Annotated in this window: 46 protein-coding genes and 1 pseudogene; 33 read left to right on the plus strand and 14 right to left on the minus strand. The window is 72.5% G+C overall.

The annotated features are described in order from the left end of the window. Positions 1–736: 736 nt before the first annotated feature. The 3 genes from ACFUJY_RS33790 (at position 737) to ACFUJY_RS33800 (ending at position 4,602) form a co-directional block, all read left to right on the plus strand. Entirely contained in the window at positions 737–2,638 is a 1,902-nt protein-coding gene (locus ACFUJY_RS33790; protein WP_383306768.1) for an FAD/NAD(P)-binding protein, read from the plus strand. Beyond that, complete coding sequence (locus tag ACFUJY_RS33795) at positions 2,639–3,856, plus strand: putative PEP-binding protein (protein ID WP_383306770.1); 1,218 nt, start codon at positions 2,639–2,641, stop codon at positions 3,854–3,856. A gap of 215 nt (positions 3,857–4,071) precedes the next feature. Further along, the gene (locus tag ACFUJY_RS33800; RefSeq protein ID WP_383306772.1) at positions 4,072–4,602 is read left to right on the plus strand and encodes a hypothetical protein; all 531 of its coding nucleotides are present in this window, start codon (positions 4,072–4,074) and stop codon (positions 4,600–4,602) included. Positions 4,603–4,665: 63 nt separating this feature from the next. On the opposite strand, the gene ACFUJY_RS33805 is transcribed toward ACFUJY_RS33800, so the two are convergent. The 6 genes from ACFUJY_RS33805 to ACFUJY_RS33830 form a co-directional block, all read right to left on the minus strand. After that, positions 4,666–5,562 carry a ParB/RepB/Spo0J family partition protein gene (locus ACFUJY_RS33805; protein WP_383306774.1) on the minus strand — a complete coding sequence of 299 codons (897 nt, stop codon included), beginning with the start codon at positions 5,560–5,562 and terminating at the stop codon, positions 4,666–4,668. Next, positions 5,559–6,797 (minus strand): ParA family protein, encoded by a 1,239-nt coding sequence (locus tag ACFUJY_RS33810; protein WP_383306776.1) that lies wholly within the window; start codon positions 6,795–6,797, stop codon positions 5,559–5,561. The genes ACFUJY_RS33805 and ACFUJY_RS33810 overlap by 4 nt, the downstream gene beginning before the upstream one ends. A 210-nt stretch (positions 6,798–7,007) precedes the next feature. Continuing rightward, entirely contained in the window at positions 7,008–7,391 is a 384-nt protein-coding gene (locus ACFUJY_RS33815; protein WP_018521694.1) for a DUF6009 family protein, read from the minus strand. A 123-nt stretch (positions 7,392–7,514) separates the two neighbouring features. Further along, positions 7,515–9,053 carry a phage/plasmid primase, P4 family gene (locus ACFUJY_RS33820; RefSeq protein WP_383306778.1) on the minus strand — a complete coding sequence of 513 codons (1,539 nt, stop codon included), beginning with the start codon at positions 9,051–9,053 and terminating at the stop codon, positions 7,515–7,517. Continuing rightward, positions 9,050–10,075, minus strand: coding sequence for a bifunctional DNA primase/polymerase (locus tag ACFUJY_RS33825; RefSeq protein ID WP_383306849.1), 1,026 nt, complete (start codon positions 10,073–10,075; stop codon positions 9,050–9,052). The genes ACFUJY_RS33820 and ACFUJY_RS33825 overlap by 4 nt, the downstream gene beginning before the upstream one ends. Before the next feature lie 676 nt (positions 10,076–10,751). Further along, positions 10,752–11,618: an NAD(P)H-binding protein gene (locus ACFUJY_RS33830; RefSeq protein ID WP_383306780.1), complete on the minus strand. Its 867-nt coding sequence runs from the start codon at positions 11,616–11,618 to the stop codon at positions 10,752–10,754. A gap of 124 nt (positions 11,619–11,742) precedes the next feature. Here ACFUJY_RS33830 and ACFUJY_RS33835 point away from each other — a divergent pair, with 124 nt between their 5' ends. Further along, complete coding sequence (locus ACFUJY_RS33835) at positions 11,743–12,414, plus strand: ScbR family autoregulator-binding transcription factor (RefSeq protein WP_383306782.1); 672 nt, start codon at positions 11,743–11,745, stop codon at positions 12,412–12,414. A 30-nt stretch (positions 12,415–12,444) separates the two neighbouring features. On the opposite strand, the gene ACFUJY_RS33840 is transcribed toward ACFUJY_RS33835, so the two are convergent. The 4 genes from ACFUJY_RS33840 to ACFUJY_RS33855 all read right to left on the minus strand — a co-directional run bounded on the left by ACFUJY_RS33840 (position 12,445) and on the right by ACFUJY_RS33855 (position 17,057). Continuing rightward, positions 12,445–13,935, minus strand: a complete 1,491-nt coding sequence (locus ACFUJY_RS33840) for an FAD-dependent monooxygenase (RefSeq protein WP_383306784.1) — start codon at positions 13,933–13,935, stop codon at positions 12,445–12,447. A gap of 112 nt (positions 13,936–14,047) precedes the next feature. Next, positions 14,048–14,440, minus strand: coding sequence for a DUF6009 family protein (locus ACFUJY_RS33845; protein WP_361035694.1), 393 nt, complete (start codon positions 14,438–14,440; stop codon positions 14,048–14,050). Beyond that, the gene (locus ACFUJY_RS33850; protein ID WP_383306786.1) at positions 14,437–15,945 is read right to left on the minus strand and encodes a phage/plasmid primase, P4 family; all 1,509 of its coding nucleotides are present in this window, start codon (positions 15,943–15,945) and stop codon (positions 14,437–14,439) included. Before ACFUJY_RS33850 ends, ACFUJY_RS33845 begins: the two co-directional genes overlap by 4 nt. Further along, complete coding sequence (locus ACFUJY_RS33855; RefSeq protein ID WP_383306788.1) at positions 15,942–17,057, minus strand: bifunctional DNA primase/polymerase; 1,116 nt, start codon at positions 17,055–17,057, stop codon at positions 15,942–15,944. Before ACFUJY_RS33855 ends, ACFUJY_RS33850 begins: the two co-directional genes overlap by 4 nt. A 536-nt stretch (positions 17,058–17,593) precedes the next feature. Here ACFUJY_RS33855 and tap point away from each other — a divergent pair. Beyond that, a complete protein-coding gene (tap, locus tag ACFUJY_RS33860) occupies positions 17,594–19,849 on the plus strand; it encodes a telomere-associated protein Tap (protein WP_383306851.1) in 2,256 nt (751 codons plus the stop codon). Between the two features lie 12 nt (positions 19,850–19,861). Further along, complete coding sequence (gene tpg, locus ACFUJY_RS33865; RefSeq protein ID WP_383306790.1) at positions 19,862–20,416, plus strand: telomere-protecting terminal protein Tpg; 555 nt, start codon at positions 19,862–19,864, stop codon at positions 20,414–20,416. Positions 20,417–20,670: 254 nt separating this feature from the next. On the opposite strand, the gene ACFUJY_RS33870 is transcribed toward tpg, so the two are convergent. After that, positions 20,671–21,651: a ScbA/BarX family gamma-butyrolactone biosynthesis protein gene (locus ACFUJY_RS33870; RefSeq protein ID WP_383306792.1), complete on the minus strand. Its 981-nt coding sequence runs from the start codon at positions 21,649–21,651 to the stop codon at positions 20,671–20,673. Positions 21,652–22,113: 462 nt separating this feature from the next. On the opposite strand from ACFUJY_RS33870, the gene ACFUJY_RS33875 reads away from it, so the two are divergent. From ACFUJY_RS33875 to ACFUJY_RS33910, 8 genes are all read left to right on the plus strand, one after another. Then, complete coding sequence (locus ACFUJY_RS33875; protein ID WP_383306853.1) at positions 22,114–22,698, plus strand: ScbR family autoregulator-binding transcription factor; 585 nt, start codon at positions 22,114–22,116, stop codon at positions 22,696–22,698. 341 nt (positions 22,699–23,039) lie between these two features. Next, positions 23,040–23,846, plus strand: a complete 807-nt coding sequence (locus tag ACFUJY_RS33880) for a BTAD domain-containing putative transcriptional regulator (RefSeq protein WP_383306794.1) — start codon at positions 23,040–23,042, stop codon at positions 23,844–23,846. 62 nt (positions 23,847–23,908) lie between these two features. Next, positions 23,909–25,930 (plus strand): condensation domain-containing protein, encoded by a 2,022-nt coding sequence (locus ACFUJY_RS33885; protein WP_383306796.1) that lies wholly within the window; start codon positions 23,909–23,911, stop codon positions 25,928–25,930. Between the two features lie 129 nt (positions 25,931–26,059). Then, positions 26,060–26,257 carry an acyl-CoA carboxylase subunit epsilon gene (locus ACFUJY_RS33890; protein ID WP_383306798.1) on the plus strand — a complete coding sequence of 66 codons (198 nt, stop codon included), beginning with the start codon at positions 26,060–26,062 and terminating at the stop codon, positions 26,255–26,257. Positions 26,258–26,297: 40 nt separating this feature from the next. Next, positions 26,298–27,893, plus strand: a complete 1,596-nt coding sequence (locus tag ACFUJY_RS33895) for an acyl-CoA carboxylase subunit beta (protein WP_383306800.1) — start codon at positions 26,298–26,300, stop codon at positions 27,891–27,893. Positions 27,894–28,000: 107 nt separating this feature from the next. Continuing rightward, positions 28,001–28,834 carry a BTAD domain-containing putative transcriptional regulator gene (locus ACFUJY_RS33900; protein WP_383306802.1) on the plus strand — a complete coding sequence of 278 codons (834 nt, stop codon included), beginning with the start codon at positions 28,001–28,003 and terminating at the stop codon, positions 28,832–28,834. Positions 28,835–28,864: 30 nt separating this feature from the next. After that, complete coding sequence (locus ACFUJY_RS33905; RefSeq protein ID WP_383306804.1) at positions 28,865–29,509, plus strand: ScbR family autoregulator-binding transcription factor; 645 nt, start codon at positions 28,865–28,867, stop codon at positions 29,507–29,509. 52 nt (positions 29,510–29,561) lie between these two features. Continuing rightward, positions 29,562–30,104: an acyl carrier protein gene (locus tag ACFUJY_RS33910; protein ID WP_383306806.1), complete on the plus strand. Its 543-nt coding sequence runs from the start codon at positions 29,562–29,564 to the stop codon at positions 30,102–30,104. Here the strand turns inward: ACFUJY_RS33910 and ACFUJY_RS33915 are convergent. Further along, entirely contained in the window at positions 30,086–31,036 is a 951-nt protein-coding gene (locus tag ACFUJY_RS33915; protein WP_383306808.1) for a BTAD domain-containing putative transcriptional regulator, read from the minus strand. The two genes, ACFUJY_RS33910 and ACFUJY_RS33915, sit on opposite strands and share 19 nt — an antisense overlap. Positions 31,037–31,340: 304 nt before the next feature. Between ACFUJY_RS33915 and ACFUJY_RS33920 the strand changes: the two genes are divergently transcribed. The 6 genes from ACFUJY_RS33920 (at position 31,341) to ACFUJY_RS33945 (ending at position 36,753) form a co-directional block, all read left to right on the plus strand. Beyond that, the gene (locus ACFUJY_RS33920) at positions 31,341–32,162 is read left to right on the plus strand and encodes a BTAD domain-containing putative transcriptional regulator (RefSeq protein WP_383306810.1); all 822 of its coding nucleotides are present in this window, start codon (positions 31,341–31,343) and stop codon (positions 32,160–32,162) included. Positions 32,163–32,252: 90 nt separating this feature from the next. After that, positions 32,253–33,017, plus strand: a complete 765-nt coding sequence (locus tag ACFUJY_RS33925) for a thioesterase II family protein (RefSeq protein WP_383306812.1) — start codon at positions 32,253–32,255, stop codon at positions 33,015–33,017. Beyond that, on the plus strand, positions 33,014–34,279 hold the full coding sequence (locus tag ACFUJY_RS33930) for a beta-ketoacyl-[acyl-carrier-protein] synthase family protein (RefSeq protein ID WP_383306814.1): 1,266 nt from the start codon (positions 33,014–33,016) through the stop codon (positions 34,277–34,279). Before ACFUJY_RS33925 ends, ACFUJY_RS33930 begins: the two co-directional genes overlap by 4 nt. After that, positions 34,276–35,532, plus strand: coding sequence for a beta-ketoacyl synthase N-terminal-like domain-containing protein (locus ACFUJY_RS33935; protein WP_383306816.1), 1,257 nt, complete (start codon positions 34,276–34,278; stop codon positions 35,530–35,532). The genes ACFUJY_RS33930 and ACFUJY_RS33935 overlap by 4 nt, the downstream gene beginning before the upstream one ends. A gap of 57 nt (positions 35,533–35,589) precedes the next feature. Further along, positions 35,590–35,853 (plus strand): acyl carrier protein, encoded by a 264-nt coding sequence (locus ACFUJY_RS33940; protein ID WP_383306818.1) that lies wholly within the window; start codon positions 35,590–35,592, stop codon positions 35,851–35,853. Beyond that, positions 35,854–36,753: an MBL fold metallo-hydrolase gene (locus ACFUJY_RS33945; protein WP_383306820.1), complete on the plus strand. Its 900-nt coding sequence runs from the start codon at positions 35,854–35,856 to the stop codon at positions 36,751–36,753. 6 nt (positions 36,754–36,759) lie between these two features. Here ACFUJY_RS33945 and ACFUJY_RS33950 read toward each other — a convergent pair whose 3' ends face one another. Beyond that, positions 36,760–37,248, minus strand: a complete 489-nt coding sequence (locus ACFUJY_RS33950; protein WP_383306822.1) for a nuclear transport factor 2 family protein — start codon at positions 37,246–37,248, stop codon at positions 36,760–36,762. A gap of 190 nt (positions 37,249–37,438) precedes the next feature. Here ACFUJY_RS33950 and ACFUJY_RS33955 point away from each other — a divergent pair, with 190 nt between their 5' ends. From ACFUJY_RS33955 to ACFUJY_RS34015, 13 genes are all read left to right on the plus strand, one after another. Next, positions 37,439–39,013 (plus strand): class I adenylate-forming enzyme family protein, encoded by a 1,575-nt coding sequence (locus ACFUJY_RS33955; protein WP_383306824.1) that lies wholly within the window; start codon positions 37,439–37,441, stop codon positions 39,011–39,013. Between the two features lie 40 nt (positions 39,014–39,053). Then, the gene (locus tag ACFUJY_RS33960; protein ID WP_383306826.1) at positions 39,054–40,757 is read left to right on the plus strand and encodes an FAD-dependent oxidoreductase; all 1,704 of its coding nucleotides are present in this window, start codon (positions 39,054–39,056) and stop codon (positions 40,755–40,757) included. Further along, positions 40,754–41,548: an SDR family NAD(P)-dependent oxidoreductase gene (locus ACFUJY_RS33965; RefSeq protein ID WP_383306828.1), complete on the plus strand. Its 795-nt coding sequence runs from the start codon at positions 40,754–40,756 to the stop codon at positions 41,546–41,548. Before ACFUJY_RS33960 ends, ACFUJY_RS33965 begins: the two co-directional genes overlap by 4 nt. A 60-nt stretch (positions 41,549–41,608) precedes the next feature. Further along, positions 41,609–42,565: an aromatase/cyclase gene (locus tag ACFUJY_RS33970; protein WP_383306830.1), complete on the plus strand. Its 957-nt coding sequence runs from the start codon at positions 41,609–41,611 to the stop codon at positions 42,563–42,565. A gap of 133 nt (positions 42,566–42,698) precedes the next feature. After that, on the plus strand, positions 42,699–44,492 hold the full coding sequence (locus ACFUJY_RS33975) for an acyl-CoA dehydrogenase (protein ID WP_383306832.1): 1,794 nt from the start codon (positions 42,699–42,701) through the stop codon (positions 44,490–44,492). A 25-nt stretch (positions 44,493–44,517) separates the two neighbouring features. Continuing rightward, on the plus strand, positions 44,518–45,351 hold the full coding sequence (locus ACFUJY_RS33980) for a 4'-phosphopantetheinyl transferase family protein (protein WP_383306834.1): 834 nt from the start codon (positions 44,518–44,520) through the stop codon (positions 45,349–45,351). Positions 45,352–45,631: 280 nt separating this feature from the next. Further along, positions 45,632–47,701 carry a condensation domain-containing protein gene (locus tag ACFUJY_RS33985; RefSeq protein WP_383306836.1) on the plus strand — a complete coding sequence of 690 codons (2,070 nt, stop codon included), beginning with the start codon at positions 45,632–45,634 and terminating at the stop codon, positions 47,699–47,701. A gap of 46 nt (positions 47,702–47,747) precedes the next feature. Further along, on the plus strand, positions 47,748–48,959 hold the full coding sequence (metK, locus tag ACFUJY_RS33990; RefSeq protein ID WP_383306838.1) for a methionine adenosyltransferase: 1,212 nt from the start codon (positions 47,748–47,750) through the stop codon (positions 48,957–48,959). Positions 48,960–48,999: 40 nt separating this feature from the next. After that, a complete protein-coding gene (locus ACFUJY_RS33995; protein WP_383306840.1) occupies positions 49,000–49,983 on the plus strand; it encodes a carbohydrate kinase family protein in 984 nt (327 codons plus the stop codon). Continuing rightward, positions 49,980–53,450, plus strand: a complete 3,471-nt coding sequence (gene metH, locus ACFUJY_RS34000; RefSeq protein WP_383306842.1) for a methionine synthase — start codon at positions 49,980–49,982, stop codon at positions 53,448–53,450. The genes ACFUJY_RS33995 and metH overlap by 4 nt, the downstream gene beginning before the upstream one ends. Beyond that, entirely contained in the window at positions 53,450–54,325 is an 876-nt protein-coding gene (gene metF, locus ACFUJY_RS34005) for a methylenetetrahydrofolate reductase [NAD(P)H] (protein ID WP_383306844.1), read from the plus strand. The genes metH and metF overlap by 1 nt, the downstream gene beginning before the upstream one ends. Further along, positions 54,315–55,766 carry an adenosylhomocysteinase gene (ahcY, locus tag ACFUJY_RS34010; RefSeq protein WP_383306846.1) on the plus strand — a complete coding sequence of 484 codons (1,452 nt, stop codon included), beginning with the start codon at positions 54,315–54,317 and terminating at the stop codon, positions 55,764–55,766. Before metF ends, ahcY begins: the two co-directional genes overlap by 11 nt. 267 nt (positions 55,767–56,033) lie before the next feature. Beyond that, entirely contained in the window at positions 56,034–56,843 is an 810-nt protein-coding gene (locus ACFUJY_RS34015) for an NmrA family NAD(P)-binding protein (RefSeq protein ID WP_383306847.1), read from the plus strand. Between the two features lie 92 nt (positions 56,844–56,935). Here ACFUJY_RS34015 and ACFUJY_RS34020 read toward each other — a convergent pair. Next, a pseudogene (locus ACFUJY_RS34020) lies at positions 56,936–57,080 on the minus strand (IS110 family transposase); the annotation flags it as partial.

Here is a 57,080-nt window from a genome sequence, read left to right on the forward strand (position 1 = left end):
GCGGGACCCTCATCGCTGCGCGATGAGCAAGCGAAGCGCCGCGCTTCGCTTGGCGCGCCCCCTCCGCTTCGCTCCAGGGGCTAGAGACGCCGGCGCGCTTCGCTCCCCGGCCCGCGCGAAGCGCGGGCGTTCACTCCGCTTCGCTCCATGAACGCAGTGAACAGGCCTCGCTTCGCGATGCCCTGACAAGCAACCACTTCATGGCACCCCCCCAAGGGGTTCCGTCTCGCTACACCCCAGGTCCGTCCGCTTCGCTCCCGAACCCAACCTGCTTCTACAGGCCAGCTAGCTACAAGGGAAGTCTCCTGCCGAAGATTCCCCTGCCAAAGAACTGCTTCACTTCTTATCCGGGATAAACCCTGGAACCACAACCCCACCCCCCAGCCCAACCGACCAGACAGACCCACCGCCCAACAAAAAGCCAACGCCCACCTGTCCGACAAACCACGCCCCCTCCCCCAACTGGAGAGAGAACAAAGGCCACGAGTTCACCGTAAGCCCGAAGTACAGCGGCTACGTGGGCGCGCCAAGGTGACTTGTCCCATCGCCGATGCCGTCGGCGTGCGGTGTCTTCGGGTATCGTCAGCGCCACGACCACGCACGGCCCTGTCTCGGCGTCAGAAACGTCCAACGCCCGCGTACTTCAAGCTAGTTGGCGTCCATACAGGGGACTTCCAGTCGACGAAGACAGCGACCGGGGGCGCACCAGGCGCTCCCGGGACGGCGGGGAGGCTTCATGAGCAAGACGGGCGCGCGCCCCAGGGTGCTTGTCGTGGGGGCGGGCCTGGCCGGCACGGCCACAGCGATAAGGCTGCTCCACTTCGCGAGAAGACCGCTGGAGATCATCCTGCTGGAGCGGCGAGTGGATTACCGCTCGGCAGGAGTGGCCTACCACCGCGACGGCAATCATTGGGACTATGTCTTCAATATCCAGGCGGGCCGGATGTCGGTCTTCCGCGAGGATGTGCTCGATTTCATCAACTGGGCCAACCACGAGGCTGATCGGCGGGAGTGGCCCCGGCAATGGGCCTCCTGGACGTTCACCGAGCAGGGTCCCGCCCCCCGTCGCATCTTCCAGGATTACCTCAGCGACCGGCTGGCGGAGGCCGTTCGGGAGTCGTGCTCCGGGGTCGTCCTCGTCGAAGCGGACGGCGAAGCGCTTGATGCTCGCCGTTGCGACCGCGGCTTCGAAGTGGCCGTCAAAGGCCTCACCCCGAACGTGTCCGAGCGACTGCGTCCAGGGCCTTTCGCCGACACCTTGTTGCTCGAAGCCGACCACGTCGTTCTCGCCACCGGGCTGGAGCTCAGGGAACCGGCTTTCGCGGCCGGCGTCGCAGGTCACCCCTCCTTCATCCGTAACCCGTACTCCCCCTCGGCCATCCGTAAACTCAGCCTGCTCCCGGCCGAGTCCTCCGTGGCCGTCGTCGGGTCCGTGCTGAGCGCGTACGACACGGCGGGCCTGCTGCTGCGCAACGGGCATACCGGCCCCGTGCGGCTGATCTCCCGGTCCGGGACGCTCTTCCGCACCTACCCCGACGCCCATGAGCACGGAGTGGTGCCGGTGTCGCGACCCGACATCCTGATGGAGCCCTATCGCGGGCGCGAGGATTTCCTTGCGCGTGTCAGGACCGCTTGGCAGGAAGCGTGTTCGTCCGTCAGGGACCGTCATCCCGAGATCGACGCCGTGATCCTCTCCGAACGGGTTGCGAAGGCGTGGGAGCCGTACCTGCCGGAGGCCATCGACCGCGTTCCGACCGAGGAACTGCGCTGCCTGCTGGACGAGTTCTCGACCGGTATCGCGGCCGTGCGGGTCGGGGCCGTGGCGTACACCATGGACATCATCGAGCGAGCGATGCACCCTCAGGACGGGCGGGTGGAACTGGTCCTCGGCCGGGTGCAGGAGATCACCCCCGCGTCGGCCGGGCGGCTGACCGTCTCCGTGGCCGCTCAGCACGGGCAGCACAGCTTCGAGGCAGACCTTGTGGTGTCGAACTTCGGCAGGGAGTCCGATTACGCAAAGGTCGGGCAGCCGCTCTGGCACAGCCTCGTCCGGAACGGCATCGCGACCCCTCATGCACGGACCGGCCGAGGCGTGGAGGTCGACGAGTGCGGGACGCTGCTGGACGCCGACGGCCATCCGGCTGGACCGATCTCGGCCGTCGGCGTGCCGAGGGAGGGCGATGAGATCGTCAGGCACGGTCGGACGGGTGCCTTCGCGTTCAACCTCGCAGCCATCAAGAACCACTCCGTCGCCGTCGCCGCCCACGTCGTCGAACAGCTTGAACTGCGGCGGGACGGTTTTCACCAGCTCGCCGCACGGCACCGCCAGTACCGGAGCTATGTCAGCAACCCGGAGGAAGCGGTCCGGGGAGCGCTGGAGGAGTCTGTGGAACTGGAGGTACGGAGGCTCGCCAGCCGTGAACGCAAGAGGAGGGAAGCGCTGGATTCCCGTCTGCACGCCCGCATTCGCTCGATGGGCGGTCTTCCCGTACTTCCGACGGGCGTCCCTCACGATGAACGCCTGATCAGGGCGGTCGTCAACCGGGTGGCCGTGGACAGGCTCAACGACGTCTCCGTGACACCACGGCAGCTGCGTCGGCAATTGGGGTTGGAGAGTACCGAACACCCGGAGGACTAGTTGAACGGGAACGAGCGACGGATCCTGGGCACTCTGCTGGCCGGCGGGTCGGAGAATGTTCTCCGCGGCACCTGCAACAGAACACGGAGCGCGCAGGAGGGGGCCATACTCGTCGCCTCTTCCCTGGAAGCGGGGCTCTACGACGCCATTGTGGCCTCACGGGCCGTGGTGTGCGGCTCCGGCGGTCTCACCGGTCACATGCAGTCCTTGTGCCGCGGCAGGGGCATCCCCGTCCTGCGCGTGGACGAAGCGGACCTCGCCGACCTGATCGGGGAGGTGACGCTTTATCTGGAGAGCGCGTCGATCGTCGTGGCACCGCAAACGGTCCCTCTGCCCGGGCCCGGCAACTCCACTCTGGATGCCATCGGTTCGGCGTGTGCCGTCATCGCGGATCTGCAGGACATCACGGCCATCAACTCCTGCGGTCCCCATGCCGCACGTGTGGAGTCCTTCTTCATCCGGGAGGAGTTCCTCTGCCTTGCGCTGGGGCTGCGCCCGCTCGATGCCATGGCCGGCGATGCGGCAGCCGTCGCCGCCTATGGGCAGGCCATCGGAGAGCGCCTCTGCGACTTCGTCAAAGCGCTTCTTCCCGGTCAGCGGCTCGTCCTGCGGATGCTCGACCTTCGTTCCGACCACGCGGCCGACGTCACCGAGACCGCTCCTGTCGCGGTCGAGCCCAACCCGGAGATGGGCCTGCACGGCGCGCGCTGGCTCCTTGGCTCCACCGGTTACCGTGACTCCCTCCACACGGTGCTGGCGACCTTGCGCAACAACCTCGGCGACGAGGCGGAGCGCGTGGGTCTGTCGGTGCCCTTCGTGAGCGACGAGACGGAGTTCGCGCAGCTCAGAGAGCACCTTGCGCTGCCCGACGGCACGCCCTTGTCCGCGTTCGTCGAGACGCCCTCCGCTGTTCACGCGGCTCCGGCGATGTGTGCCATCGGCGCCAGTGAACTGTTCGTGGGCCTCAAGGACCTGGTGCAGTTCTACCTGGCCGCCGACCGGGGCAACCATTTGGTCGCCGATTCCTATCGCACCCGCCACCCCGCGGTCCTCGATGGTGTGCGCAGTGTCGTGGAGTCCGCCCGTGCCGTGGGTACGCCGGTGCGGGTCTTTTCGCTGGCATCGGACCTCGAGCACTACCTCGCACATTTACCGACGCCTGACGGCTACATGATGTGCACGGCTGAACTCCGCCAGCTCCTCCTCTCCCCCGCCTGAACGCCTCGCGCCGAGCCCCGCGTCCACCTCCACCGGCCGGACACCTCCGCACCGATGGAGTCGGTGCCCGGATTATTACGACGTAATAATCCGGGCGGTCCGTAGGAGGAGGCGGCTCTCCACCGCGCGGGGGAGCCGGCTGGGCGGAACCTCCTTCCGGGCCGGTCGGGAGCTCGTACGCGGAGCCGACGACTGGGAGCCGGTGCGCCGACAGGATGGTGCACATGACTTCCACCCCGCCCCGTTGGGCAGTCCGTGCCGCCCATCTCTGCGCGCTCGTCACGCTGCCGACCGGCATCTGGCGCGTGCTCCTGGCGACAGGCCACACGGCCGGCTACACCGATGCGGGTTACGCGGCGATGGACTTCACCGGCTGGGGTGCGGGTTATGTGCTCGGTCTCAGCCTGGTCAGCGAGGCGGTCGGGCTTCTGACTCTCGGGCTCGTACGGCCGTGGGGTGAGGTACTCCCCCGCTGGGTTCCGCTGCTCGGCGGGCGCCCTCTCCCTCGGATCGCGGTCGTTGTCCCGGCTGCCCTCGGGGCCCTGGTGCTGACGGTTCTGTGGACGCCGCTCGTCGCCTGGTGGGCGCTGCCGCACCCCGACCTGACGGCGCACGGCAGCGTGGTCGTGGGGCTGCTGTATCTGCCTCTGGTGGCCTGGGGGCCGCTGCTCGGTGCGGTGACCGTCTCGTACCACCGTCGCCGTGCCAGCGGGAGGCGAACCAACCCGTCGATTATTACGGCGTAATAATCGACGGGTTGGGTGCGCATTATTACGCCGTAATAATGCGCACCCAACCCCGTGCGGGGGCTACTTCTCCGCCCTCATCCGCTTCGACTCCTCGATCTTGTAGTCGACGAGGAGCTCCGTCAGCTTGCGACGGGAGGCGACGTCGAGCTCGGTGATGATGAGGTTCGTCAGGGTGTGGGGGTCGGTCGACGGCAGCCGGGCGGGTGCGTCGGTCGGGGGCTGGCGCTTCTGCTTGGGGGTGCGGGGCTTCTGGGGCCTGGTGGCCTTCAGGTGCTGGAGGTGGGCCTCCTGGTCCTCGGCCTTCTTCTTGCCGACCAGGCGCAGCGTGGCCGCGGATTCCTCGCCCGACTGGAGCTTCTCCTTGAGTGAGGGGGTCAGGGTCAGCAGCGCCAGACGCTGCGAGACCCAGCCCTGGGAGCGGTGGAGGCGGGCGGCGAGGGCTTCCTGGGTGCCGTGGATCTTCAGGAGCTGTTCGAGGGCCTTGGCCTCGTCCAGGTGGTTGAGCTCCTGGCGGTGGATGTTGGCGACGAGGGCCGATTCCAGTATTTCGTCGGGGTTGCTGCCCAGCTTGTCGTCGAGCATCACCTTGATCTCGGTGAGTCCGGCTTCGCGGGCGGCGGCGAGGCGGGAGTTGCCGTCGATGACGACGTACTTGGTGCCGGGTTCGAGGTCGTCCTCGCGGCCCGGGTTGCCTTCGAGGTAGGCGAAGCGGCCCATGATGCTGATCGCGGTCTTCTGGCCGTGGTCGCGGAGGCTGTTGCCGAGGTCGGTGAGGTCGCCGAGGTCGGACCTCGGGTTGTCGGGGTTCAGGCTGATGGTGTCGACGGGGAGCTGGACCGGGGGCGGGGCGCCTTCGGTGGGGGCGGCGGCGACCTGGTTGATGGCGGCGCGGCGGGCGCTGATGGACTGGGTCTGGCCGAATGAGGAGCCGGCGCCGAGCCGGGATGCCTTGCTCATGAGATCTCCCGGGCGAGGGCGCGCAGGCCGACGGCCTGGTCGCAGCGGGGGGAGTAGGCGAGCAGGGGCTGCTTCACGCGTACGGCCTCCTTCTGTTCCTTGAGGTCGCCGATGACGCCGACGACCCGGGGATCCTTTATGTCCATCCAGGAGTTGAGGGACGAGGTGGCGATGTAGCCGCGGCGGGCGTCGTAGTGGTTGACGACGATGCCGAGGTAGTCCAGTTCGAGGTGCATGTCGTCGCGGAGGTCCTCGATCTGGGAGGTCAGGAGTCCGTAGGCGTCGGCGGAGCTGTCTTCGGCCTGGACGACGACGAGGACGCCGGAGTTGCCCGGTGCTTCGCCCTGGCGGCGGCGGCCGTAGTAGGCGGCGGCGTCCATGCTGAGGCCGAGGCTGGGCGGGCAGTCGATGATGACGGCGTCGTAGTCGGCCTCGATGGCGGACAGGGCGCGTTCCAGGGCTGCTTCGCGGGCGCGTACCCCGGAGAGTTTGACGTCCAGGAGGAAGGCGTCGGTGCAGGCGGGCAGCAGGTGGAGGCGGTCGCCGAAGCGGGGGTCCTCGATGGGGACGACGAGGTCGGCGAGCCGGCCCTTGGCTTCGCCGGCCATGTGTTTGGTGAGGCTGTCGCCCTCGATGGGCAGCGGCTGGTGGCCGAGCTGCTTGGTGAGGTGGCACTGGGGGTCGAAGTCCACGAGGAGGACGCGCAGTCCGAGGCCGGGAAGGTCCTCGTAGTCGAGGGGCGAGGGGTCCGCGTCCTCGGCGAGGGCGGCCGCGAAGTGTTTGGAGATGCGGACCGGGTGGAGGGCGCCCGGGTCCTCGGCGAGGGCTTCGCCGGTGCCGGCGGCGATGGCGGTCTTGCCGACGCCGCCCTTCTGGTTGCAGGTGATGATGCGCTTCGGGTGTTCGGGGCGTACGACGGTGGGCGCCGGGTTGGTCTCCAGCCACATCACGACGGACTGGGCGAGGCCCTGGATGAGGGAGACGCCTCGGCTTCCGCAGTCGGCGCGGAAGCCGTCCCACTGGCCGTCAGGCAGGAAGGTGGCGAAGGACTTGGCTCCGGCGGTGTCGATGGGGGAGAGGTTGGATCCGAGTCGCCGCCATGCCTCGATGCCTGCTTCGACGGCGTGCTGGATGTCGATGTTGTGCTGGGCGGCCCGGATCTTCAGGTCCTGCTGGAGTACCGGGGGGAGCTTGGAGACGACCTTCTCGCGGTCGCCGGGGGAGGGCGAAGTCATGGCAGCCACCTTACTAACTCCGGTGATCCTTTTCTGTACCGACGCGTTAGTTCTGGCTGTGTTTTGGTTGAGGCACGCTCAAGAGCCCGGCTTCTGGGTGGTCGTGGAGCCGGGCTCGGGGGAGTGGAGCGGAGTGCGGGCGGTTATTACGGCGTAATAAGTCGGAGGTGGGTGGGGATTATTACGGCGTAATAATCCCCACCCACCTCGTCAGCTGCCGGTCTCCGCCGTTGCGGCCAGACCGCGTTGCGAGCGGGGCGTCTTGTCGCCGACGCGCTTCGGCTCGATCGTGCTCGGGTCGACCGCTTCGCCCGGGGCGCCCTCGTGGTACGGGCCGTCGGGGTCGGCGTCGCGGTCGTGGGGGAGCAGGAAGAAGACCCGGCGCAGGTGAAGTCCGCTGTCCGGGTCGGCCTCGGTGTGGGCCTCCAGCTCGGTGTAGCCGACCATGCGTCCGTCGCGTTCGTAGCGGGGCTTCCCGCGGCGGCGGGTGGTCTTGTCGAGCGCCTGGCGTACGTAGTCGAGGTTGTCGGGGTTCTCCAGCCAGACCACGGCGTTCTCGTGGTGGAGGTCGCTCTCGTTCAGCAGCGAGCTCATGGCTGCAGCCCCTTTGTGTGTCGGCCGGCCGGGAGGAGGCCGGGGTGGGTGTGAGCACGTTCCCTGGTGGGGGCACCGTGTTCATGGTAGGCCGGACCGGCGGGTGTGTGCCCGGTGCGTACGTCAGCCATGGCTGGTCCTGGATTCGTCGTCGGCGAGGAGTCCCAGGCCGGGGTAGTACTTCTTGCCGCTGGACTTCATCATGTCGGCGGGCGAGGCGAGGGAGAGTTCCTGGCGGACCCGGGTCGCGAACGCGCGGGCCGTCGCGGGGCGGATGCCTTCGCCGGCTCCGCACCAGCTGCTGTACGCCGCGTAGAGCAGGCCCTGTTCCACGCGGAGGTCCGCGGTGTGGGTGGTGCAGCACTCGGCGAGGAAGCGGCCGATGTGGTCCTCGGTGGTGGCGTAGGCGGCGGTGGCCGAGCGGACCGTGGCGGGGCCGTCGAGCGGGTCCCGGGTGGCCAGGTAGAGCTTGGCGCCCTCGATGAGCCACTGCAGGATGCCGGGGCCCTCGCTCTGGACGAGCTCCTTGGCGAGGTTGTCGATCTTGCGGGCGGCGGGCACGACACGCTCGAACGGGATGAGGCGGATACGGCGCCAGAAGGCGTGTCCGCCGGTGCCGACTTCGGGGCGGTGGTTGCCCAGGAGCCAGAGCTTGTGGGTCGGGTTGAAGCTGAAGAAGTCCTGCCGCATGCGCCGGGCCATGATGCGGTCGCCGCCGGTCAGCAGCTTCACCCGGGACTCGTCGAACTTGTCGTTCGGCTTGAGCTCCGAGCAGACGACGATGCGCCGGCCGTGCAGTTCGGTGAGCTCGGTGGAGTGCTCCGAGAACTTCCCCTTCTCCATGAGGAAGCCCGGCGGGGCTGCCTGCGCGTAGTCGCCGAGGATCTGGGTCATGACGTCCAGCAGCACGGACTTGCCGTTCGCGCCGGTCCCGTAGAGGAACGGGAGCACCTGGGCGCCGACGTCACCGGTGACGGAGTAGCCGAGGAGCAGGTGGAGGAAGTGGATCGTCTCCTCGCCCTTGGCGTCGTCGCCGAATGTGTCGTGCAGGAAGCGGTGCCAGCGCGGGGTGGGCGTCGCTTCGGGGGCGACGCTCGTGGCCCTGGAGTGCATGTCACCCACGGGGTCGGGCTTCCGTAGGTGCCCGGTGTGGAGGTCCACGACGCCGGCCGGGGTGCACAGGGCGTAGGGGTCGCCGTCCAGGACGTCCGGGTCGAGGGCGAGCGCGGGGGATGCCTTCGCTTGCGTGAGCATGGCCTTGATGCCGGGCGTCGACATGGAGCGGCGGCGGTGGGCGCGGACTTCCCGGTCGGTGTACTGGCCGGTGGGATCGGTGGGGGGCATCTGCTCGGCAAGGTCGCCCGCCGCCCAGACCGCGGCCTTCTCGCCGCCCGTGCGCTTCCAGCGGTACTGGTCCCAGTGGTACCAGCCCAGGCCCTCGACGTGGCGGAACTGGTCGCCGAACATGACGGCGAACAGCTTGGCGTTGCCCCGGTCGGTCAGAAGGGCGGGCAGGCGGCCTTCGGGTGGCGGTGGTTCACCGGCCACGGAGGCGTTCTGCTGGGCGGGCAGGCCGGGAAGGCCGCCCTCGGTTTCGAGGGCGAGCATCTGCTGCGCTGCGGCAGTGGCGTCGAAGCGCGGGCCGCTGTCGGCGCTGCTCATGGGCGTCCTTCGGGATCGAGCGGGCGGGCTGCGCCGGCGGACAGGGCTGAGGCGATGATGGTGAGGCTGTGCCGGTGGCGGTTCGGACGCGCGGCGTCGGCCGCTTCGGTGAGCAGGTCCTGTGCGCGGGGCTCTGTGAGACGCCCGGCTGCGACGAGTCCGCCTGCGGTGTAGGCGGCCCGGTTGAGCTTTTCGGTGAACGCGGTGCCTTCGGCGGCTGCCGCGCAGGCCCGGACCTCGGCGAGCAGGGGCTCCAGGACCCGCAGCGCGCGCGGGGTGCCCTGGGCGGGGCGGGTCGCCCGTGCGGGGCGGGGTGCCGGGACTCGTACGGGGTCAGGCCCCGGTGTGTGGCCGGTGCGCAGGAGTTCGGCGGCGAGCCAGTCGGGGAGGGGTGCGGGCAGGCGGGCGGCGCCTACGGGGGTGTAGGTGCCGGCGCGGGTGCGGGTGGCCGGGGTGACGATGTAGCCGCCGGTGGCCCGTACGTCTACCTGCCAGGCGAGGGCGACCTTGGGGCTGGAGCCCACGGAGGAGCGGTAGCGCGGTCCGCCGGGTTCGGTGCGGTACCAGATGTGGAGGCCGCCGGACGGGGTGCGGACGCGCAGGGTGTCCTCGTCGTCCGCGGGGCTGGGCCGGCCGCGCAGTGCGGCGAGCAGCGCCAGGGTGTCGTAGCCGGAGGCCAGGCCGGTGAGGTTGACGCTCTCGTGGATCGGGATGCCGGGCAGCAGCCGGTTGCGGTGGGGGACTTCGGCCGTGTGTGCGTCGATGTCCAGTACGACGAGGCCGGCGGGGCCACACGAGACGCCGACGCCGAGCGAGGGGTTGACGCCCCACCAGGCGGCCAGGCGTTCCGGGTCGGTGGTCGCGGCGTGGAAGCCGTGGCACCACCGGCCGGCGGGCAGGCAGGGGCAGTCTGTTGGTCGGTGGGGGTCCTCGCGACAGGCCGGGCAGTTCCCTGCGGGCGTTTTGCGTCCGGCGGCCAGGGGGTGGACGGGCCAGCCGTTCGCCGCGCACCAACGGGCCATGTCGAAGGGACTCGTGGCTCCCGCCGCGCGCGGGTCACCGGTCTCACTTTGACGCGGCACGCTGATCGTCCTTGCCGAAGGGCCAATAGGTTGTTCAGTCCTGAACGATTCAGTCCCTCCAGAGAAGAGCCAGGTCAGAGCGGTTTCACTGCCGGGCTGAGGGACTGAAGGGACTGAGTTTTCGGATTCGGGTCAGAGCCTACAACAGGCGTCCCACGGCGGGCGGGACTCTTCGCTCCGCGAGTCCCTTCGGTCCCTTGTCCTAGGAAGCAGAGTGTGTTCGAAGTCGGCGTGTCGGCCACCCGTGCCGGTCGGGGTGGGGAGGGACCGAAGGGGAGGGACTGAAGGGGGAGCGGAGGGACTGGAAGTTTCGGTCCCTCTTCGGTCCCTCGGGTAAAGGTGCAGGTCAGAGGCTTGCGAGTGGAATGGGGAGGGACTGAAGGGACTCAAGGTCGGTAGTTATCAGCGCTTCAGGACCAGAGTAGTAGGTACAAAGGGATATATAGGGTTGTTCTACGCGCGTGCGCATACACACGCCTGCATAATCGCTTATAACTGCCAGTCTTGAGTCCCTTCAGTCCCTTCGGACCCTTTCTAATGGGGGAGGCGGGGCTGTGACCTGCGGTTTTGTCTGAGGGACCGAAGAGGGACGGAACGGTGAGGGACTGAACGGGCTTCAGTCCCTTGTGGGGGTGTCGGGCCGGAAAGCGTTCAGGTGGTCGGCGGCCCAGTCGCGGTACGTCCGGGCCGGCCGCCCGAGCAGGCCGGGGAGGGTGGGGTCCACGTCCGCCTTGGAGCCGCTGTGCTGCCGTCTGGCGCTCTCCAGGAGGGCGGAGGCGATATCGGCCGGGTAGCGGGCTGCGAGGGCTGTACGGGCCTGCTGGGGGCTCAGCTCCTCGAAGCGCAGCGGCAGGCCGAGGAGCGCGGCCAGCTGGGCGGTCTGCTCGGTGGCCGAGAGGGCCTGAGGGCCGGTCAGGGTGTAGGCCCTGCCCGCGTGGTCCCGGTCCGGCCCGGAGAGGGCCAGAGCGGCCACCTCGGCGACGTCCCCGGGGTCGACGCAGGCGTTGGCGGAGGTGCCGTACGGCGCGCGCACGACTTGGTCGGAGCGGATCGACCGGGCCCAGGACAGGGTGTTGGACATGAAGGCGCGGGGGCGAAGCAGGGTCCAGGCCAGGCCCGAGGCGCGCAGCAGGTCCTCGTTGTGGCGCTGGCGACGGGTGATCAGGTCGGTGGCGGCGGGGTCGGTGACGGCGGCGGCCGAGAGCTTGACGATGCGGCGGACGCCGGCCGCGCGGGCCGGGTCCAGGAAGCGCGTGTCGTCGTCCCCGTCGGGATTCGTGACCAGGAAGGCGGTGTGGACGTTGTGCAGAGCGTCCGTCAGGGAGGCGGGGTCGGTGAAGTCTCCGTGGACGATCCGGGCGGACGGGGGCGCGCCGGTGACCCGCTCGGGATGCCTGGCCATGATGCGTACGGGCCGGTCCGAGGGGAGGCGGCGGAGCACTTCACGGCCGATCGTCCCGGTTGCGCCCGTGACGAGGATCATGGTTTCCCTTTCCCGCCGGACATTTCCCCGACCAGGGTGGCGGGGAGATGTCGGCCTGTAAGATACGAACTGGACGGTTTATTTATCCCCCCACGTTCGACCACCCGAGGAGGGAGGAGACACAGTGGCTGAGCAGCTGCGGGCCATCCGTACCAGGCAGACGATTCTTTCGGCGGCGGCCAAGATCTTTGAGGAGCAGGGGTACCAAGCGGCCACGATCTCCCAGATCCTCACCGAGGCGGGGGTGACCAAGGGCGCGCTGTACTTCCATTTTCATTCCAAGGAAGACCTGGCCCAGGGGGTTCTCTCCGAGCAGGACCAGCGCATCATCGTGCCGATCCGCGCGTCCAAGGTGCAGGAGGTCGTGGACGTCGTGATGCTCCAGGCGCACCGTCTCCAGACCGATCCGATGGTGCGTGCGGGCGTCCGGCTGACGATGGACCAGCTGACGCAGAACCTCGACCGGAGCGGCCCGTTCCTGCGGTGGGGCGAGGTCGGCCTCGGCCTGCTCCAGCAGGCACAGGCCCAGGGCGAGCTGCTGCCGCACATCTCGCCGGCGGAGACCGCCGAGGTCATCGTGGGCTCCTTCGCGGGCATCCAGTCCATGTCGCAGGCCGTGTGCGAGTACCGCGACCTGGTGGTGCGGGTGTCCGCCTTGATGCGTCATCTGCTGCCCAGTGCGGTGGTGCCGTCGGTGCTGGCCTCGCTCGACCTGTCCGAGACACGGGGCGAGCGGGTGTACGCGGAGGCCGTGCAGGCGGCCGGGCTGCCCGACGTTCTGGAGACCGCGAGCTGAGAGTGGGGGTGAGCCCACCGTCCGTCGGGCTCATCCGCTGGGGGGACTTGGGCCGAAGTACGCCGTGAGCACCTGTCGCAGGGCGCCGTCGCCGGGGACCCAGGCGAGGTAGCCGTCCGGTCGCAGCAGCGCCGCCTCGTACGGCACCCCCGGCGTGGGCCGGGTCGCCACGATGCGCAGGAGGCCCGCCCAGCCGCGGGCCTCCTCCCGGAGGCCCGCGGCCTTCTCGTTCAGGAGCAGCAGGACTGGCCGTCCGTCGTGCAGCAGGCGGATGACGTCGGTGTCGCCGTCCGGGGTGCTGAGCGCGGTGTTGCCGAGGTACGTACCGGCGGCCGGGCCGCCCGCGCCGGTGAGGTCGGGCAGGACGGTGTCCTGGGCGCTGATCAGGCCGCTGAGGCGGCCGCTGCCGGCCTCGTCCGCGAGCAGGCCGGTGAAGACCGTCCGCAGCGCGTCCGCCTCGGGGCCCGGGCGCATCAGAGCGAGCTGAGCCCGGGTGCCGTCGAGCACGCGGCGGGCGAGCGGCCGGCGTTCCGCGTCGTAGCCGGCCAGCAGGGCGGGCCCCGCCGCGCCGCGCACCGCGAGGGCGAGCCTCCAGCTCAGGTTCAGCGCGTCGAGCAAGCCGGTGCTCAGGCCCTGGCCGCCGATGGGGAAGTGGACGTGCGCGGCGTCGCCGGCCAGGAAGACGCGTCCCCGGGCGAAGGTGCGGGCCAGGCGGGCGAAGTCGTTGAAGCGGCTCAGCCAGTGCGGGGAGTGCATCGCGATCTCCCGGCCCGCGATGCGCGCCACCTCGCGGTGCAGCTCCTCCAGGGTGACGGGCCGGTGCCGGTCCGGGTGGGCGCCGCGGCAGTCGAGCGTCCGCAGATGGGTGCGGACCCCGTCGCGCTTGGCGACGATCCAGCCGCGCGGGGTGCGGTGCCAGCCTTTTGGAATGGCCCCCGGATCGGCCAGGGTGACGGTCCCCATCAGTGCGGACACCGTCGCCGGGAAGGTGTCGGACTGGATGCCGGCCCGGGCGCGGACCGTGCTGCGGGCGCCGTCCGCCCCGACCAGGTACCCGGCGTGGAAGACCTTCGGCCCCTCGGGTCCCTCGGCGGTGACCCGTACGCCGTTCTCGTCCTGGACGGCGTCGGTGAGGCGGTGCCCGCGCAGGACGCGCGCCCCGGCGGCGCGGGCCCGGGCTTCGAGGTGGCGTTCCAAGGCGGCCTGGACGCATTTGAGGACCGGTTCCGGTTCGTGCGGGGGAGCGGTGATGGTCAGGCCGGGGAGCCCCGCGAAGTGGAAGGTGCTGGTGGTGGGTCCGGCCGCTCCTGCCGCCGGCCGCGGGAGGTGGCCCCGGCGGGTCAGGGACTGCACGGCGCGGGCGTGCAGCGTGGTGGCCCTGGGCTGGTCGGAGATCTCGGTCCGGGCTTCGAGCAGTACGGTGTCGACGCCGTACGCCGCCAGTTCGGCCGCCACGAGCAGGCCGACGGGCCCTCCGCCGACGACGAGCACCTGGGCCCCGGTGAGACGTTCCCCCTGCACGTCGGTGTCCTCCCTGTCCGCGGTCGTCCCCGACGGGAGAAAATATACCGGACGTGCTGTTTCTTAACCATTCCGGCAAGGACCTGCTCCGGCAACGGTCGTGGGCGTACCGCTACGGCTGGAGTTCCCGGGCGGCGGCCGACGACATGGGCCCGCCTTCCGAGCGCTCGGTCTTGTGGCCCTTGCTGCCCGGCGCCAGCGTCCGCACGTCGACGGCCTCCGCCGGCGCGCCCCGCGCGTACAGCCCGTCGGGCTCGGTGTCCCGGTCGTGGGGGAGCAGCCAGAACACCCGGCGCCGGAAGGTGCCCGAGGAGCGCGATGGCTTGGCCTTCGGCCCCAGCAGGGCGTAGCCGACCATTCTTCCGTCGCGGTGGTAGGCGGGTTTGCCCCGGCGGGTCGGGAGGCGGTCCAGGCTCTGGCGGACGTAGTCGAGCACGCTGATGTCCTCAAGCCACACGAGGTCCACCTCGTGGACGATCTCGTCTTCTGCGATGAGGGCGCTCATACTGTCTCCTCGTCCGCGAGCAGGCCGATGCCCGGGTAGTACTTGCGCTGGTTGGAAAAGATCATTTCCTTCGGTGATGCCAGCCCCACCACTTCGCGGATGTGCGCCGCGAAGGCTCGCGACGAAATCGCGGGAACGCCCTCATTCTGGCACCAGTGCTTGTACGCCGCGTAGAGATGGGCCTGTTCGGCCCGGAGCCCGGCGTCGAGCCGACAGGTCTCGCCGACGAACCTCCCGGTGTGGTCCTCGGTCTCCGCGTACACGGTCGTCGCGATCCGCACCCGCTCGGGCCCCGAGAGGTCCTTGTCGCCGCCCAGGTAGCGGCGGGCGCCCTCGATCAGCCAGTTGAGGATGCCCGGCCCCTCCTGGGTGACCAGGATGTCCGCCAGGTTGTCGATCTTGCGGTGGTCGGAGACGACACGTTCGAACGGGATGAGGCGCATGCGCCGCCAGAACGCGAAGCCGCCGGTGCCGACTTCGGGGCGGTGGTTGCCCAGCAGCCACATCTTGTGGGTCGGTTCGAAGCTGAAGAAGTCCTGCCGCATCCGGCGGGCCTTGATCCGGTCCCCGCCGGTCAGGAGCTTGACCCGGGCCTCGTCGAAGCGGTCGCCCGGCTTGACCTCGCTGCACACGATGACCCGTCGGCCGTGCAGTTCGGCGAGGTCCGTCGGGTGGCCCTCGTACGGGCGTGACATCAGGAAGCCGGGCGGCGCCGCGTCCGCGTAGTCCCGCAGGAGCTTCATCAGGACGTCCAGCAGCACCGACTTGCCGTTCTTCCCGGAGCCGAACAGGAACGGCATCACCTGGCCGCCGACGTCCCCGGTGATGGAGTACCCGAGCAGCAGCTGGAGGAAGGAGATCATCTCCTCGCCGGACGGTCCCTCGCCGAAGGTGTCGGTCAGGAAGCGGTCCCAGCGGGGCGTGGGCATCGCCTGAGGGGCCGCCGAGGTGGAGCGGGAATGGAAGTCCTTGGTGGGCTCGGCGGGGCGGATGAAGCCGGTACGCAGGTCCACCACGCCCGCCGGGGTGCACAGTGCGTACGGGTCGGCGTCCAGGAGCGCCGCGTTGAGGACCATGCCCGGTGCGGACCTGGCCTGGGTCAGCATCGCGTTCATCCCGCTGGTGCTGAGGGTGCGCCGGCGGTGCTGCTGGAGGGCGGCGGGGGTGAAGACGCCCCGCGGGTCGGTGGTGGCGAGGGATTCCGCCAGGTCGCCCGCCGACCACATCACCGTGTCGTCCTCGTCGAACTGCCAGCGGGTGCCGTCCCAGCGGAACCAGCCGATGCCGGGCACATGCCGGTAGTCGTTGCTGTAGAGCCTGACGAACAACTTGGCGTTGCCCCGGTCGGTGAGGGTGTCGGGCAGCAGTCCGTCCGCCGTGGCGTACGGCGTGGACGCCTCGGCGTGCTGCCGGGACTGTGCCACGGGCTGCGCGAGGATCTGCGCGGCCACGGCCCGTACGTCGAAGGAGGGCGATGGCAGGGCACTGTCCTGGTCCGCGCTCACGCGCGCCCCCCGAGAGCCAGTGGCCGCAGCCGCCCCGCGCCCAGCCCGCCCCGGATGATGGCGAGGTTGCGCCGCTCCTGGTCCGGGCGGGCCAGCCCGGCCGCCTCGCGCAGGGCGCGCACGGCCTGGTCCTCGGTGACGTGCCCGGCGGCGACGAGTCCGCCCGCCGTGTACGCGGCCCGGTTCAGTTTCTCGGAGAACGCGGCGCCCTCGGGAACGGACGCGCAGGCGGCGACCTCGGCGAGGAGGCCCGTCAGCAGGCGCTCGCCCGGTGCGTCGGACCGGCCGCCCGCCGCGAGCACCGCCTGCCGGGCCCGGGGCGGCACGGGTCTGGGCCCCGGCGCGGAACTGGTGGGCAGGTGGCCGGTGCGCTGGAGTTCCCTGGCGAGCCAGGCGGGCAGCGGGGCGGGGGTGCGTACGGCTCCGACCGGGCGGTAGGTCCCGGCCTCGGTGACGGTGCCGGGCGCGACGATGTAACCGCCGTGCGCCCGGACGTCGACCTGCCAGGCCAGGGCCCGCCCGCCGCCCGAACCGGCCGAGCACTGCCAGCGGTGCCCGGCGTCGTTGCGGTACCAGACGTGCAGACCGCCCGACGGGGTGCGGACCCGGAGCGTGGACGCGTCGTCCGCGGGGCTGGTGGCGCCGCGCAGGGCGGCCAGCAGGCCCAGGGTGTGGAAACCGTTGGCCAGGCCGGTCAGGTCGATTCCGGCGGCGATCCCGACGCCCGGCAACAGGCGGTCCCGGCGGGGGAGTTCGCGGCTGTGCGCGTCGACGTCGATGACGACGAGGCCCGCCGGGCCGGTGGCCACGCCGACGCCCAGACCCGGGCGGCCGCCCCACCACTGCCCGATCCGGTCGAGGTCGAGCGTCGCCGCGTGGAATCCGTGGCACCAGCGGCCTGAACGCAGGCAGCGGCACCGGGCGCGGTCGTGGTCCGGGCGGCGGCACGCCTCGCAGTTGGCCACCGGTGTCTTACGGCCCGGCGCAAGGGGATGAACCGGCCACCCCTGGCGGGCACACCACAACGCCGTCGTCAGCGGCTGCTCAGCGACCGGCTCAGCCTCCGGGAACTGCCGTGAGTCGCCACGCGAGACCCGCAGTTCAGCTGCCATTCACTTCCCCCATCAGCGACTGAAGCGACTCAACTCGCAAAATCAGATTAGCGAAACCCCGAGGGAAGAAGAGGCCACTGCGGCAGAACAGATGTGCCCATCGAAAGATGCCCCCAGCTACTCAGTGACCGGGCCGCGCGCGGTCCCCGGTCGTTCGGTCGCTCCTCGTCGTGTCCGTGAATCCGCAGGCCGCAGCCGTATGCTCGACGGAAAAGCGACTGAAGCGACTCAAGCTCTCCATATATGACGCGCACGCGCACACACGCCAATGGCTGCATATATCTGACCCGAGGGTCGCTTCGGTCGCTCCGCATTGCGGCCGGTCACCTGACCTGCGGTTCCTTCTCCGGGGTTCCAGCTACCGAGCGGGCTCCCGGTCGCTCCGATCCGGTCACTGGGCGCCGGAAGACGCTCCGGCCGCCTCCAGCCGGGCTGAATCCCGGCTCCAGTGACGCCGAACCGGCATGCGCAATCCGTGCGACATCCAGGAGCGTTCCGGTGAGCGGTTCGATAGGGTGGCGTACGAGGTGATCTTTTTGTCCCACGAGGAGCAGCTGCTGTTCAGCGCGGTCGACGCGCTGCTGGAGCAGATCGCGCAGGACCCGCTGCCGCCGCCGGCCGAACGCAAGCGGCTGCGCGAGGCCGCCGGGCTGAGCCAGGACCAGGTCGCGAAGGCGTTGAAGAGCCGCCGCGAGTCCGTCGGCAACTGGGAGTCCGGGCGCAGCGAGCCCCGGCCTCCGAAGCGCGCCGCGTACGCCCGGCTGCTGGAGGGCCTTGCCGCACGTTTCGCGCCGGAGGAGCCCGCGGAGGGCGTCTCCGGCCTCGAGGAACCTGCACCTGAGGGATCGGCATCTGAGCGAACCGCACCTGGGCAATCCGCGCCGGAGCCGCCCGGGTCGGCGGTCGTCGTGGGCGACGCGCTTCCCGCCGCCCGTGTGAGCGAAACGCCGGCCGCGGAACCGGCCACCGAGCGGCCCATCGAGCCGCCCGCCGATTCAGCCGCCGAATCGGCCACCGAGCCGCCCGCCGAGCCCCGTACGCCCCCGCACGCCCATGCGGCGGCCGACGCCCCCCGCTACGACCACGGCCCGCTCGCCGTCGTGGACGTGGAAGCCGGTGAGGTGTCCGCGTACTGCGTGGGCGGGCTGGTGCTCGACGTGCCCGCCAAGTCGCTGCCCGCCCTGGTCGAATGGGCCCTGGGAGAGGCGCGCCTCGGTGCCGAGCGGCTGCACCCCAGCGGTCAGGACGCCGATCCGCTGCTCGTCCTCACCGAGGCGGCGTGCGAGCGGTTCGGGCTGCCCGCGCGGCTGTCGCGGGAGGAGGGCCTGGCCGGGAGGCTGCCGGAGGACCACAAGGTGGTCAAGCAGCTGGTGCGGGCGGAGTGGAAGCTGACCCGGCGCGGTTTCGGGCCGTGGGCCCGGATCTACCGGCCCGCCCGGGGCTCGCGCCGCAGCTGCGTACAGCTGTGCGTTCCCTCCTGGAACGCGCTCGACGTCCGCCACTGGAACGGCGCCTCGCAGCTCCCGCCGGCCGAACTCGTACGGCTGCTGGGGACGTACGCGTCCCGCGTGATGACGCCCCGCGGCTCCACCGCCGTCACCGGGCTCGAACTCATGACCTCGCTGCACCCGCCGACCCGGGCGAGCGCTCCCGACGCGGACGGCCGGCGGCACCGTGAGCGCAACCCCGGCTCGCTCGGCTCCGAGCCCGTCGAGTGCGCCCCCTGCGAGGCCCCCGACGGGCACCCGCTCCTCGCGGACCTGCCCCGCTTCCATCAGCGCGGCCCGGCCGAGATGCTGTTCGAGGAGGCGTACGACTGGGCGCGGCCCCTCACGGACGACGAGTGCCTGAAGCGCCATCTGGTCGGTATCGACGTCAACCTCGCCTTCGGCGCCGCCGCCAACGGGGCGGTCGTCGGCCTGGGGGCGCCCGTGCACGTGAACAGCCCCGAGTTCGACCCTGCGCTGCCCGGCTCCTGGCTGGTGGACCTGTCGCACGTCGACCCGTCCCACGTGATGATCGGCAAGCAGTGGCGGCGGCTCGACGGCGACCTGCTGCCCAGCCCGTTCACGCCGAAGGGCGACCGCCCGGAGGGCCCCGCCTGGTACGCGACACCGACCGTGGCGTACGCGGTGGAGCTCGGTTACGAGGTGGCCCCCGTCGAGGCCTGGGTGCGCCCGGCCAACGGGCGCTATCTGGACGGCTGGTACAAGCGGCTGCGTGACGCGTACGCGGCGACCATGGCGGACCTGGGCGTGGGCGAGGGGCTGGCGCCCGACGCGTTCCTGGCGGCGATGGAGGGGTACCGGGACCGTGACCCGCAGCTGGCGGTCGTCCTCTCGGCGATCAAGGCGACGGTCAAGGGCGGCATCGGCAAGCTGCGGGAGCGGCCGCGCGGCGGCGGCTGGCGGCCGGGCAGACCGTGGCCCGCGCTGAGCCGGCCGACCTGGCGCCCCGACATCCGGGCCGCCGTCATCTCGCGGGCCCGGATCAACATGCACCGCAAGATGGTCCGGCTGGCGGCCGCGACGGACCAGTACCCGGTCGCCGTGCTCTCGGACTGCGCAGTGTACGCCTCCGACGGGCCCTCCCCGTTGGACTTCCTGCCGTACCGGGACGGCAAACCGCTGCCCGGGGGCTTCCGGCTCGGGGTCAGCCCGGGGATGGTGAAGCACGAGGGATCGCAGACCACGTTGTGGGCGGAGGCCGTCCGGGAGGAGTACGGTCCGGAGCTCAACCTGGCCCGGTACATCAAGGACGGCGCGGTCACCGCCAAGGACGACGGAGAGTAGGGGAGCCAGCCGATGAACACGGTGGGCGAAGGTCTCGACGAGGCGGTCCAGCGGGCGTTCACCCGGCCCGCGCCCAAGTCGGCCGGTGCGCAGATGCGGTACCTCGTCAAGCAGCTCAAGGGCACCAGGGCCGTTGCCGAGCTCCTGGGCATCACCCAGCGCACGGTCGAGCGGTATGTGCGCAACCAGCTGAAGAAGCCCCGCCCCGAACTGGCCGCCCGCATGGACCGCGAGGTCAAGCGGCGCTGGCAGCCGCAGATCCAGGCGAAGGCCCGCAAGGCGGCGGCGACCACCGGGGGCATCGTCATCGACACCCGGGCCAGGTTCGGTTACACGGCGGCGCCCGGCTCCACCGACGACGCCCGGTTGCGCCACCTCACCGTGGCGCTCCCGCCGGTGTACGCGGCCCGGCTCTTCGAACTCCGCGAGCAGGGCGGAAGCGACCGGCAGCTCCAGGAGGTCGCGGCCGAGGGGTTGCAGGAGATCTACTTCAAGGACGGCGGACGCCGGGCGCAGGGGCTGCTGGTGGAGTACACCGACCTGGAGCACGTGGCCTTCGACCTCTGACGGAGTGACATGAGGCCGCGTCCGCCGCACCCGTACGCGGGGGCGCGGCCCTCCGGCGGGGCGGCCTCCCGCGTACGGGCGCGAGCGGGTTCTTCGGTCGCTTCGGTCGCTGTGCCGTCGCGCGTACGGGTGTGACCTGCGGTTTCGGCACGTGGACGGGCCAGCGACCCAAGGCCGTGCGGGGGTTCCCTTGTCGGCGGCTGTCGTTCATCCGCAAGAACAGGTGACCCGGTTTGTTTTTGGGGGAGGGGAGGTCACCGGGGCCCGGGCCGGCCCGCCTGGCCGGTCGGGCCGGTGAGCACCGAGGTGAAGACGTTCTTGCCGTCCTGGCGGCCGGTGATCTCCATCGTGACCATGTTGCCGGGCTCGTGCTCCACCCGGGTCACCTCGATCCAGCAGGGCCGGTCGAGTTCGGCGTACTGGTGGAAGTCGTTGGCGGCGGCGGTCGGGGTGAACGGCCGGGGCGCCATCGTGGCGCAGGCGGCCTGGCGGGCCGCTTCGAGCAGGACCATGCCGGGCACGTGGTCGCCCTTGTGGTCGAAGAGGATCGGGTGGTCGAGATCCGGGGTGAGCAGCCAGCGCGGGTTTCCGCCGGATGCGGGCCCGGGGGCGGGGGAGAGCACGACGTCCGTGGTGAACGGCCGTCCGACGAGGGCCGGCGGCAGCGGATCGCGGGCCGGCTGCGGCTCGGTGACGGGCGGTTGGGCGGCGCGATTCCGGCGTAAGCGGTCGTAGACGGCCGGGGGGATCACGGAGATCTGGCCGGTGCCGCCCGCCAGCGAGCGCCCGCCCCGGCGGAGCGCGAACTCGAAGGCGACGCGGCTGGCGACGCCCCTGCGCCGGACGATGTCCGTGCACCGGGTGTCGAGGTCGAAGTCGGTGGGGTTCGAGGCGATGCGCAGGTTCTCGGGATCGGCGGTGTACGTGATGCTCGACATCACGAAGTTGTGGCCGAGCGGCACGCCCAGCTCCACGTGGGAGACGTAGATCCCTGCCTGCCGGAACGTTTCCGCGATCTGGAGCGGGTCGTGGCTCGTGCCGTCCTGGCTCCGGAACATGGTGTGGGCGCGGGGCCATTGGCCGGTCAGCGCGAAGTTCGTCCCGTCCCGGGAGTCGCACCCGGTGAGGAACACCTCGGCGACCGAGTCGCGGTGCACGTACTCCTTCGCGACCGTGCTGGTCAGCCGTGGTGCGGCCGGGAGTGCGGTTCTGGCTTCAGCAGTGGTGAGACTCATGGGGCCCCCGTCTTGACGTGAAACCTGCGTTCGGCGACGCCATTTAAGATACGGACCTACCGGTTTTCTTCAATCGGCCCAAAAGTAAAGGCTTTACCAAGGATTGAGCGTTTACTTGAACATCCCATTCCGTTTCAGGCTTCCTGACAGCCTCTTGACCCTTCTCAACGAGGCTGAAAAGCGGGCATAGGGTGCGCCGGCCCTTGGTGCTGCGCGCGACCGTTGCCCTGGCCTGGTAAGAAGAAACCTATCGGACGGTTTCTTTCGTTGGTTTGCGCCGCATTCTCCGAGGAGAACGACTGGAGAAACCAACTGTTTCCGAGCTCAGCGCCCGCCGGCCTCGGGGGGTGTAAACCAACCAGCCGTGCGGTTTGCTAAGGTGTGCACGAGTCAGTATGGAGAATCCAGGGTGAATCGGGCGACTCTACGCCGGTTCCCTCGCCCCGCCCCGAGGAGGACATGATGGTGAAGCAGGCGCGAGCGGCTGTGACGCGTCAGGCTCTCATCTCGGCCGCCGCGGAGGTCTTCGGCGCCGACGGGTACGCGATGGCGACGCTTCCGGTCATCAGCGGCCGGGCCGGGGTGAGTTCGGGCGCCCTGCACTTCCACTTCCCCAACAAGGACGCGCTGGCGGCCGCCGTGGAGGACGCCGCCGCGGCGGCCGCCAGCGCGCTGACCGAGGAGAGCGCGAGGACGGCCGAGGGGGGCCGGCTCCAGGGGCTCGTCGCCGCCGTGGGCCGGCTGATGGACGCGGTCACCGACGACCCGGTCGTGCGCGCGGGCTTCCGACTGGGCGGCGACCCCTCGCGCAAGAGCCAGGCCAAACTGCACGAGTGGTGGTACGAGTGGGTGCGCGCCGCCCTCGTCCAGGCCCGCGCCAACGGGGAGTTGGCGGAGGACGTCTCGGTCGAGGAGGCGGCGGTGGTCATCGTGGCGGCGACCCTCGGCCTGGAAAGCCTCGGTGCGGTCGACCGGTACTGGCGGTCCGCCGAGCGGCTGGTCCAGCTGTGGTCGTTCGCACTGCCGCGGCTGAGCCCGGCGGAGTAGCACCGCAGGTCCGGCCGGTGTGCTGACGCGCACCGTGCCGACCGCTCGCGGGCCGTCCCGCCTCGGACCGTCCCGGCTCTGCCCCGTAAAACAGCCCGTTCGGTCCGGTAATCCGGGCACCGATCGCGACGAGAGAGCCGCCCAACCGTCTGCTCTTTGTCCGTATTTGGGGAATCTTATCGGATCAAGGCGCCCCGCCCTCAAGGACCGCTGGGCCTTCGCACGAGAGTAAACAGGGCGCACGGTTTGGTATTGACATACCGCTCGTGCTGTTTTTAAATCGTTCCGTCAGCAGAAGTTCCCGGGCGTCCAGGACGGCCGGGGGATGACGGGGAGACGGCGTGGACATCGACGTACTCGGCACGCTTGCCGTGCGGGAAAAGGGAACTTCGATCACACCGACCGCGCCCAAGCCCCGACAGGTGCTCGCCCTGCTGGCGCTGCATGCCGACGAGGTGGTGCCCGTGGGCACCCTCACCGAGGAGCTGTGGGGGAGCGAGCCGCCGCGCAGCGCCCGGCCCACCCTCCAGACCTACATCCTCCAGCTGCGCGAACTGATCACCGCCGCGCTCGAAGAGCACGGCGACGACACCCGCACCGCCAAGGACGTCCTGCTCACGGTCCCCGGAGGCTACTTACTCAGGGGCGGCGAAGGCAGCCATGACGTGCAGGCGTTCGAGCGGCTGGCCGGCATGGGGTACCGGGCCATGGACGCCGAGGACTTCCCCGAGGGCGCACGGCTGCTGCGCGAGGCACTGGCCCTGTGGACCGGTCCGGCGCTCGCCGACGTCCACACCGGGCCGCACCTGGACACCCAGATCAAGCGGCTGGAGGAGAGCCGGCTGTGCGCCCTGGACCAGCGCATCGAGGCCGACCTCAAGCTGGGCCGCCACCGCGAACTGCTCTCCGAACTCACCGTCCTCCTCAGCAGGTACTCCACCCATGAGAGCCTGTGCGGCCAGTACATGCTGGCCCTCTACCGTTCCGGGCGGCGCGGCGAGGCGCTGGACGCCTACCAGCGGCTGCGCTCCACACTGGTCCGCACACTCGGGCTGGAACCCTCGCCCGCGCTGGCCAAGTTGCAGCGTTCCATCCTCATGGCCCGGCCCGAGGGCGTCGCGGGGGCGGGCGGAGTGCGGCTCGCCTGAGAGGGCAGCCGTACCGGCTGAGGGAGGGCATGTGATGCGGCATACGCAAGATCAGGGCCCCGATGAGTGACGATCCGGTGCTTGCGGTGGTCCTCGCTCCGGTGCCCGCCGCCTCCGGCCCGTCCTTCGAGGCGGAGCTGTGCGGCACCCTCGGCCCCGGCCGGGCCGAGGCGGTGGCGGCCCGGGTGACCCAGCGTCACGCGTGCACGGTGACCGTGGAGGCGTCCGGTGCCGGGCGCCACACCCTGCGCGTCGAGCACGCGCAGGACGGCCCGGTCCTGCCCGGAGCCGCGGTGCTCGCCGACGTCCTGGCGCTGGCGGGCGGCGCGGGCGACACCGTCACGGTCAGCGGACACCAGCAGGACCTGATCCGGGCGGCGGTCGAGGAGCCGGCGGGCGGGCACCTGGGCCAGGTCGCCTGGAACTGGACGGGCCCCGTCGACCTCGCCCGGTTCACCGCCGCCTGGCTGTCCGTCGCCGACCGGGAGACCGTGCTGCGGGCGGCCTTCGACTGGACGCACCTGCCCCGCCTGGTGCTGCACGAGTGGGCGGAGATCGACGTCGCCCACCTCGTACACGGCGCCGTCTCCTGGAGCGACCTGATCGAGCGCGACCGCCTGCGCGGTTTCGCGCCGCACCGCCCCGGCCTGCTGCGCGTGACGCTGCTGGAGGGGCCGCCCCGCCCCGGGGGCACCCGCGCGCCCACCCGGGTCCTGCTCACCTATCACCGGGCGCTGCTGGACGAGCGCGGCGTCCACCTGCTGCTGCGGGAGTTCTACCGGGCCTACGTCCGCGGCGGCACCCTGCCCGGCCGCGAGCGGCGCCCCGATGTACGCGACCACGCCCGGTGGCTGGCCCGCCAGCGGACCGAGGGGGCCCGCGCCTACTGGGCGACGACCGCCGCGCCCCCGGAGACGTCCGCGCCCGAGGTCCCGGACGACGGGTCGCCGGCCGGACCCCTCGGCATCGGCCGCGTCCACCGGCGGCTGCGGCCACCCCAGACCACCCGGCTGCGCACCTGGGCCGCGATGCGCGGGGCGGGTGAGTCCAGCGCTCTGCACGCCGTGTGGGCGCTGCTGCTGTACCGGGCGGCGGGTGCGGTCGGCCCGGTGCCGGTCAGCTTCGGCGTGCACCTGTCGGCCCGGGACATCCCGATGGAGGGTGCCGCGGGCATTCCGGGGCTGCTGGGCAACCCGCTGCCGATGACGGTCACCGTCGATCCCGCCGAGCCGGTGGCCGGTCTCCTGGGGCAGGCGCGCGACGCCGCGCTGGACCTGGCCGTCCACGCGTGGGTGCCGGCCGACCGGGTCCGGGTCTGGACCGGCCGGAGCCCCGATGCCGAACTCTTCGAGACCGGCATCGTGTTCGACAGCCGCGTCGAGCTGCCCCCGGCGCTGCTGGCGGAGCTGCGCGCCCAGGACGTCGAGGTGGACGCCCCGCGCAGCATCAGCGCCCACCCCGGGCTGCCGCTCACCCTCGCGGCCCGGCACGAAGCGGACGGCGGGCTCGCGCTCACGGCGCGCTACGACCGCCGGTGCCTGGGCGACGAGGACGCGTCCGCGCTGCTCTCGCACTGCGTTCGCCTGCTGCGGTCGTTGCCGGACTACCACGATCCGCAGTCCGCCGTCGGTGATCTCCTCGCACTTCTCCAAGGCTTCGAGGTGCCCCGCGTGCTGCCCCGTCCGCCCGTGCCGGAGGGGCCGGACCTGGCGGTGCTGCGCGCCGGGGACCCCTCGGCCGACACGATCGCGCTGGTGCGGACGCCGGGTGTGCCCGTGGGTGCGTACGAGGCCCTGGTACGTCATCACCGGGGCCCCGAACGGATCGTGAGCCTGCGGGCGGCGCGTCCGGGGGACGGGGCGCCTGCCGCGCTGCCCCGGCTGCTGGGGGCCGGGCGGCCGGCGGGGCCCGGGCGGCTGGTGCTGTGCGGCGCCGGGCCGGGGGGCGCGGCCGCGTACGAGATGGCGTGCGCGGCTGCCGAGGGCACGGTCGCGGCCGTGGTCATGACGGGCGTCGGCAGCGGTCCGGGCTGCGCCGGTGCGCTGGCCGCCGGGCTGAAGTCGCTGCGCGCAGGAAGCCGTTGACGGCCCAGGGCGTGCCGGGCGTCGCGGGCCCGCGAAGGTCCGCCGGACACGCCCCAGCGGTTCTCCAGTGGAGCCGGAGCGGTGCTCCAGCGGGGTGGCCGATGCTGCCGTAAACGCTGGAGGTGGGGTATGGGCGGTCCGGAACCGGCAGCGCCCGCGCTGCGCATCGAGCGCGGACGGGCCACCGAGGAGGAGCTGGCCGCGCTCACGGTGGTGCTGCTCGCCCTGCGGGCGGACGCCGGCGGGCAGCGGGACGAGGCTCCGGCCGGGAGAGCCCCGGGCTGGAGCGCGGAGCCCGCCTACCGCGCTCCGCGCAGCTGGCGATAGTGCGGCGACGCATTCCAGGAAGGGACCTGACGACATGTCGATGACGACCACTTCCCCCGTCCCTGTCCCGGAACTGCTGGGGCAGCCCGGTCTCCGGGGTCGCGTGGCGGAACTGCGCGAGATCCACGCGGCGGCGGAGCGCGGGCCCGGTGACCGGGCGACCGAGGTGCAGCACGCCAAGGGCAAGCTGACGGCACGCGAGCGCATCGAGCTCCTTTTCGACCCGGGTTCCTTCCACGAGGTGGAGCAGTTGCGCCGGCACCGGGCGACCGGTTTCGGCCTGGAGGCGAAGAAGCCGTACACGGACGGTGTGGTCACCGGCTGGGGGACGGTGGAGGGCCGTACGGTCTTTGTGTACGCGCATGACTTCCGGATCTTCGGCGGGGCGCTGGGTGAGGCGCACGCGACGAAGATCCACAAGATCATGGATATGGCCATCTCGGCCGGTGCGCCGCTGGTGTCGCTGAACGACGGTGCGGGTGCCCGTATCCAGGAGGGTGTGTCGGCGCTCGCCGGTTACGGCGGGATCTTCCAGCGCAACACGCGTGCTTCCGGGGTGATCCCGCAGATCAGTGTGATGCTCGGTCCGTGCGCGGGCGGTGCGGCCTACAGCCCCGCCCTGACGGACTTCGTGTTCATGGTCCGTGAGACCTCGCAGATGTTCATCACCGGACCGGATGTCGTGAAGGCGGTCACCGGCGAGGAGATCACCCAGAACGGCCTCGGCGGCGCCGATGTGCACGCCGAGACCTCGGGCGTCGCGCACTTCGCGTACGACGACGAGGAGACCTGCATCGCCGAGGTCCGCTACCTGCTGTCCCTGCTGCCGCAGAACAACCGCGAGAACCCGCCCGTGGCGCCGACCGCCGACCCGGCGGACCGCCGTTCGGACACCCTTCTCGACCTGGTGCCGGTGGACGGCAACCGCCCGTACGACATGGCGGAGGTCATCGAGGAACTGGTGGACGACGGCGAGTACCTGGAAGTCCACGAACACTGGGCGCGCAACATCATCTGCGCGCTGGCCCGGCTCGGCGGCGAGGTGGTGGGCATCGTCGCCAACCAGCCGAAGTCGCTGGCCGGGGTGCTGGACATCGAGGCGTCCGAGAAGGCCGCGCGCTTCGTGCAGCTCTGCGACGCCTTCAACATCCCGATCGTGACGCTCCTCGACGTGCCCGGCTTCCTGCCCGGCGTCGATCAGGAGCACGGTGGGATCATCCGGCACGGCGCGAAGCTGCTCTACGCGTACTGCAACGCCACCGTGCCCCGCATCTCGCTGATCCTGCGCAAGGCGTACGGCGGCGCCTACATCGTCATGGACAGCCAGTCCATCGGTGCGGACCTCACCTACGCCTGGCCCACCAACGAGATCGCCGTGATGGGCGCGGAGGGCGCCGCCAACGTCATCTTCCGCCGGCAGATCGCGGAGGCCGAGGACCCCGAGGCCATGCGGACCCGCATGGTCAAGGAGTACAAGACCGAGCTGATGCACCCCTACTACGCCGCCGAGCGCGGCCTGGTCGACGACGTCATCGACCCGGCCGAGACGCGCGAGGTCCTGATCGCCTCGCTCGCGATGCTCCGCACCAAGCACGCCGACCTGCCGGCCCGCAAGCACGGCAACCCCCCGCAGTAGAGGCTCCCGGACCCCCTTCTTAAACAGGGCGCGCGGTTTGGTATTGACAAACCGCACGCCCTGTTTTTAGCTTCGCTGATGACTCATGCGTGAAGAGGGGGAGCACCATGGACATCGAAGTACTCGGCGCGCTGGCGGTCACCGAGGGCGGGATCTCGGTCACCCCGACGGCGCCGAAGGCCCGGCAGGTACTGGCGCTCCTCGCCGTGCACGCCGACCGCGTCGTCTCCGTGCCCGACCTGATCGAGGAGCTGTGGGGCGAGAACCCGCCGCGCAGCGCCCGTACCACCCTGCAGACCTACGTGTTACAGGTGCGCGAGCTCATCGCCGCGGCCCTGGAGCGCGCCCCGGGTGACGCCTCCTCGCGTACGGCCAAGGACGTCCTGGTCACCGCCCCCGGCGGATACGTGCTGCACACCTCGGGCGGCTCCGTCGACGTCCGCGAGTTCGAACGGCTCGTCGGCTGCGGCTACCGCACGAGCGACGCCGGCGACTTCCGGCGCGCCGCACGCGAACTGCGCGACGCGCTCGCCCTGTGGACCGGCTCCGCCCTCGTCGACGTACGGACGGGGCCGCGGCTGGACATGGAGCTCCGGCGGCTGGAGGAGACCTGGCTGTGCGCCCTGGACCAGCGCATCGACGCCGACCTGCGCCTCGGCCGGCACCGTGAGCTGCTGAGCGAACTCACGGTCCTGGTCAGCCGGTACCGCACCCACGAGAACCTGCACGCCCACTACATGGTCGCCCTGCACCGCTCGGGCCGGCGCAGCGAGGCGCTGGACGCCTACCACCGGCTGCGCGCCCGGCTCGTGGGTGAGCTGGGGCTCGAGCCATCCGCAGGGCTGCAACGACTGCAGCGCTCCATTCTGAAGGCCGGGTCCGCGCCGGCACCCGGGACGGCCGCCGCCGAGACCGGAGAGCGGCTGACCCAGGTCGGCTGAGCGCGGGTCCCACGGTCCGGGGAGGGTGAAATGCAGGAGAGGTCGGAACGCACCAGGCGCAGGCTCATCGGCGCCGCGGCGGAGCTGTTCACCCGGAGCGGGTACGCGAGCGCCACGCTCGGCCAGATCGCCGCCGCCGCGGGCGTGACCAAGGGGGCGCTGTACTTCCACTTCCCGTCGAAGGAGGCGCTGGCCGACGCGGTCGCGCTGCACGGCCGCACCCTGCTCGGGGAGTTCCTGGACGAGCGGCGGGCGGCCGGCGGGCCGGTGCAGAACCTCATCGACCTGACGCACTGGCTCGCCCTCGTCCGGCGCGAGGACCCGGTCGCCCGGGCCGCCATCCGGCTGGCCGACGACGGCGTGTCCGGGCCGTCCGGCACCAGCGGGCTGCGCCGGGTGTGGCTCGCCGAGGCCCGGCGCCTGCTGGACGAGGCCGACGCGGCCGGGGAGCTGAGCGGGGACGCCCGGGGCGAGGGTGGCGAGGCCCTGCTCGCCGCCCTCATGTACGGGATGGCGCCGCCCGGGACGGACCGGTCCGCCGGGGCCGGTCCGCCGCCGGAGGCCGGCGGGTCGCTGTGGCGGCTGCTGCTGCCGGTGCTCGTGGGCCCCGGGCGGGCCGGCCGCTACCGCACCGCGCCGCCACGGCCCCGCGCCGAGGCCGTGCGGGCCGCGTGACATGCCCTCCGCCCCCACCGCGCCGGCCCGGCGCCTGTCCGGAGAACGTCCCATGTCCCTCTCATCGCGGGACGGCGTGGCCGCCCCCGCCGATGTCCTGGCCACAGTGCTCGGCCTGCTGGCCGATGTCACCGGGCGCGAGGCGCGCACCCTGCACCCCTGGCAGCCGTTTCCGGAGATCGGCCTGGACTCGCTGCTCGGAACGGAGTTCGTGGCGACCGTCAACGCCCGCTTCGGCACCGCCATCAAGAGCGCGGCCGTCCTGGACCACCCCAGCCTCGAAGCGTTCGCCCTGTACGTGGCGCGGGAGACGCGGTGCGCGGCGGCCCCCGCGCCCGTCACCGCCCCGGCCGCGCCGCCGTGCCGTCCGCTGCCGTCGGCCGACGAGCTGCGCGAGGAGCTGGCGCAGGTCCTGGCCTGCGACCCGTGGGACCTGGACCCGTACACCGCGTTCAGCGATCTGGGCGTCGACGCGCGGGCGGGCGCGGAGTTCATGAGGGCGGTCAACCGGCAGTACGGACTACGGGAGCGCGCCGTCGTCCTCCACGACCACCCGGACCTCACCGCGCTCGCCGCTCACCTCGCCACCGCCTGAGGGGCGGTCGCCGCGTTCAGCCGGCGGGTCAGCTCCAGCTGCTGCCGGCCCAGCTCGTCCACCCGGCGGCGCAGCCGGTCCAGTTCGTCCAGGACGCCGGGGGCCACGGGCGCGGACAGGCCGGGGGAGTGGGTGAGCACCGACTCCAGCCGGCCGCGCAGTGCCGGGCCCGGTTCGATGCCGAGGGCGGCGACCAGGCGGCGCCGGGCCCGCTCGTACACGCCGAGGGCCTCGGCCTGGCGCCCGCTGCGGTACAGGGCCACCATCAGCAGGTCGTAGAAGCGCTCACGCAGCGGGTGGTCGGCGGTGAGCCGTTCCAGGTCGCCGATGCACTCGCCGTGCCGTTCGCAGCGCAGGCTCGCCTCGTACAGCGCCTCCAGTGTGGTGAGGCGCATCTCGTCCAGCCGGTCGGCCTCCGCCGCGCACACCGGCCCCCCGCGGCAGTCCTGGAGCGCCGGGCCGCGCCACAGTTCCAGGGCGCCGCGCAGGATCTCCGCCGCCCGTGCCGGGTCGGTGGCGACGGCCGCCCGCCCTTCGGCCGAGCGCCGGGTGAAGCGCTGGACGTCCGTGGAGGCGCCGCCCAGGTCGAGCAGGTAGCCCGTCGGCAGGGTGCTGATCCACACGTGGCCGTACTCGCCGGGCGCGGGCAGCAGCCGCCGCAACCGGGCCACATGGGCCTGCAGGGCGTTCGCCGCGTTCCCGGGAGGTGCCCCGTCCCACAGCTCCGCCGCCAGCCGGTCCACGTCGAGCAGCACCCCGGCGTGGGTGACGAAGGAGGCGAGCAGCGCCCGCTGCTTGGAACCGGCCGGGGCGATGTCCGTGCCCCCGGCTCCGTCGTGGACCACGACCGGGCCCAGCAGCCGGAACTCGACGGGGCTGTTCGCGGCGGCGGACCGCGCCGCCTCCGGGCGCGGAGTGGCGAGGACGCTCATCGGGTGGCCCTCCCTCGGAATCCGGTCACGGCATGGACGGTAACGACCGCCCGATGGCCGGGGGAGGCCGCCCGAGCGCCCCTCCAGTCGTCGTATGCGTGTTCTTGAGGCGGCGTTCCGGGGCCGTGTCGCGGGGCGCAATCCCTGGTTGGAAAGCTGCTCGAACGCTGATCGAGAGAATGAGGCGCGCGGTGTGCCCGGGGCTAGCGTGCCTTGCGCCGACGGCTTTCGGCCACGGGGGCGAAGGCGCCGGCACAGGCGATCACGGCCGGGTCCACCCTGGCCGGTCCTTGGGGAGGCCACCGTGCGAATACAGGTTCTGGGTCCGTTGAGCGCCGAGGTCAACGGGATGTCGATCGTGCCCACCGCGGGCAAGCCGCGACAGCTCCTCGCGCTGCTCGCTTTCCACCCGGGCCGGGTCGTGCCCGTGCCCACCCTCATGGAAGAGATCTGGGGCAGCAACTCGCCGCAGAGCGCCATGACCACCCTGCAGACGTACATCCTCCAGTTACGCCGCCGGCTCGGCACCGCCATGGGGCCCGACACCCCCGGCGCCGCCAAGGAGGTGCTGGCCACCCGGCACGGCGGCTATCTGCTCCAGATCCCGCCGGACGCCGTCGACGTGCACCGTTACGAGGAGCTGGTGACGGCCGGGCGCGGCGCGTTCGACCGGGGCGAGGACGCCCGGGCCGCGTCGCTGTTCGGCGACGCGCTCGCCATGTGGCAGGGGTCCGCGCTGGTCGACGTACGGCTGGGCCCCGTCCTCGACATCGAGGTGATGCGGCTGGAGGAGTCGCGCCTGGTCACCGTGGAGCGGCGCATCGACGCAGATCTGCGCTGCGGCCGGCACACCGAGGTCCTCGCCGAGCTCACCGACCTGATCATGCGTCACCCCCAGCACGAAGGGCTGCACTCGCAGGCGATGGTCGCCCTCTACCGGTCGGGCCGCCAGGCCACCGCCCTCGACGTCTACCGCAGGCTGAGGCTGCGCCTCGTGGAGGAGCTGGGTGTGGAGCCGTCGCCGCAGATGCAGCGGCTGCACCGGGCGATGCTCACCGTCGACCCCGCGCTCGACGTGCTCAGCGGGCCGCGCGGACTGTCCACGTTCGATCTGTACGCGGCCTGAATCCAGGCGGAGCGCGAGCACCGTTCGAGTGGGGGTTGCCAGGCTGCGGTCGGAGAGGGCTCACACCCCTACCGCGTGAGAGGACGGCCCATGTCCGACGAACGGCCCGTACGGCTCCACTGCTTCGCGCACGCCGGAGCGGGCGTCTCCGCCTTCTACGGCTGGGGCCCGCGCCTCGGCCCCGGCGTCGAGACCGTGCCGCATCTGTTGCCGGGCCGCGAACGCCGGCGCTCCGAGCCGCGCCTCACCCGCCCCGCGGACCTGCTCGCCGACCAGCTGCCCCACTTCACCGGCTCCACCGGCGAGGGCGGCGAAGCACCGTACATCCTGTACGGGCACAGCCTCGGCGCCCTCGTCGCGTACAGCGTCACCCGGGCCCTGCACGAGGCGGGGCTCCCGGGGCCCGCGCTGCTCGTCGTCGGCGCCTGCCCCCCGCCCGACGCGCTGTCCGCCCTGGCCGACCAGTGCCGGGCGGGCGACGAGGAGCTGCTGCGCCTGCTCGGTGAGGCCAACGCGCTGCCCCGGCTCGCCCGGCCCGGCGACTTCTGGCACCAGGCCGTGCTGCCGGTGCTCCGCGACGACCTCGTCCTCGCCCACGAGCTGCGGACCGCCGCCCGCGAACCCTCGCCGGCCGGGCCGCTCGCGGTCCCCGTCCTCGCGGTGGCCGGTGCCGACGACCCGCTGGCGCGGCCCGAGGCCATGGCGCGGTGGCGCGCCTGGACCACCGGCCCCTTCGCCGTCCGCACCGTGCCCGGCGACCACTTCTTCCTGCGCGGCCACGACCTGCCCCGTCTGGTGGGGCGGGCCGCACGCGTGGTGCGCCGTCTCGCCCCGCAGCCGGCGGGTGTCCGATGAGGCGGGTCGTCATCACCGGTGTCGGAGTGGTCGCCCCGGGCGGCACCGGCACCGCCGCGTTCTGGTCGCTGCTGACGGAGGGCCGTACCGCCACCCGCCGCATCACCCGCTTCGACGCCACGTCGTTCCGCTCCCGGATCGCCGCCGAGGCCGACTTCGACCCCGCGCACCACGGCTTCGACGCCGGGGAGGCCCGGAGACTGGACCGGGTCGCGCAGTTCGCGCTCACCGCCGCCCGCGAGGCCGTCGCCGACAGCGGCCTCGACCCGGCGGCCGGCGGCGAGCGCACCGGCGTCTCCCTGGGCACCGCGGTCGGCTGCAGCAGCGGGCTCGACGAGGTGTACGCGCACGTCAGCGAGGGCGGCGAGCACTGGCTGCTGGACCCGGCCCGCGCAGAGGAACGGCTCGGCGACTACCTCGTGCCGAGCTCCGTGGCCGCCGAGGTCGCCCGGGACGCCGGGGCGCTCGGCCCCGTCGCCGTCGTCTCCACCGGGTGCACCTCAGGACTGGACTCGCTCGGGCACGCCGCGGAGCTCATCCGGGAGGGCAGCGCCGACGTGATGCTGGCCGGTGCGTCCGAGGCGCCGATCACCCCGATCACCCTGGCCTCCTTCGACGCGATCCGGGCCACCTCCGCGCGCAACGACGAGCCGGAGACCGCCTCACGCCCCTTCGACCGGACCCGGGGCGGCTTCGTCCTCGGCGAGGGCAGCGCCGTGCTCGTCCTGGAGGAGTACACGCACGCGGTGCGCCGGGGTGCGCACGTGTACGCGGAGATCGCCGGGTTCGCCAGCCGCTCCAACGCGTACCACATGACCGGACTGCGCCTGGACGGGCGGGAGATGGCCGAGGCCGTCCGCATCGCGCTGGACGAGGCGCGGCTCGACCCGACCGCCGTGGACTACGTCAACGCGCACGGCTCGGGGACGAAGCAGAACGACAAGCACGAGACGGCCGCCTTCAAGGCGAGCCTGGGCGAGCACGCCTACCGGGTGCCCGTCAGCTCCATCAAGTCGATGATCGGGCACTCGCTCGGCGCGATCGGCTCCCTGGAGATCGCCGCGTGCGCGCTGGCCATCGAGCACGACACGGTGCCGCCCACCGCCAATCTGCACGAGCCCGACCCGGGCTGCGACCTCGATTACGTCCCGCTCGTCGCCCGCGAGCAGCGCACCGACACCGTGCTCAGCGTCGGCAGCGGCTTCGGCGGGTTCCAGAGCGCGATGGTGCTCACCGCCCCCCGGACGGAGGCGCACCGATGACCGCCACAGCGCCGATGACCGCCCCCGCACCCGCCCGCACCGCGACGGCGGCCGTCACCGGCATCGGCGTCGCCGCACCCGGCGGCGTCGGCACCGAGACCTGGTGGTCGGCGGTCCTGCGCGGGCGCCGGGCCATCGGCCCCGTCACCCGGTTCGACGCCTCGGGCTACCCGGCCGTCCTCGCCGGCGAGGTCACCGGCTTCGAGGACGCGGCACACGTCCCGGCCAAGCTGCTGCCGCAGACCGACCGGGTGACCCGGCTCGCGCTCGCGGCGGCGGCCGAGGCCATCACCGCCGCGGACATCGACCCGTCGGCCCTGCCCGAGTACGGCATGGGCGTCGTCACCGCCAACGGCGCGGGCGGCTTCGAGTTCGGCCAGCGCGAACTGCAGGAGCTGTGGAGCAAGGGCAGCCGGTACGTGGGCGCCTTCCAGTCCTTCGCCTGGTTCTACGCCGCCAACTCCGGGCAGATCTCCATCCGGCACGGCCTGCGCGGCCCCAGCGGTGTCGTCGTCTCCGAGCAGGCGGGCGGCCTCGACGCGATGGCCCAGGCCCGGCGCCAGCTGCGCAAGGGCGGCCGGGCCGTCCTCACCGGCGGCTTCGACGCGACGGTCTGCCCGTGGGGCTTCACCGCCCACCTCGCCGCCGGGGGCCTGAGCACCCGGCGCGACCCGGCCGACGCCTACCTCCCGTTCTCCGCCGACGCCTCCGGGTACGTCGTGGGGGAGGGCGGCGCCCTGCTCGTCGTGGAGGACGGCGACGCCGCGCACGCCAGGGGGGCCCGTGTCCTCGGCACCGTCGAGGGCTGCGCCGCCACCTTCGACCCGGCGCCCGGACGCGGCGCACCCCGCCTGCTCGACGCCGCACGCCTCGCCCTCGCCGACGCCGGGGTCGACGCGGCGGACGTGGACGTGGTCTTCGCCGACGCCGCCGGGGACCGGGACGCCGACCGCGCCGAGGCCGCCGCGCTCGCCGCCCTCTTCGGCCCGTACGGGGTGCCGGTGACGGCCCCGAAGTCGTGGTTCGGGCGCCTCGGTTCGGGCGGGTCCGCCCTGGATCTGGCGGCGGCCCTGCTCGCCCTGCGCGACCAGGTCGTCCCGCCGGGAGCCCCGGTCGGCCGGCTCGCCGACGACTGCCCGGTGGACCTGGTGACCGGGACGCCACGCCCGGCGCGGCTGCGGCACGCCCTGGTCCTGGCCCGCGGCCGGGGCGGCTTCAACGCGGCGGCCGTGGTGCGGGCGCCCCGCGCCTGAGCGCCGCACACCTCCGAGCACCACCCCTACGCACACCCGTACCAGGAAGGGAACACCGTGGACCGCCTGCACCTGACCGACCTTGCCGCCCTGCTGCGCGCCGCCGCCGGCAGCGAAGAGGGCGCGCCGCTGGACGAGGCCGCCCAGGACACCCTCTTTCTCGACCTGGGCTACGACTCGCTGGCACTGCTCCAGGTCACCGGCGTCGTCGAGCGCGACTACGACGTGGCGCTGGACGAGGAGGCGCTGGACGAGGCGCAGACCCCGCGCGCGTACCTCGACCTCGTCAACGGGGCGCTGGCCGCACGGTCGGCGGCCTGAATGCGGGACGGCCGGCTCACCGAGATCGCCGACGGTGTCCACGCCCATGTCCAGGGCGACGGGGGCTGGTGCCTGAACAACTCCGGGCTGCTCGCCGACGGCGGGGAGAGCGCCCTCGTCGACACCGTCGCCACCGTGGACCGGGCCCGCGCCCTGCGCGCCCGGGTCCTCGCGGTCACGGCCGGGCCGCCCCGGTATCTCGTCAACACGCACTTCCACGGCGACCACACCTTCGGCAACTGCGTCTTCCCGGAAGCGGTCGTCGTCGGGCACGCGCGGGCCCGGGACGAGGCCGCCGCGGCCGGCCTCCACCTGACGGGGCTCTGGCCCGAGGTGCGCTGGGGGGACCTGGAGGTCGTCGTCCCGCAGGTCACCTTCGAGGAGCGGATGACGCTGTACGTGGGGGAGTCGCGGGCCGAACTCCTGCACGTGGGGCCCGCGCACACCTGCGGCGACACCGTGGTGTGGCTGCCCGGGCCGCGCGTCCTGTTCGCCGGTGACGTGGTGATGAACGGCGTCACCCCGTTCTGCCCCATGGGCTCCGTCAGCGGCTCCCTGCGCGCCCTCGCCGGGCTGCGCGCCCTGGAACCGCTCACGGTCGTCCCCGGCCACGGTCCGGTCGGCGGCCCGGAACTCCTCGACGCCGACGCGGGGTACTTCCGCCGCCTCCAGGAGCTCGCCCGCGAGGGCGTCGCCGCCGGCCTGACCCCGTACGATCTCGCCCGGGAAGCGGGACCCGGCCCGTACGCCGGACTCCTGGACTCCGAGCGCCTGGTGCCCAATCTGCACCGCGCGTACGCGGAGGAGCGCGGCGCCCTCCCGGGCGCGCCCCTCGACATCGGGGCGCTGTTCCAGGAGATGGCCCGGTACCACGGCGGTCTGCCGGTCTGCCGCGCCTGACGCCTCCTACACCAGCACCGGGGCCGGGTGGCCGGCCGTGAGGTCGTCCCGCGACACCACCCGGCTCCGTACCCGCAGCCGGCCCCGGCAGCGCACCAGTTCGTCCGCCATCACACAGAACCGGGACACCGCGGGCACGCCGCCCCGGGGCGTCGCGAAGACCAGGGCGTAGGCGCGGGTGTGCAGGACGCCGCCGGGGCGGACGTCCACGTCGAGCATGCCGATCCAGTGGCGCAGCTGCCCGCCCTCCCGTTCCTGGCGGACCCGGTTGCGGTGGACGTTGGCGGCCAGCTCCGCCCGCCCGTGCACCGGGCTGTCCAGCGTGGGCACGCTGAACACGGCGTCCTCGGTGAAGGTGGCGGCCCAGCGCTCGGCCTCGTGCCGGTCGAAGAGCTGCATCTGGTGGGCGTAGAACTGCTGCACCTCCGCGTACAGCGAACCGAAGTCCGAGGTGTCCGGCGCGGGTCCGGTGAGGTGTGTGGTGTCGGCCGTCATCGTGTCTTCCTTCTCGTCCGCAGGGTCTTCAGGCGTTTTCCGGGTGGGTCTCGGGCGGTTCTTCGGGTGGTTCTCTCCCACCTTCCGTGGTGCTGATCGAGCGCTCTTCAAAGATTCCTCAAGCGCACCGGCGGAAGGTGAAGGCAATCCGGAGGTAAAGGCCGCCGGTGGACGACGGAAGGGGACCCCGGTGCGCGACACCCCGTACGGCGAACTCCTGGTGGACGGACTGCTGCGGCGCGCCGCGCGGCGCGACCCCGACGGCACCGCCGTGCGCACCGCGACCCGCGTGCTGCGCTTCGCCGAACTCGACTCCTACGCCGACCGGATCGCCGGATGGCTCTCCTCGGCGGGCGCCGGACCCGGCACCCGGGTCGGGGTCACCCACGTCCTCACCCCGGAGTTCGCCGCCGCCTACCACGGGGTCGTGCGGGCCGGGGCCACGGTCGTCCTGGTCAACCCGCTGCTCCCGCCGGACGGGCTGCGCCATGTCCTCGGCACGTCGGGCGCCGGGATCGTCCTCGCGCCCGCCGCCACCGCCGCCGCCCTGACGAGGATCGCGCCCGGGCTGCCCGCCCTGCGCACCGTCGTGGTCATGGACGGGCAGGCCCCCGCCGGCACCGTCCCGCTGCACGAGCTGATCGCGGGCGCGCAGCCGTACACCGGGCCCGCCGCATCCCCGGACGACGTGGCGTGCGTGCAGTTCACCACCGGGACCACCGGCGCCCCGAAGGGGGTCCTGCTGACCCATCGCAACGTGGTCGCCAACGCCTGGCAGACCGCCGACGCGCACGGCCTGACCGGCGCGTCGGTGACCCTCAACCACCTGCCGCTGTACCACGTCATGCACCTCAACTCGGCTCTGTACGCGGGGTCGTGCCAGGTCCTCTGCCAGGACCCCGACCCTTTCGCATCGCTCGGCGCCGCCGCCGGCGCGGGGGCCACGCACTACTACGGGCTGCCCGCCCGGTTGCACGCCCTGGCCGCCGACGAGCGGCTGGCGGCGGGCGGCGCACCGGACGCGCCGCGGCTCACCGCCGTACTGTCCGGCGGGTCGGCGCTGCGGCCCCGGGCGGCGCGCGTCCTGGAGGAACGGCTCGGCGTCCCCGTCATCCAGGGGTACGGCATGGCCGAGCTGTCCCCGCTCACGCACAGCCAGCGGCCCGCCCGCTACCGCCACGGCACCGTCGGCTCCGCCGTCGCCGGCACCGAGTGCCGGATCGTGGACCTGACGACCCGGCGCCCGCTCGGCCCCTGGTCGGTCGGCGAGGTCATGGTGCGGGGACCGCAGCTGATGGCCGGATACCTGGGCGACGCACAGCCCGCCCGGGTCGACGCGGACGGCTTCTTCGCCACCGGTGACGTCGGCCGCCTGGACGACGAGGGCAACCTGACCCTGGTCGACCGGCTCGCCGACGTCTTCAAGTACGACAACGAGATCGTGTCGCCCAGCCGCGTCGAGCGGATTCTCGCCGACGACCCCCGGGTCGCCGACTGCCTGGTCGCGGACTGGCCGGACCCCGAGCACGGCGCCCTGGTGTGGGCCGGGATCGTGCTGCGCGAGGGGGCCGGGGCGGGCGGCGACCCGTACGGCCACGGCGTGCTCGACGTGCTCGACGCGATCACCGAACGCGCCAACGAACGCCTCGGCCGCTTCGAGCAGATCCGCTTCGCCGAGGCCATCGACACCGTGCCGCGCACCCCCACCGGGAAACCCCGGCGCCGCGCCGTCCGGCAGAAGCTGCGCGCCAGCGCCGCCCTGTGACCGCCCCGCCCATCCGCCTCACCACCCCGGGAGACCGACCATGGTGAACTCCGGCACGGAGCCGGCCGCCCCGCCGCAGGTGCTGATCGCGGGCGCCGGCCCCGTCGGCCTGACCGCCGCCCACGAACTGGCCCGCCGCGGCCTGCGGGTCCGCCTGATCGACGCGGCCCCCGGCCCGGCGCGCACCAGCCGCGCCGTCGCCACCCACCCGCGCACCCTGGAGACGTACGACCAGATGGGCGTCGTGGACGCCATGCTCGCCCGGGGCCGCCGGAACGCCGCCTTCACCATGTACGCCGAGGGCCGCCGCCTGGTCCGCCTCCAGGCCGACTACGCGTCGATGCCGACCGCGTACCCCTTCACGCTGGTCATCGGCCAGACCGACACCGAGGCCGTCCTGCGCGAGGCGGTGGCCCGGCTCGGCGTCGACATCGAGTGGGGCGTCCGGCTCACCGGTTTCGACCAGCGCCCGGACGGGGTGCGGGTGACCCTGGAGGACACCGACGGTGCCCGGAGCACCGTGGACACCTCGTGGCTGGTCGGGTGCGACGGCGGCCACAGCACCGTCCGCAAACTCCTCGGCCTGGAACTCGCGGGCACCAGCAGCGAGACGTGGATGCTCGCCGACGTGCCCGTCACGATGGACCTGCCGCCCGACACCATCTACTGGGCGCACACCGGCGGCCAGGCCCTGATGATGGTGCCGTACGCGCGCGAGGGCCACTGGCGCCTCCTCGACACCGTGCCGGACCGCGACGCGGAGGGCGTCGAGGAACGCCTCGGCGCGAAGCTGTCCAAGGGCCTGGGCCGCCCGGTCACCGTCGGGCCCAGCGAGTGGACGTCCGTCTTCACGTTCCAGCAGCGCCGGGTCGACCGGATGCGGGAGGGCCGGGTCTTCGTCGCGGGCGACGCCGCCCATGTGCACAGCCCCGCCTCCGGCCAGGGCATGAACACCGGCATCCAGGAGGCGTACAACCTGGCCTGGAAGCTCGCCCAGGTCGAACAGGGCCACGCGGCGGACCGGTTGCTCGACAGCTACGGCGCCGAGCGCGTGCCCGTCGGCGCCGCCCTCCTCGACTCCACCCGCACCGCCACCGTCCTCGTGCAGCTGAAGAACCTGCTCGCCGCGGCCGTGCTGCCCGTCGTCTTCACCGTCGTACGCAACGTCACCCCGCTGCGCCGCGCCATCCAGCGCAAGGTCCTCGGCGGGATGTCCGGGCTGCGCATCGGCTACGGCGCGTCCCCGCTCACCACCCCCGGGACCGCCGCCACCGGGCCCGCCCCGGGCGGCCGCGCCCGGGGCGTCGCGCTGGACGGCCTGGAGCCCACCGTGCGCGAGGCGTTCGCCGGCGAGCTGCGGGACGTGCGGTGGAGCCTGCTCCTCGGGGCGGGCGGCACCGGACCCGGCGACGTGCCGGTGGGCGTCGCCGTCACCGCGGCCGCCCAGTACGCCGAATGGCTCTCGGTGCGCACCCTCGGCGGCCGTGCCGACGGTTCCGAGGGCCCCGCCCCGCTCGCCGATCCCGGCACGGCGCTGCGCACCGCGCTCGGCCTGCGCCCCGGCTCCTGGCTCCTGGTGCGCCCCGACGGGTACGTCGCCGCGCGCGGGCCCGTGCTCAGCCGGACCGCGCTGGACCGGGCGCTCGCTCCGGTGGGGCCGTCCGCCCCGCTCGCGCTGCCGGCCCGGGTGGAGCCGCGCGCCGTTTCCGTACACCCGGCCCCGACGAAGGAGCACCGCTCATGACCGCCACCTCCGAGACCCGCCCCGTCGCCCTGGTGACCGGCGGCACGAGCGGCATCGGCCTGGAAGTGGTCCGGACGCTCGGCCGCGCCGGACACCGCGTCTTCCTGTGCGCCCGTACCGACGCGGCCGTCAAGGAGACCGTCGACGCCCTGCGCGACGAAGGTCTCGACGTCTCCGGGCAGGCCGCCGACGTGCGCTCCCGCGAGGACGTCGCCGCCCTGATGCGCGCCGCCGTCACCGCGTACGGGCCGCTCACCGTCCTCGTCAACAACGCCGGCCGCAGCGGCGGCGGCGTGACCGCCGAGCTGACCGACGAGCTCTGGTACGACGTCATCGACACCAACCTCAACAGCGTGTTCCTGGTGACCCGTGAGGCCCTGGCGAACGGCGGGCTCCATGACGCCGCCGCCCGGGGCCGGATCATCAACATCGCCTCCACCGCCGGCAAGCAGGGCGTCCTGCTCGGTGCCCCGTACAGCGCCTCCAAGCACGGCGTCGTCGGCTTCACCAAGGCGCTCGGCCGCGAGCTGGCGCCGACCGGGGTCACCGTCAACGCCGTCTGCCCCGGCTACGTCGAGACGGCGATGGCCCAGCGGGTGCGCGCGGGGTACGCCGCCGCCTGGGACACCACCGACGAGGACGTCCTCGCCCGGTTCGAGGCGAAGATCCCCCTCGGGCGCTACTCCACCCCGGAGGAGGTCGCGGCCCTGGTCGGCTACCTGGCGTCCGGGCCCGCCGCCTCCATCACGGCGCAGGCCCTCAACGTCTGCGGCGGCCTGGGCAACTTCTGACCCCCGGACCGCCCGCGCCGCGCGGGCGGGGTCCACGAGCAACCGAGAAAGAGGTGTGTGGTGTCGGACGTGCGTGTGCACCGGACGAGGCACAGTGTCGACGTGGACGCCCAGCCGGGCGTCGTCTACGGGCTGATCGCGGACGCCGAGCGCTGGCCGCTGTTCTTCCCGCCCAACGTCCACGTGGAGCGGCTGGAGTTCGACGGCCGCGACGAGCGGCTGCGCATGTGGGCGACCGCCAACGGCGACGTGCGGTCCTGGCTCTCCGAGCGGGCCCAGGACCCGGCGGCGCGCCGCATCACCTTCCGGCAGACCCGGCCGCAGGCCCCGGTCGAGACCATGGAGGGCACCTGGATCGTCGAGGAGCGCCCCGGCGGAGGGACCCGGCTGGTCCTGCTGCACGACTTCACCGTGGCCGGGGACCGCTTCGAGGACGTGCGCTGGGTCGAGACCGCCTGCGACACCAACTCCCGTGCGGAGCTGGCCAGTCTGAAGGGGATCGCGGAGCGCTGGGCCCTCCTGGACGACCTCGTCCTGTCCTTTGAGGACTCGGTACGCGTCCACGGGCCGGCGGAGCTGGTGTACGACTTCCTGTACCGCGTCGGCGACTGGCCCGAGCTGGTCCCGCACGTCTCCCGCCTCGACTTCACCGAACCGGCGCCCGGCGTCCAGGTCATGGCGATGGACACCGTCACCGCCGACGGCAGCACGCACACCACCGAGTCCGTCCGCATCTGCTTCCCGCACGCCGGGCGCATCGTCTACAAGCAGACCGCCACCCCCGCCCTGATGGAGGCGCACACCGGCGAGTGGTCCGTGGTGCCCGACGCGACCGGTGTCACCGTCGTCTCCCAGCACACCGTCGTCCTCCGTGAGAGCGCCGTCGAACGGGTGCTGGGGGCGGGCGCCGGGCTCCCCGAGGCCCGCCGTTACGTACGCGAGGCGCTGGGCCGCAACTCGACGGCCACGCTCCACCTGGCGAAGCGCCACGCGGAGACCGCGATCCGCATGCTGTGACGGTGCGCGGTCCCCGGGCGTCCGGAGCGGTTCCCAAGCCGTTCTCCACCGGATCGCGAGCAGCCGCCCGCAGGGTCGAGCCACGCCCACCGCACCCCGTGCCCGTACGACGAAGGAGGCGGACGCCGCCGTCATGACCACCATCGCAGAGTTCCCCGGGCGCCCCGCCCCCGTCACCGCCTTCTCTTCCGCCGCCCCCGGCCGTGCCCCCGACCCCGGCCGCGAGCACGCGGACGCCCTCGACCGGGCCGGACGCCTGGAAGCACGGCTCGGCGACCCCTACGACCCCGCCAACCCGCACGGGTTCGCCGCCCTGTTCGACGCCGACGCCCGCAGCACCCCGCCCGAGGCGACCGAGGCCCTGCTCACCGACGAAGGGATCGGAGCCGAATTCGTGCCCGTCGCCCTGGGCGGGCGGCTGACCCGCGCCGATCTGCTGGCCCGGGCCGTGCGGCCGGTGTTCCGGCGCGACCTGGGGCTGGGCATGGGCCACGGCCTCATCTCGCTGTTCGCGGCGGGGGCCGTGTGGGCGGCCGGGGACGAGCCGCAGCGCCGCGACACCGCCCGCCTGCTGCTCGGTGGTGGCCGGATCGCGATCCTGCACCACGAACTCGCCCACGCCAACGCCATCCTGCGCCACGAGTTCACCGCCCGCCCGGCCCCCGGCGGACGCCGGATCAGCGGCCGCAAGGACGTCATCCTCAACGCGTCGCGCGCCGACCGCCACGTCGTCTACGCCCGCACCGACGAGGCCCCGGGACCGCGCAGCCATTCCGTCCTGCTGCTCGACCCGGCCGGACAGGACCCGGCACACCTGCGCCACCTGCCCCGGGTGGAGAGCTCCGGAATGCGCGGGGCCCTCTTCTCCGGCCTGGAGTTCGCCGAGCTGCCCGTGCCCGAGGACGCGCTCGTCGGGCACCCCGGCGACGGGGCCGGCATCGCCCTGCGCGCGTTCCAGGTGAACCGCAGCCTGATCTGCGGGCTCGTCACGGCCGCCGCCGGAACGGTCCTGCACTCCGCCGTGCGCGCCGCGACCGAGGGCCGCGCGAGCGGGGTCGCCCGGCGCCGGCACAAGCCGCTCACCGGGGTCTTCGCCGACCTCCTGGCCTGCGACGCGATGTCCACCACCGTCCTGCGCGCCCTGAGCCTGCTGCCCGCGAGCGCCCATCTCTTCGCCGCCGCCGTCAAATACGTGGTGCCCGAACTGCTGCGGGAGAACCTGGAAGAGCTCGCCACGGTCCTCGGCGCCCGCGGCTACGACCACGCGAGCCCCGCGTACGGGGCGCTCGGCAAGCTCAGCCGCGACCTGCCCGTCGCCGGGCTCGGCCACGCCGGAAGCGCCTCCTGCCAGTCCGTCCTCGTGCCCCAGCTGCGCGGCCTCGCCGAACGTTCCTGGTTCGCCGAACCGGAGCCGCCCGCCGAGCTGTTCTCCGCCGGCGCCGCGCTGCCCCACCTGGACTACCGGCTCCTGGGCATCGCGGGCGGCGGTGACTTCATGGCCGCGTCCCTCGTCGCGACCGCCGAACGGCTCGCCCCGCTCCGCGACGCCGGCGGGCACACCGGCGCGCTGGCCGGGCTCGCCGAGGCGTTCGCCACCGAGCTGCGCGGGCTGCGCGCCCAGTGCCGCCGCATCCCGGCCGGCCCTTCCGCCCTCGCCGACCCGGCCGTCGTCCGGCTCAGCGACCGCTACAGCCGGATCGTCGGCGCCGCGGCCGTGCTCGCCGTCTGGGAGGGCCAGGACGGCACCGACCCGTTCCTCGCCGACCCCGCCTGGGCCGTGCTCGCCCTCACCCGGGCCGGGCAGCGCCTCGGCATCCCCGTGCCCGCCCTGCCCGACGGCGTCCAGGACCAGGTGCTCGACGAGCTGGTCCGCCGGCACGCCGAGGGGCTGGGCCACGACCTCGACGCGCTCCCGTACGCGCCGTGACCCCCAGCGGTCAGGAAGGCAGGCCATGACCAGCATCCCCGCGCCCGGTGCCGGGCGGATCAGCGCACCCCTCCACGTCGCGGGACCCGGCGCGCCCTGGCACCTGGTGCGCGAGGCCATGGACCGCCACGGGAACGCCGTCGTCCACACCACCTGGGGCGAGTGGCTGGGGGCGGCCGTCACCCAGCCGGCCCTGCGCCGACTGCTCGGCGCCGACTGGCAGCGCTACCGCCGCACCCAGGACCCCACGCTGCGCTTCCGGTTCCTCGCCTCACGTCTCGTCACCAAGTACACGGCGGCGGCAGCCCTGCGCACCGGACCGGCCGAGCTCGACCTCGCGTACCGGATCGGCGGCCGGCCGTACCTGCGCAGCCTCGACCAGATCGACGTGAGCCTCACGCACACCGAGGACATGATCGCCGTCGGCATCAGCCGCAACGGCCGGATCGGCGTCGACGTCGAACCCGCCACCCGGCCCATGTCGTACGACCTGCTCCAGGGGCACGTGCTGACGCCCGCCGAACGCGAGGCGCTGGAACACCTCCCGGAGGGGGAGCGGGCGGCGCGGCTGCTGCGCCTGTGGACGCTCAAGGAGGCGTACACCAAAGCGCTCGGGCAGGGACTGCGACTCGACTTCACCGAGTTCGGCTTCGCCGAGGGCGGCGGCGAACTGCTCGCGCCCGACGGCCGGCCCGCCGCCGACGGCGACTGGGCGTTCGCCACCCACCGGGTCCTGGGCGGCCGGTACATGCTCAGCGTCGCGTGCCACGACACCGGCCTGGCCGCCTCCCCGGACACGACGGTCCGCACCATGCTCGACACGGGTTTCGCGGGGGCGGTCACCGAACTCCTCGGCTGACATCGTGTCCCGCTCGGCCCCGCGTCCAGTCCCGCTGGAGGAAGACGCGGGGCCTTCGCACGCCCGCGTACGGTACGGACCCGGTCGCCTCCCCGACGGAACCGCGCGGGACCGCGGCGCCCCACCACCGGACCACCGCCGTGTCAGTGCCGTGTCGGTGCTGTGTGGGCGGGCCCTCGCATACTCGTTCCGCATTCGCCGACAGAGGGGAGGGAGGGGGTCTCCCGCATGCGCGCCACAGCCGGTCCGCCGCGCTCCCGCATGCGTGCCCCGCAGGACGATGACCACCGACCACTCCTCGCACACCACCCCCGCCCGGGCCACCCCCGGCGGCCCGATGACCGTCGTCCTCGACCTCACGGACCAGGGCCGGGACCCGGCCGCACCGCCCCTCCTGGAGCTGCGCGGCCCCGTGGACCCGCACCGCGTCGAGGCCGCCCTCGACCGCCTGGGCCGGCTCGGTACGCGCCCCGCCCCCTCCTGGCAGCCGCACCTGGAACCCGCCGATGACGGGCACCACACCCTGCACCTGACCCCGGACGGGCCTCCGGCCGGCGACGCGCCCTTCCCGGCCGGACTCTTCGCGGACCTGCTCACCGTCACGGAGAGCGGACCCGGACCCGCGCCCCGGGTCGAGCCGACGCCGCTGCAACGGGAACTCCTCGCGGACGCGGACGCGCACCCCGGTACCGAGGGCTGGTGCGAACAGCTCGCGGTCAGCTGGTACGGGCCGCTCGACCCGGAACGGCTCGCCGCCGCCTGGCAGTCCGTCGCCGAACGGGAGAGCGTGCTGCGGGCCGCCTTCGAGGAGGGGCCCGAGCCGTGGATCGTCTGCCACGAGGGCGCGGGACCCGAAGTGCTGCGCTTCCCGCTCGGCAGCGTGGACTGGCACGCGCTGGTCGAGGCCGACCGGCGCCGGGGCCTCGATCCGCGCCGCCCGGGACCGCTGCGCGTCACCTTCCTGGGCGGCGGCCCGGACGCGGCGGGCAGCACCCGCGTCCTGCTGAGCTTCCACCCGGCGCTCCTCGACGACTGGAGCGTGCGGCTGCTGCTGCACGAGTTCTACCGCGCCTACCTGGCGGGCGGTGAGCTGCCCGGCGGCACCCGCCGCCCCGACCTCGGCGACTACACGCGCTGGCTCGCGGCCCAGGACACCGCCCCGGCCCGCGCGTTCTGGCGCGACGCCCCGCCCGGCCCCGCCACGTTCCCGCCCGCCGGCGCCGGCGCCGGCCAGGTCCGCACCCGGATCACGCCCGAGGAGAGCGAACGGCTCGCCGCGTGGGCGGGGGGCCTCGGCTGCCCGGAGAGCAGCGTCCTGCACGCCGTGTGGGCGCTGGCCCTCTACCGGGCCGGCGGCCACGAGGGCGCGGCCGACATCAGCTTCAGCGCGGCGGTCTCCGGCCGGGGCATCCTCCTCGACGGCGTCGAACGGCTGCCCGCCGCCCTGCGCAACCCGCTGCCGATGACCGCGGGCGTCAACCCGTACGCCCCGCTCGCCGAACTCCCGGCCCGGCTGCGCGACCAGGCCCTGGACGTGTCCGGGTACGAGTGGGTGTCGCAAGGGCGCATCCGGTCCTGGACCCGCCCCGGCGGCCCCGCCGCGCCGGCCGCCGTCCCGCGCACCGGCAGCCTCGTCGTCTTCGAGAACCGGCCGCGCCCGCCCGGCGACCTGGCACCGGCGCTCGGCGCGCTGGGCGTCCGCGTCAGCACCCCCGAGACGCTCGGGGCGCGCACCGGGTTCCCGTTCACGCTCGTCGCCCACCGGGACGACGAGGGGGGCCTCGTGCTCACCGCCACCTGCCTCGGGACGGGCCTCGCCCAGGCCGAGGACCTGCTCACCAGGACCGCGCACGCCCTGCGCGAACTGCCGCGCACGGCGACGCCCGCGACGACGGTCGGCGGGGCGCTCGCGCTCCTCGCGGGACCGCCGGACCGGACGCCGCGCGGGCGGCCCGGCACCCGGCGCGCGGCCGCCCTGACGGAGCTGCGCCCCGCCGCGCGCCCCGGCACCGGCACCGTCTGCCTGGTCCGGGCGCCGGGGACCCCGCTGTCCGCGCTGACCCGGGTCGCCTACGCCTACCGGGGGCCGGAGGCCGTGGTGCTGCTGCGGCCGCCGCCGTACGCGGACGCCTCCGCCCCGGCCGCCGAGGCCGTCGTGGGGGCGCTGGCCGACCTCGGCGGCCCGCTCGTGCTCGGCGCGTTCTGCGGGGGCGGCGAGCGCGCCTACGCGCTCGCCGGGCAACTCGTCGCGGCCGGAGGCAGGCCGCCCGGAGTGGTCCTCACCGGCACCGCGACGCCGGCCGGGGGCTTCGCCCACATCCTCGAAGCGGTGGTCCGCCGCACCCGGTGACCGCCGCGGTCACGCCAACCGCCCCACCTCACACCTCAGGAGAGTCATGACGACACGTCTGTTCACCTCGGAGTCCGTGACCGAGGGACACCCCGACAAGATCGCCGACCAGATCAGCGACGCGATCCTGGACGCGCTCCTCGCGCAGGACCCGGGTTCCCGCGTCGCGGTGGAGACCCTGATCACGACCGGGCAGGTCCACATCGCGGGCGAGGTGACGACGTCGGCGTACGCGGACGTGCCGGGCATCGTGCGCGAGACCATCCTCGACATCGGTTACGACTCCTCCGCCAAGGGCTTCGACGGCACCTCCTGCGGGGTCTCCGTCTCCATCGGCGCGCAGTCCCCGGACATCGCGCAGGGCGTCGACACGGCGTACGAGAAGCGCGTCGACGGCTCCGGCGACGACGCGCTCGACCAGCAGGGCGCCGGCGACCAGGGGCTGATGTTCGGCTACGCGTGCGACGAGACGCCGAGCCTGATGCCGCTGCCGATCGACCTGTCGCACCGGCTCTCGCGCCGTCTCACCGAGGTCCGCAAGAACGGCACCGTCCCCTACCTGCGCCCCGACGGCAAGACCCAGGTGACGATCGGCTACCTGGGCAGCCGCCCGGTGCGCCTGGACACCGTCGTCGTCTCCAGCCAGCACGCCGCGGACATCGACCTCGAGGGCCTGCTCGCCCCCGACATCCGCGAGCACGTCGTGGAGCACGTCCTGAACGAACTCGCCGACGAGGGCATCAAGCTGGAGACCGACGACTACCGGCTGCTGGTCAACCCGACCGGCCGCTTCGAGATCGGCGGCCCGATGGGCGACGCCGGCCTCACCGGCCGCAAGATCATCATCGACACGTACGGGGGCTACGCCCGGCACGGCGGCGGCGCCTTCTCCGGCAAGGACCCCTCGAAGGTCGACCGCTCGGCGGCGTACGCGACCCGCTGGGTCGCCAAGAACGTCGTCGCCGCCGGCCTCGCCACCCGCTGCGAGGTGCAGGTCGCGTACGCGATCGGCAAGGCCGAACCGGTCGGTCTCTTCGTGGAGACCTTCGGCACCGCGAAGGTCGCCCAGGCCCGGATCGAGAGCGCCATCCGCGAGGTCTTCGACCTGCGCCCGGCCGCCGTCATCCGCGACCTGGACCTGCTGCGCCCCATCTACCGGCAGACCGCCGCCTACGGGCACTTCGGCCGCGAACTGCCGGACTTCACCTGGGAGCGCACCGACCGCGTCGAGCAGCTCAAGGCCGCCGCCGGTCTCTGACCGGCGTCCACCGGCCCAGTCGAGAGGGACAGGGATTCGTATGCGTATCGCGGTGACAGGCTCCATCGCCACCGACCACCTGATGGTCTTCCCGGGCCGGTTCGCGGACCAGCTCATCGCCGACCAGCTCGCCCATGTGTCGCTCTCGTTCCTGGTGGACGACCTGGAGGTGCGGCGCGGCGGAGTGGCGGCCAACATCGCCTTCGGACTCGGCTCGCTCGGGCTGGAGCCGCTGCTGGTCGGTGCCGTCGGCAGCGACTTCGCCACGTACGAGGTGTGGCTCAAGGAGCACGGGGTCGACACCGGTGGGGTGCGCGTGAGCGACGAGCGGCAGACCGCCCGTTTCTCGTGCATCACCGACCAGGACGACAACCAGATCGCGGCGTTCTACGCGGGCGCCATGGCGGAGGCCCGGGAGATCGACCTGGCGGCGGAGGCGGCCCGGGCCGGCGGCGTCGGCTTCGTCCTCGTCGCCCCCGACGACCCGGCCGCCATGCTGCGGCACACCGCGGCCTGCCGGACCCTCGGCGTCCCCTTCGCCGCCGACCCCTCCCAGCAGCTCGCCCGCCTCGGCGGCGACGAGGTGCGCGAGCTGGTCGACGGCGCCCGGTGGCTGTTCACCAACGAGTACGAGGCGGCGCTCCTGCTGGAACGCGCCTCCTGGGACCGCGACGACGTGCTGGGCCGCGTCGGCACCTGGGTCACCACGCTCGGCGCGCGGGGCGCCCGCATCGAGAGCGCGGGCGCCCCCGCCCTGACCGTGCCGGGCATCGCGGGCGTCGGGACGGCCGACCCGACCGGGGTGGGCGACGCGTTCCGCTCCGGCTTCCTCGCCGCCACCGTCCGGGGAGCCGCCCCGGAGCAGGCGGCGCAACTGGGCTGCGCGGTCGCCTCGCTGGCCCTGGGCGCCGTGGGCTCCCAGTCGTACGAGCCGGAGCCCGGCCGCCTGCTGGACATCCTGCGGCGGCAGTACGGCTCCGAGGCGGCGTCCGCGCTCGCCCCCGTCCTGGGCGGTGCGTCATGACCGCGGCGGAGCGGGTCGCCGCGCTCCGGGACGCGCTCGCCACCCGCGTGGTGGTGGCCGACGGCGCGATGGGCACCATGCTCCAGGCGCAGGACCCGACTCTGGAGGACTTCCAGCAGCTGGAGGGGTGCAACGAGGTCCTCAACGTGACCCGCCCCGACATCGTGCGCTCCGTCCACGACGCGTACTTCGGGGCGGGCGTGGACTGCGTCGAGACGAACACCTTCGGGGCCAACCACGCGGCGCTCGGCGAGTACGACATCCCCGAGCGGGTCCACGAGCTGTCCGAGGCCGGGGCGCGCATCGCCCGCGAGGCCGCCGACGCGTTCACCGCGTCCACCGGCGAGCAGCGCTGGGTCCTCGGCTCCATGGGGCCCGGCACCAAGCTGCCCTCGCTCGGTCACATCCGGTACGCCACGATCCGGGACGGCTTCCAGGCGAACGCCGAGGGTCTGATCGCCGGGGGCGCCGACGCGCTGATCGTGGAGACGACGCAGGACCTCCTCCAGACCAGAGCCGGTCTGGTCGGCGCACGCCGCGCGATGGACGCGACGGGGGTCCGGGTCCCGCTGATCTGCTCGCTCGCCTTCGAGACGACCGGGACGATGCTCCTCGGCTCGGACATCGGCGCGGCGCTCACGGTCCTGGAGCCGCTGGGCATCGACCTCATCGGCCTGAACTGCTCGACCGGCCCGGCCGAGATGACCGAGCACCTGCGCCACCTGGCCCGCCACTCGGCGACCCCGCTGATGTGCATGCCCAACGCGGGTCTGCCCGTGCTGGGCGCGGACGGCGCCTCCTTCCCGCTCGGGCCGGACGGCCTGGCGGACGCGCAGGAGTCGTTCGTACGGGACTACGCCCTGTCGCTGGTGGGCGGCTGCTGCGGGACGACGCCGGACCACCTGCGGGCCGTGGTGGAGCGGGTGCGGGGCGTCGTGCCGCCGGACCGGGCCCCGCAGCCGGAGCCGGGCGCGGCGTCGCTCTACCAGACGGTGCCGTTCCGTCAGGACACGGCGTACCTGGCGATCGGTGAGCGTACGAACGCCAACGGGTCCAGGAAGTTCCGCGAGGCGATGCTCGAAGGCCGCTGGGACGACTGCGTGGAGATGGCCCGCGACCAGGTCCGCGAGGGCGCGCACATGCTCGACCTGTGCGTGGACTACGTGGGGCGCGACGGCGTCGCCGACATGGACGAGCTGGCGGGGCGGCTCGGGACCGCGTCGACGCTGCCGATCGTGCTGGACTCCACCGAGGTGGACGTGTTGCGGGCCGGCCTGGAACGGCTGGGCGGGCGGGCCGTCGTCAACTCGGTGAACTACGAGGACGGGGACGGGCCGGAGTCGCGGTTCGCCAAGGTCACGCGACTGGCGGCGGAGCACGGTGCCGCGTTGATCGCGCTGACGATCGACGAGGAGGGCCAGGCCCGCACCGCCGAGCACAAGGTCGCCATCGCCGAGCGGCTCATCGCGGATCTGACGGGCACCTGGGGCATCCGCGAGTCGGACATCCTCATCGACACGCTGACGTTCACGATCTGCACGGGTCAGGAGGAGTCGCGCAAGGACGGGGTCGCCACGATCGAGGCGATCCGGGAGCTGAAGAAGCGTCACCCGGACGTGCAGACGACGCTGGGCCTGTCGAACATCTCCTTCGGCCTGAACCCGGCCGCCCGGGTCGTGCTGAACTCGGTCTTCCTGGACGAGTGCGTGAAGGCCGGGCTGGATTCGGCGATCGTGCACGCGTCGAAGATCCTGCCGATCGCCCGGCTGGAGGAGGAGCAGGTCAAGGTCGCACTCGACCTGGTCTACGACCGGCGCGCCGAGGGCTACGACCCCTTGCAGAAGCTGATGGAGCTGTTCGAGGGCGTCAACATGAAGTCCCTGAAGGAGGGGAAGGCCGAGGAACTGGCCGCCCTCCCGCTCGACGAGCGGCTTCAGCGGCGCATCATCGACGGCGAGAAGAACGGCCTGGAGGACGACCTCGCCGAGGCGCTGACCACCCGCAAGGCCCTGGACATCGTCAACGAGACGCTGCTGGACGGCATGAAGGTCGTGGGCGAGCTGTTCGGCTCCGGCCAGATGCAGCTGCCGTTCGTCCTCCAGTCCGCCGAGGTCATGAAGGCCGCGGTGGCGTATCTGGAACCGCACATGGAGCGGGCCGAGGGTGAGGAGGGCAAGGGCACCATCGTGCTGGCGACCGTCCGCGGCGACGTCCACGACATCGGCAAGAACCTGGTCGACATCATCCTCTCCAACAACGGCTACAACGTGGTCAACCTGGGCATCAAGCAGCCCGTTTCGGCCATCCTCGACGCGGCGGTGGAGCACCGGGCGGACGTCATCGGGATGTCCGGCCTCCTCGTGAAGTCCACGGTGATCATGAAGGAGAACCTGGAGGAGCTGAACCAGCGCAAGCTGGCCGCCGACTACCCGGTCATCCTCGGCGGCGCCGCGCTCACCCGCGCCTACGTCGAGCAGGACCTGCACGAGATCTACGAGGGCGAGGTGCGCTACGCCCGCGACGCCTTCGAGGGCCTGCGCCTGATGGACGCGCTCATCGCCGTCAAGCGCGGCGTCCCCGGCGCCACGCTGCCCCCGCTCAAGCAGCGCCGCGTGCCGCTGAGGGAGCCGCAGTCCGAGGAGCCGGCGGACGTCGGCCGGTCGGACGTCGCCGTCGACAACCTGGTCCCCGCCCCGCCGTTCTGGGGCAGCCGGGTCGTCAAGGGCATCCCGCACAGGGAGTACACCTCCTGGCTGGACGAGGCCGCCCTGTTCAAGGGCCAGTGGGGGCTGAAGGGCGACGCGATCGAGGCGGAGGGCCGGCCGAGGCTGCGGATGTGGCTGGACCGGCTGCGTACGGAGAACCTGCTCGAAGCGGCTGTCGTGCACGGCTACTTCCCGTGCGTGTCCAAGGGCGACGACCTGATCATCCTGGACGAGAACGGGCACGAGCGGACCCGGTTCACCTTCCCCCGCCAGCCGCGCGGGCGCCGCCTGTGCCTGGCGGACTTCTTCCGGCCCGAGGAGTCCGGCGAGACGGATGTGGTCGGGCTCCAGATCGTGACCGTCGGCTCGAAGATCGGCGAGGCCACCGCGGAGCTGTTCGCCTCCGGCTCGTACCGCGACTACCTCGAACTTCACGGGCTCTCCGTGCAGCTGGCGGAGGCGCTGGCCGAGTACTGGCACGCGCGCGTCCGCGCCGGACTCGGGATCGCCGACCGCGAACCCGACGGCCTGGACGGCATGCTGCGCACCGAGTACCAGGGCTGCCGCTACTCGCTGGGCTACCCGGCCTGCCCCGACCTGGAGGACCGCGCCAAGATCGCGGACCTGCTGCGGCCGGAGCGGATCGGCGTCCACCTGTCCGAGGAGTTCCAGCTCCACCCGGAACAGTCGACGGACGCCATCGTCGTCCACCACCCCGAGGCGTCGTACTTCAACGCGGGCCGGGCCGGGGGTGGCCGGTGATGGGCCTGGTCACGGACCGTCCGACGTACTCCTTCGAGTTCTTCCCGCCCCGCACGGTCCAGGGCGAGCGGACCCTGTGGCAGGCCATCCGCCGCCTGGAACCGCTGGGCCCCGACTTCGTCTCCGTCACCTACGGCGCGGGCGGGTCGTCCAGGGACCGCACCATCGACGTCACGAAGCGCCTGGTCACCGAGACGACCCTGCGGCCCGTCGCCCATCTGACCGCCGTCGGCCACTCGGTGGCCGAGCTCCGGCACATCATCGGCCAGTACGCGGACGCCGGGGTGCGGGACGTACTGGTCCTGCGGGGCGATCCGCCCGGCGACCCCAAGGGGGAGTGGACCGCGCACCCGGACGGCTTCCGGCACGCCTACCAGCTGGTCGAGCTGGTCCGCTCGCTGGGGGACTTCACCATCGGGGTCGCCGCCTTCCCCGAGCGGCACCCGCGCTCGCCCGACTGGGACAGCGACATCCGGCACTTCGTCGCCAAGTGCCGCGCCGGCGCCGACTACGCCATCACGCAGATGTTCTTCGACGTGGAGGACTACCTGCGGCTGCGGGACCGGGTGGCGGCGGCCGGCTGCACCACTCCGATCATCCCGGAGATCATGCCGGCCACCGACGTCCGGCAGATCCGCCGCTTCGCGGAACTCTCCGACGCCGCCTTTCCCGAGGACCTGGCCCACCGCCTGGAAGCCGCGCAGCACCGGCCGGACATCGCGTACGAGATCGGCGTCTCCCACGCGACGCTGATGGCCGACCGGCTGCTCGCCGAAGGCGCCCCCGGCCTGCACTACATCACGCTGAACAAATCAACGGCGACCCTCGACATCCACCGCAACGTCATGAGCACTAGGAGCCTCCATGCCAGTTGAGACCATTGATTTCAAGGTCGCCGATCTTTCTCTTGCCGCTTTCGGGCGGAAGGAGATCACGCTTGCCGAGCATGAGATGCCCGGTCTGATGTCGATCCGTAAGGAGTACGCCGCGGCGCAGCCGCTGGCGGGTGCTCGTATCACCGGTTCGCTGCACATGACGGTGCAGACGGCGGTGCTGATCGAGACGCTGGTGGCGCTTGGTGCGCAGGTGCGCTGGGCGTCGTGCAACATCTTCTCCACCCAGGACCATGCGGCCGCGGCGATCGCGGTCGGTCCGGAGGGGACTCCCGAGGCGCCGGCGGGTGTGCCTGTGTTCGCGTGGAAGGGGGAGTCGCTGGAGGAGTACTGGTGGTGCACGGAGCAGGCCCTGACCTGGCCGGACACCCCGACCGGCGGTCCGAACATGATTCTGGACGACGGCGGGGATGCCACCCTCCTGGTGCACAAGGGCGTCGAGTTCGAGAAGGCGGGTGCGGTTCCGGACCCTGCGACGGCGGACAGCGAGGAGTACGCGCACATCCTGACGCTGCTGAACCGGACGCTGGGTGAGTCGCCGCGGAAGTGGACGCAGCTGGCGTCGGAGATCCGTGGTGTGACGGAGGAGACCACGACGGGTGTGCACCGTCTGTACGAGATGCACCGCGACGGCACTCTGCTGTTCCCCGCGATCAATGTGAACGACGCGGTGACGAAGTCGAAGTTCGACAACAAGTACGGCTGCCGCCACTCCTTGATCGACGGCATCAACCGCGCCACCGATGTCCTGATCGGGGGGAAGACGGCGGTGGTGTGCGGTTACGGGGACGTGGGCAAGGGCTGCGCGGAATCCCTCCGGGGCCAGGGCGCCCGCGTGATCATCACCGAGATCGACCCCATCTGCGCCCTCCAGGCGGCGATGGACGGCTACCAGGTCGCCACCTTGGATGATGTGGTGGAGCAGGCGGACATCTTCGTCACGACGACGGGCAACAAGGACATCATCATGGCCTCGGACATGGCCCGGATGAAGCACCAGGCGATCGTGGGGAACATCGGTCACTTCGACAACGAGATCGACATGGCGGGCCTGGCGAGGATCGAGGGCATCGTCAAGGACGAGGTCAAGCCGCAGGTCCACACGTGGACGTTCCCGGAGGGGAAGGTCCTGATCGTGCTCTCCGAGGGCCGTCTGCTGAATCTGGGCAACGCGACGGGTCACCCCTCCTTCGTGATGTCGAACTCGTTCGCGGACCAGACGCTGGCGCAGATCGAGCTGTTCACGAAGCCCGAGGAGTACCCGACCGACGTCTACGTGCTGCCCAAGCACCTGGACGAGAAGGTCGCCCGGCTCCACCTCGACGCGCTCGGCGTCAAGCTCACGACCCTGCGCCCGGAGCAGGCGGCGTACATCGGTGTCGAGGTCGAAGGCCCGTACAAGCCCGACCACTACCGCTACTGAACCCGCCACCGTCCGAGGTGATCGCCCAGAGACCCCCTGGAGAACCGCTAGAGACGAGGCCCGGTGACGTGGCTCGTGCGGCGAGGGGCTGCCTACGCTGCGGATGAAGGCCGTACCCGACGGACCTTCCGCAGCCACCCCCCACCGGAGAGCGCCGCCACCGCCGCCACCGTGCGGACCCCCACCACCATCCGCACGCGACCACTCCCTCATGACGAGAACGACGAGCACCACACCACCACGCAGGCCACGACAGACGGGACGAACATGACGAACACGACCCTTGTGATCGGCGGCACGGGCAAGACCGGGCGGCGGGTCGCCGAACGGCTGTCCGCCAAAGGGCTCCCCGTACGCATCGGATCGCGCTCCGGCACGCCCCCCTTCGTCTGGGAGGACCCCGCGACCTGGGACGCCGCCCTCGACGGGGTGAGCGCCGTCTACATCACCTACTACCCCGACCTGGCCTTCCCGGGGGCCGCCGAGACCGTCGGCGCGTTCGCGAAGGCCGCCGTCGCCAAGGGGGCGCGCCGCCTGGTGCTGCTGTCCGGCCGCGGTGAGGAAGGCGCGGTCGTCAGCGAGGACAAGGTGAAGGAGTCGGGCGCGGACTGGACCGTCGTCCGCGCCAGCTGGTTCAACCAGAACTTCAGCGAGAGCTTCTTCCACGACCTGGTCATGGCCGGCGAGATCGTCCTGCCGACCGGGGACGCGGTGGAACCTTTCGTGGACGCCGACGACATCGCGGACGTCGCCGTCGCCGCGCTCACCGACGACAAGCACATCGGCAAGACGTACGAGCTGTCCGGTCCGCGTCTGCTCAGCTTCGGCGACATCGCCCAGGAGCTGGGCAAGGCGACCGGCCGCACGATCACGTACATCCCCGTGAGCGTCGACGAGTACCGGCAGGCCCTTGAGGAGAACGGGCTGCCCGTCGAGTTCGCCGACCTGTTCGGGCTGATCCTCGACGGCCGCAACGCCCACCTCGTGCACGGGGTCGAGGAGGCCACCGGCCGCAAGCCGAAGGACTTCGCCGACTTCGCCCGGGACGCCGCCGCCAGCGGTGTCTGGAACGCCTGACCGACACCGGGACCCGTGGGACGGGCGGCCGCACCCGGCGGCCGCCCGTCCCTGTCCCACACCCCCTCGCGTGAGGAATCTCAATGATGAAGTCAAGCCGTCTGCGTGACCGGTGGGGCGGAGGTGAACAGCCTCTTGTCAAGCAGCATCGCCCAGAGCACGTCGACTCGCCGTCGGGCGAGCGAGAGCAGGGCCTGGGTGTGCAACAGCCCTTCGCCGCGCTTCTTGAGGTAGTAG

Source organism: Streptomyces sp. NPDC057249 (assembly GCF_042669245.1).
In the GTDB taxonomy this organism is placed as follows: domain Bacteria; phylum Actinomycetota; class Actinomycetes; order Streptomycetales; family Streptomycetaceae; genus Streptomyces.

Excerpts from the sequence above, each read along its gene's own strand:
- ACFUJY_RS33790 (WP_383306768.1), top strand. The coding sequence starts at position 737 with ATGAGCAAGACGGGCGCGCGCCCCAGGGTGCTTGTCGTGGGGGCGGGC.
- ACFUJY_RS33800 (WP_383306772.1), top strand. The coding sequence starts at position 4,072 with ATGGTGCACATGACTTCCACCCCGCCCCGTTGGGCAGTCCGTGCCGCC.
- ACFUJY_RS33805 (WP_383306774.1), bottom strand. The coding sequence starts at position 5,562 with ATGAGCAAGGCATCCCGGCTCGGCGCCGGCTCCTCATTCGGCCAGACC.
- ACFUJY_RS33810 (WP_383306776.1), bottom strand. The coding sequence starts at position 6,797 with ATGACTTCGCCCTCCCCCGGCGACCGCGAGAAGGTCGTCTCCAAGCTC.
- ACFUJY_RS33815 (WP_018521694.1), bottom strand. The coding sequence starts at position 7,391 with ATGAGCTCGCTGCTGAACGAGAGCGACCTCCACCACGAGAACGCCGTG.
- ACFUJY_RS33820 (WP_383306778.1), bottom strand. The coding sequence starts at position 9,053 with ATGAGCAGCGCCGACAGCGGCCCGCGCTTCGACGCCACTGCCGCAGCG.
- ACFUJY_RS33825 (WP_383306849.1), bottom strand. The coding sequence starts at position 10,075 with ATGGCCCGTTGGTGCGCGGCGAACGGCTGGCCCGTCCACCCCCTGGCC.
- ACFUJY_RS33830 (WP_383306780.1), bottom strand. The coding sequence starts at position 11,618 with ATGATCCTCGTCACGGGCGCAACCGGGACGATCGGCCGTGAAGTGCTC.
- ACFUJY_RS33845 (WP_361035694.1), bottom strand. The coding sequence starts at position 14,440 with ATGAGCGCCCTCATCGCAGAAGACGAGATCGTCCACGAGGTGGACCTC.
- ACFUJY_RS33855 (WP_383306788.1), bottom strand. The coding sequence starts at position 17,057 with ATGGCAGCTGAACTGCGGGTCTCGCGTGGCGACTCACGGCAGTTCCCG.
- tpg (WP_383306790.1), top strand. The coding sequence starts at position 19,862 with ATGAACACGGTGGGCGAAGGTCTCGACGAGGCGGTCCAGCGGGCGTTC.
- ACFUJY_RS33870 (WP_383306792.1), bottom strand. The coding sequence starts at position 21,651 with ATGAGTCTCACCACTGCTGAAGCCAGAACCGCACTCCCGGCCGCACCA.
- ACFUJY_RS33875 (WP_383306853.1), top strand. The coding sequence starts at position 22,114 with ATGGTGAAGCAGGCGCGAGCGGCTGTGACGCGTCAGGCTCTCATCTCG.
- ACFUJY_RS33885 (WP_383306796.1), top strand. The coding sequence starts at position 23,909 with ATGAGTGACGATCCGGTGCTTGCGGTGGTCCTCGCTCCGGTGCCCGCC.
- ACFUJY_RS33890 (WP_383306798.1), top strand. The coding sequence starts at position 26,060 with ATGGGCGGTCCGGAACCGGCAGCGCCCGCGCTGCGCATCGAGCGCGGA.
- ACFUJY_RS33895 (WP_383306800.1), top strand. The coding sequence starts at position 26,298 with ATGACGACCACTTCCCCCGTCCCTGTCCCGGAACTGCTGGGGCAGCCC.
- ACFUJY_RS33900 (WP_383306802.1), top strand. The coding sequence starts at position 28,001 with ATGGACATCGAAGTACTCGGCGCGCTGGCGGTCACCGAGGGCGGGATC.
- ACFUJY_RS33905 (WP_383306804.1), top strand. The coding sequence starts at position 28,865 with ATGCAGGAGAGGTCGGAACGCACCAGGCGCAGGCTCATCGGCGCCGCG.
- ACFUJY_RS33910 (WP_383306806.1), top strand. The coding sequence starts at position 29,562 with ATGTCCCTCTCATCGCGGGACGGCGTGGCCGCCCCCGCCGATGTCCTG.
- ACFUJY_RS33915 (WP_383306808.1), bottom strand. The coding sequence starts at position 31,036 with ATGAGCGTCCTCGCCACTCCGCGCCCGGAGGCGGCGCGGTCCGCCGCC.
- ACFUJY_RS33925 (WP_383306812.1), top strand. The coding sequence starts at position 32,253 with ATGTCCGACGAACGGCCCGTACGGCTCCACTGCTTCGCGCACGCCGGA.
- ACFUJY_RS33930 (WP_383306814.1), top strand. The coding sequence starts at position 33,014 with ATGAGGCGGGTCGTCATCACCGGTGTCGGAGTGGTCGCCCCGGGCGGC.
- ACFUJY_RS33935 (WP_383306816.1), top strand. The coding sequence starts at position 34,276 with ATGACCGCCACAGCGCCGATGACCGCCCCCGCACCCGCCCGCACCGCG.
- ACFUJY_RS33945 (WP_383306820.1), top strand. The coding sequence starts at position 35,854 with ATGCGGGACGGCCGGCTCACCGAGATCGCCGACGGTGTCCACGCCCAT.
- ACFUJY_RS33950 (WP_383306822.1), bottom strand. The coding sequence starts at position 37,248 with ATGACGGCCGACACCACACACCTCACCGGACCCGCGCCGGACACCTCG.
- ACFUJY_RS33960 (WP_383306826.1), top strand. The coding sequence starts at position 39,054 with ATGGTGAACTCCGGCACGGAGCCGGCCGCCCCGCCGCAGGTGCTGATC.
- ACFUJY_RS33965 (WP_383306828.1), top strand. The coding sequence starts at position 40,754 with ATGACCGCCACCTCCGAGACCCGCCCCGTCGCCCTGGTGACCGGCGGC.
- ACFUJY_RS33975 (WP_383306832.1), top strand. The coding sequence starts at position 42,699 with ATGACCACCATCGCAGAGTTCCCCGGGCGCCCCGCCCCCGTCACCGCC.
- ACFUJY_RS33980 (WP_383306834.1), top strand. The coding sequence starts at position 44,518 with ATGACCAGCATCCCCGCGCCCGGTGCCGGGCGGATCAGCGCACCCCTC.
- ACFUJY_RS33985 (WP_383306836.1), top strand. The coding sequence starts at position 45,632 with ATGACCACCGACCACTCCTCGCACACCACCCCCGCCCGGGCCACCCCC.
- metK (WP_383306838.1), top strand. The coding sequence starts at position 47,748 with ATGACGACACGTCTGTTCACCTCGGAGTCCGTGACCGAGGGACACCCC.
- ACFUJY_RS33995 (WP_383306840.1), top strand. The coding sequence starts at position 49,000 with ATGCGTATCGCGGTGACAGGCTCCATCGCCACCGACCACCTGATGGTC.
- metH (WP_383306842.1), top strand. The coding sequence starts at position 49,980 with ATGACCGCGGCGGAGCGGGTCGCCGCGCTCCGGGACGCGCTCGCCACC.
- metF (WP_383306844.1), top strand. The coding sequence starts at position 53,450 with ATGGGCCTGGTCACGGACCGTCCGACGTACTCCTTCGAGTTCTTCCCG.
- ahcY (WP_383306846.1), top strand. The coding sequence starts at position 54,315 with ATGCCAGTTGAGACCATTGATTTCAAGGTCGCCGATCTTTCTCTTGCC.
- ACFUJY_RS34015 (WP_383306847.1), top strand. The coding sequence starts at position 56,034 with ATGACGAACACGACCCTTGTGATCGGCGGCACGGGCAAGACCGGGCGG.